Source organism: Streptomyces sp. H27-C3 (assembly GCF_030063415.1).
Taxonomy (GTDB): Bacteria; Actinomycetota; Actinomycetes; order Streptomycetales; family Streptomycetaceae; genus Streptomyces.
In genome coordinates, this window is the sequence record NZ_JASITA010000013.1 from 56327 (window position 1) to 106628 (window position 50302).

Annotated in this window: 49 protein-coding genes, 1 tRNA gene and 2 pseudogenes (1 of these 52 only partly in view); 28 read left to right on the top strand and 24 right to left on the bottom strand. The window is 70.3% G+C overall.

All coding sequences use genetic code 11. The annotated features are described in order from the left end of the window. Positions 1 to 1206: the 5' portion of a DHA2 family efflux MFS transporter permease subunit gene (locus tag QMK30_RS15000; RefSeq protein WP_283518368.1), read on the bottom strand. Its footprint begins 885 nt before the window's first position; the window shows 1206 of its 2091 coding nt (coding positions 1-1206); its start codon is at positions 1204 to 1206; its stop codon lies beyond the left edge, outside the window. 151 nt (positions 1207 to 1357) lie between these two features. Here QMK30_RS15000 and QMK30_RS15005 point away from each other — a divergent pair, with 151 nt between their 5' ends. From QMK30_RS15005 to QMK30_RS15015, 3 genes are all read left to right on the top strand, one after another. Then, entirely contained in the window at positions 1358 to 2461 is a 1104-nt protein-coding gene (locus tag QMK30_RS15005) for a peptidoglycan-binding domain-containing protein (protein WP_283518369.1), read from the top strand. Between the two features lie 65 nt (positions 2462 to 2526). Beyond that, positions 2527 to 2712 (top strand): hypothetical protein, encoded by a 186-nt coding sequence (locus tag QMK30_RS15010; protein WP_283518371.1) that lies wholly within the window; start codon positions 2527 to 2529, stop codon positions 2710 to 2712. A gap of 126 nt (positions 2713 to 2838) precedes the next feature. Beyond that, positions 2839 to 3501 carry an HAD-IA family hydrolase gene (locus tag QMK30_RS15015; protein ID WP_283518373.1) on the top strand — a complete coding sequence of 221 codons (663 nt, stop codon included), beginning with the start codon at positions 2839 to 2841 and terminating at the stop codon, positions 3499 to 3501. Between the two features lie 73 nt (positions 3502 to 3574). Here QMK30_RS15015 and QMK30_RS15020 read toward each other — a convergent pair whose 3' ends face one another. Together QMK30_RS15020 and QMK30_RS15025 are read right to left on the bottom strand one after the other, a co-directional pair. After that, positions 3575 to 4156: a TMEM165/GDT1 family protein gene (locus QMK30_RS15020; protein ID WP_283518375.1), complete on the bottom strand. Its 582-nt coding sequence runs from the start codon at positions 4154 to 4156 to the stop codon at positions 3575 to 3577. A gap of 323 nt (positions 4157 to 4479) precedes the next feature. Further along, positions 4480 to 5295 carry an ABC transporter permease gene (locus QMK30_RS15025; RefSeq protein WP_502963144.1) on the bottom strand — a complete coding sequence of 272 codons (816 nt, stop codon included), beginning with the start codon at positions 5293 to 5295 and terminating at the stop codon, positions 4480 to 4482. Between the two features lie 264 nt (positions 5296 to 5559). On the opposite strand from QMK30_RS15025, the gene QMK30_RS15030 reads away from it, so the two are divergent. From QMK30_RS15030 to QMK30_RS15040, 3 genes are all read left to right on the top strand, one after another. After that, positions 5560 to 6204: an HNH endonuclease family protein gene (locus tag QMK30_RS15030; RefSeq protein ID WP_283518377.1), complete on the top strand. Its 645-nt coding sequence runs from the start codon at positions 5560 to 5562 to the stop codon at positions 6202 to 6204. 152 nt (positions 6205 to 6356) lie between these two features. Beyond that, positions 6357 to 8021 carry an alkaline phosphatase D family protein gene (locus QMK30_RS15035; RefSeq protein ID WP_283518380.1) on the top strand — a complete coding sequence of 555 codons (1665 nt, stop codon included), beginning with the start codon at positions 6357 to 6359 and terminating at the stop codon, positions 8019 to 8021. 166 nt (positions 8022 to 8187) lie between these two features. Continuing rightward, the gene (locus tag QMK30_RS15040; RefSeq protein WP_283518381.1) at positions 8188 to 10128 is read left to right on the top strand and encodes an FAD/NAD(P)-binding protein; all 1941 of its coding nucleotides are present in this window, start codon (positions 8188 to 8190) and stop codon (positions 10126 to 10128) included. On the opposite strand, the gene QMK30_RS15045 is transcribed toward QMK30_RS15040, so the two are convergent. Next, positions 10094 to 10633 (bottom strand): superoxide dismutase family protein, encoded by a 540-nt coding sequence (locus tag QMK30_RS15045; RefSeq protein ID WP_283518383.1) that lies wholly within the window; start codon positions 10631 to 10633, stop codon positions 10094 to 10096. The two genes, QMK30_RS15040 and QMK30_RS15045, sit on opposite strands and share 35 nt — an antisense overlap. Positions 10634 to 10843: 210 nt before the next feature. Between QMK30_RS15045 and QMK30_RS15050 the strand changes: the two genes are divergently transcribed. Continuing rightward, positions 10844 to 11497, top strand: coding sequence for a DedA family protein (locus QMK30_RS15050; RefSeq protein WP_283518385.1), 654 nt, complete (start codon positions 10844 to 10846; stop codon positions 11495 to 11497). Positions 11498 to 11515: 18 nt separating this feature from the next. Here the strand turns inward: QMK30_RS15050 and QMK30_RS15055 are convergent, their stop codons facing one another. Both QMK30_RS15055 and QMK30_RS15060 read right to left on the bottom strand, forming a co-directional pair. Beyond that, positions 11516 to 11743 carry a DUF2277 domain-containing protein gene (locus QMK30_RS15055; RefSeq protein WP_283518387.1) on the bottom strand — a complete coding sequence of 76 codons (228 nt, stop codon included), beginning with the start codon at positions 11741 to 11743 and terminating at the stop codon, positions 11516 to 11518. A gap of 105 nt (positions 11744 to 11848) precedes the next feature. Beyond that, complete coding sequence (locus QMK30_RS15060; RefSeq protein ID WP_502963145.1) at positions 11849 to 12349, bottom strand: hypothetical protein; 501 nt, start codon at positions 12347 to 12349, stop codon at positions 11849 to 11851. Positions 12350 to 12588: 239 nt separating this feature from the next. On the opposite strand from QMK30_RS15060, the gene QMK30_RS15065 reads away from it, so the two are divergent. Further along, entirely contained in the window at positions 12589 to 13668 is a 1080-nt protein-coding gene (locus QMK30_RS15065) for an NAD(P)H-dependent amine dehydrogenase family protein (RefSeq protein ID WP_283518388.1), read from the top strand. Further along, positions 13665 to 14144 carry a carboxymuconolactone decarboxylase family protein gene (locus QMK30_RS15070; protein WP_283518390.1) on the top strand — a complete coding sequence of 160 codons (480 nt, stop codon included), beginning with the start codon at positions 13665 to 13667 and terminating at the stop codon, positions 14142 to 14144. The genes QMK30_RS15065 and QMK30_RS15070 overlap by 4 nt, the downstream gene beginning before the upstream one ends. 1167 nt (positions 14145 to 15311) lie before the next feature. On the opposite strand, the gene QMK30_RS38465 is transcribed toward QMK30_RS15070, so the two are convergent. Beyond that, entirely contained in the window at positions 15312 to 15638 is a 327-nt protein-coding gene (locus QMK30_RS38465; protein WP_349362074.1) for a 2'-5' RNA ligase family protein, read from the bottom strand. A 535-nt stretch (positions 15639 to 16173) separates the two neighbouring features. After that, positions 16174 to 16245, bottom strand: a tRNA-Val gene (locus QMK30_RS15085). A gap of 204 nt (positions 16246 to 16449) precedes the next feature. Between QMK30_RS15085 and QMK30_RS15090 the strand changes: the two genes are divergently transcribed. From QMK30_RS15090 to QMK30_RS15100, 3 genes are all read left to right on the top strand, one after another. After that, the gene (locus QMK30_RS15090) at positions 16450 to 17208 is read left to right on the top strand and encodes a DUF4097 family beta strand repeat-containing protein (protein WP_283518391.1); all 759 of its coding nucleotides are present in this window, start codon (positions 16450 to 16452) and stop codon (positions 17206 to 17208) included. Positions 17209 to 17281: 73 nt separating this feature from the next. Beyond that, positions 17282 to 18658: a coiled-coil domain-containing protein gene (locus QMK30_RS15095; RefSeq protein ID WP_283518393.1), complete on the top strand. Its 1377-nt coding sequence runs from the start codon at positions 17282 to 17284 to the stop codon at positions 18656 to 18658. A gap of 396 nt (positions 18659 to 19054) precedes the next feature. Beyond that, positions 19055 to 19273 carry an FmdB family zinc ribbon protein gene (locus tag QMK30_RS15100; protein ID WP_283518395.1) on the top strand — a complete coding sequence of 73 codons (219 nt, stop codon included), beginning with the start codon at positions 19055 to 19057 and terminating at the stop codon, positions 19271 to 19273. A gap of 98 nt (positions 19274 to 19371) precedes the next feature. On the opposite strand, the gene QMK30_RS15105 is transcribed toward QMK30_RS15100, so the two are convergent. Next, complete coding sequence (locus QMK30_RS15105; RefSeq protein ID WP_283518396.1) at positions 19372 to 20031, bottom strand: O-methyltransferase; 660 nt, start codon at positions 20029 to 20031, stop codon at positions 19372 to 19374. 148 nt (positions 20032 to 20179) lie between these two features. On the opposite strand from QMK30_RS15105, the gene QMK30_RS15110 reads away from it, so the two are divergent. Beyond that, positions 20180 to 20815: a DedA family protein gene (locus QMK30_RS15110; protein ID WP_283518397.1), complete on the top strand. Its 636-nt coding sequence runs from the start codon at positions 20180 to 20182 to the stop codon at positions 20813 to 20815. On the opposite strand, the gene QMK30_RS15115 is transcribed toward QMK30_RS15110, so the two are convergent. From QMK30_RS15115 to QMK30_RS15125, 3 genes are all read right to left on the bottom strand, one after another. After that, positions 20775 to 21635, bottom strand: a complete 861-nt coding sequence (locus tag QMK30_RS15115) for an HAD family hydrolase (RefSeq protein WP_283518398.1) — start codon at positions 21633 to 21635, stop codon at positions 20775 to 20777. The genes QMK30_RS15110 and QMK30_RS15115 overlap by 41 nt on opposite strands. Beyond that, on the bottom strand, positions 21632 to 24172 hold the full coding sequence (locus QMK30_RS15120) for a phosphoribosyltransferase (RefSeq protein ID WP_283518400.1): 2541 nt from the start codon (positions 24170 to 24172) through the stop codon (positions 21632 to 21634). Before QMK30_RS15120 ends, QMK30_RS15115 begins: the two co-directional genes overlap by 4 nt. A 181-nt stretch (positions 24173 to 24353) precedes the next feature. Continuing rightward, positions 24354 to 25514, bottom strand: coding sequence for an HpcH/HpaI aldolase/citrate lyase family protein (locus QMK30_RS15125; RefSeq protein WP_283518402.1), 1161 nt, complete (start codon positions 25512 to 25514; stop codon positions 24354 to 24356). 185 nt (positions 25515 to 25699) lie between these two features. Here QMK30_RS15125 and QMK30_RS15130 point away from each other — a divergent pair, with 185 nt between their 5' ends. Further along, positions 25700 to 26497: a TerD family protein gene (locus tag QMK30_RS15130; protein WP_283518403.1), complete on the top strand. Its 798-nt coding sequence runs from the start codon at positions 25700 to 25702 to the stop codon at positions 26495 to 26497. 69 nt (positions 26498 to 26566) lie between these two features. On the opposite strand, the gene QMK30_RS15135 is transcribed toward QMK30_RS15130, so the two are convergent. The 6 genes from QMK30_RS15135 to QMK30_RS15160 form a co-directional block, all read right to left on the bottom strand. Continuing rightward, the gene (locus QMK30_RS15135) at positions 26567 to 27304 is read right to left on the bottom strand and encodes a TerD family protein (RefSeq protein WP_283518404.1); all 738 of its coding nucleotides are present in this window, start codon (positions 27302 to 27304) and stop codon (positions 26567 to 26569) included. A 99-nt stretch (positions 27305 to 27403) separates the two neighbouring features. Beyond that, positions 27404 to 28543, bottom strand: a complete 1140-nt coding sequence (locus QMK30_RS15140) for a DUF475 domain-containing protein (RefSeq protein ID WP_283518405.1) — start codon at positions 28541 to 28543, stop codon at positions 27404 to 27406. Between the two features lie 49 nt (positions 28544 to 28592). Continuing rightward, positions 28593 to 29168 carry a TerD family protein gene (locus tag QMK30_RS15145; protein ID WP_283518407.1) on the bottom strand — a complete coding sequence of 192 codons (576 nt, stop codon included), beginning with the start codon at positions 29166 to 29168 and terminating at the stop codon, positions 28593 to 28595. 93 nt (positions 29169 to 29261) lie between these two features. Beyond that, positions 29262 to 29837 carry a TerD family protein gene (locus QMK30_RS15150; protein WP_283518409.1) on the bottom strand — a complete coding sequence of 192 codons (576 nt, stop codon included), beginning with the start codon at positions 29835 to 29837 and terminating at the stop codon, positions 29262 to 29264. 105 nt (positions 29838 to 29942) lie between these two features. Further along, on the bottom strand, positions 29943 to 30461 hold the full coding sequence (locus QMK30_RS15155; protein WP_283518411.1) for a peroxiredoxin: 519 nt from the start codon (positions 30459 to 30461) through the stop codon (positions 29943 to 29945). A gap of 142 nt (positions 30462 to 30603) precedes the next feature. Beyond that, the gene (locus QMK30_RS15160; protein WP_283518413.1) at positions 30604 to 31044 is read right to left on the bottom strand and encodes a DUF3052 domain-containing protein; all 441 of its coding nucleotides are present in this window, start codon (positions 31042 to 31044) and stop codon (positions 30604 to 30606) included. Positions 31045 to 31470: 426 nt separating this feature from the next. On the opposite strand from QMK30_RS15160, the gene aceE reads away from it, so the two are divergent. Together aceE and QMK30_RS15170 are read left to right on the top strand one after the other, a co-directional pair. Beyond that, the gene (gene aceE, locus QMK30_RS15165; RefSeq protein WP_283518414.1) at positions 31471 to 34203 is read left to right on the top strand and encodes a pyruvate dehydrogenase (acetyl-transferring), homodimeric type; all 2733 of its coding nucleotides are present in this window, start codon (positions 31471 to 31473) and stop codon (positions 34201 to 34203) included. A 125-nt stretch (positions 34204 to 34328) separates the two neighbouring features. After that, positions 34329 to 35192: a potassium channel family protein gene (locus QMK30_RS15170; protein ID WP_283518415.1), complete on the top strand. Its 864-nt coding sequence runs from the start codon at positions 34329 to 34331 to the stop codon at positions 35190 to 35192. Between the two features lie 10 nt (positions 35193 to 35202). On the opposite strand, the gene QMK30_RS15175 is transcribed toward QMK30_RS15170, so the two are convergent. Continuing rightward, positions 35203 to 35565 carry a peptidase inhibitor family I36 protein gene (locus tag QMK30_RS15175; protein ID WP_349362075.1) on the bottom strand — a complete coding sequence of 121 codons (363 nt, stop codon included), beginning with the start codon at positions 35563 to 35565 and terminating at the stop codon, positions 35203 to 35205. Positions 35566 to 35751: 186 nt separating this feature from the next. Further along, positions 35752 to 35946 (bottom strand): annotated as a pseudogene (locus tag QMK30_RS15180) (MFS transporter); the annotation flags it as partial. 166 nt (positions 35947 to 36112) lie between these two features. Here QMK30_RS15180 and QMK30_RS15185 point away from each other — a divergent pair. The 3 genes and pseudogenes from QMK30_RS15185 to QMK30_RS15195 all read left to right on the top strand — a co-directional run. Continuing rightward, positions 36113 to 37324: an alpha/beta hydrolase gene (locus tag QMK30_RS15185; protein WP_283518416.1), complete on the top strand. Its 1212-nt coding sequence runs from the start codon at positions 36113 to 36115 to the stop codon at positions 37322 to 37324. A gap of 85 nt (positions 37325 to 37409) precedes the next feature. Further along, a complete protein-coding gene (locus QMK30_RS15190; RefSeq protein ID WP_283518417.1) occupies positions 37410 to 38348 on the top strand; it encodes a DUF4429 domain-containing protein in 939 nt (312 codons plus the stop codon). A gap of 45 nt (positions 38349 to 38393) precedes the next feature. Next, positions 38394 to 38831, top strand: a pseudogene (locus QMK30_RS15195) (acyltransferase family protein); the annotation flags it as partial. A gap of 4 nt (positions 38832 to 38835) precedes the next feature. Here QMK30_RS15195 and QMK30_RS15200 read toward each other — a convergent pair. Both QMK30_RS15200 and QMK30_RS15205 read right to left on the bottom strand, forming a co-directional pair. Further along, entirely contained in the window at positions 38836 to 39852 is a 1017-nt protein-coding gene (locus QMK30_RS15200; RefSeq protein ID WP_283518419.1) for an aldo/keto reductase, read from the bottom strand. Positions 39853 to 39858: 6 nt separating this feature from the next. Then, positions 39859 to 40314, bottom strand: coding sequence for a MerR family transcriptional regulator (locus tag QMK30_RS15205; RefSeq protein ID WP_283518421.1), 456 nt, complete (start codon positions 40312 to 40314; stop codon positions 39859 to 39861). An 84-nt stretch (positions 40315 to 40398) separates the two neighbouring features. On the opposite strand from QMK30_RS15205, the gene QMK30_RS15210 reads away from it, so the two are divergent. Both QMK30_RS15210 and QMK30_RS15215 read left to right on the top strand, forming a co-directional pair. After that, entirely contained in the window at positions 40399 to 40869 is a 471-nt protein-coding gene (locus QMK30_RS15210) for a GNAT family N-acetyltransferase (RefSeq protein WP_283518423.1), read from the top strand. A 19-nt stretch (positions 40870 to 40888) separates the two neighbouring features. Next, a complete protein-coding gene (locus QMK30_RS15215) occupies positions 40889 to 41707 on the top strand; it encodes a serine hydrolase domain-containing protein (RefSeq protein WP_283518425.1) in 819 nt (272 codons plus the stop codon). 3 nt (positions 41708 to 41710) lie between these two features. On the opposite strand, the gene QMK30_RS15220 is transcribed toward QMK30_RS15215, so the two are convergent. Continuing rightward, a complete protein-coding gene (locus QMK30_RS15220; protein WP_283518427.1) occupies positions 41711 to 42367 on the bottom strand; it encodes a pirin family protein in 657 nt (218 codons plus the stop codon). A 57-nt stretch (positions 42368 to 42424) separates the two neighbouring features. On the opposite strand from QMK30_RS15220, the gene QMK30_RS15225 reads away from it, so the two are divergent. From QMK30_RS15225 to fabF, 5 genes are all read left to right on the top strand, one after another. Next, the gene (locus QMK30_RS15225; RefSeq protein ID WP_283518428.1) at positions 42425 to 43624 is read left to right on the top strand and encodes a PucR family transcriptional regulator; all 1200 of its coding nucleotides are present in this window, start codon (positions 42425 to 42427) and stop codon (positions 43622 to 43624) included. Positions 43625 to 43713: 89 nt separating this feature from the next. Beyond that, positions 43714 to 44634 carry an ACP S-malonyltransferase gene (locus tag QMK30_RS15230; RefSeq protein ID WP_283518429.1) on the top strand — a complete coding sequence of 307 codons (921 nt, stop codon included), beginning with the start codon at positions 43714 to 43716 and terminating at the stop codon, positions 44632 to 44634. Between the two features lie 14 nt (positions 44635 to 44648). Continuing rightward, on the top strand, positions 44649 to 45653 hold the full coding sequence (locus tag QMK30_RS15235; RefSeq protein ID WP_283518430.1) for a ketoacyl-ACP synthase III: 1005 nt from the start codon (positions 44649 to 44651) through the stop codon (positions 45651 to 45653). Positions 45654 to 45719: 66 nt separating this feature from the next. Further along, on the top strand, positions 45720 to 45968 hold the full coding sequence (locus QMK30_RS15240; RefSeq protein ID WP_283518432.1) for an acyl carrier protein: 249 nt from the start codon (positions 45720 to 45722) through the stop codon (positions 45966 to 45968). A 79-nt stretch (positions 45969 to 46047) separates the two neighbouring features. Further along, positions 46048 to 47310, top strand: a complete 1263-nt coding sequence (fabF, locus tag QMK30_RS15245) for a beta-ketoacyl-ACP synthase II (RefSeq protein WP_283518433.1) — start codon at positions 46048 to 46050, stop codon at positions 47308 to 47310. A 240-nt stretch (positions 47311 to 47550) separates the two neighbouring features. On the opposite strand, the gene QMK30_RS15250 is transcribed toward fabF, so the two are convergent. After that, a complete protein-coding gene (locus tag QMK30_RS15250; protein WP_283518434.1) occupies positions 47551 to 48045 on the bottom strand; it encodes a DUF3145 domain-containing protein in 495 nt (164 codons plus the stop codon). A 331-nt stretch (positions 48046 to 48376) separates the two neighbouring features. Between QMK30_RS15250 and QMK30_RS15255 the strand changes: the two genes are divergently transcribed. Together QMK30_RS15255 and QMK30_RS15260 are read left to right on the top strand one after the other, a co-directional pair. Beyond that, positions 48377 to 49288 carry an SGNH/GDSL hydrolase family protein gene (locus QMK30_RS15255; RefSeq protein ID WP_283518435.1) on the top strand — a complete coding sequence of 304 codons (912 nt, stop codon included), beginning with the start codon at positions 48377 to 48379 and terminating at the stop codon, positions 49286 to 49288. A gap of 11 nt (positions 49289 to 49299) precedes the next feature. After that, positions 49300 to 50265, top strand: a complete 966-nt coding sequence (locus QMK30_RS15260; RefSeq protein WP_283518436.1) for an aldose epimerase family protein — start codon at positions 49300 to 49302, stop codon at positions 50263 to 50265. The last annotated feature ends 37 nt before the right edge of the window (positions 50266 to 50302 follow it).

Consider the following 50302-nt stretch of genomic DNA (forward strand, 5'->3'; position numbering starts at 1 on the left):
GTAGCTGACGGCGTTCTGGACGACCAGCACAAGCACCTGCATCACCAGGCCGAGCCCTGCGCCGAAGACGAAGAAGTAAGCGCTCATCTCCCAGGTCCCGCTGGTCGCGGTCAGCCGGTGCAGCAGGAGCAGGCCGATGGCGGTGATCGCCGTACCGGCGATGGGGAAGACCTTCCAGCGGCCCGTACGGCTGACGATCTGGCCGGACACGGTCGAGGTGATCAGCAGGCCGAGGACCATCGGCAGCATGTGCACGCCCGACATCGTGGGTGTGACGCCCTGCACGACCTGGAGGAACGTCGGCAGATACGTCATCGCGCCGAACATCGCGAAGCCGACGATGAAGCTGATCACCGCGACGAGCGAGAAGGTCCTGATCCCGAAGAGCTTGAGCGGCAGCACGGGCTCGACGGCCCTGCGCTCGACGGCCACGAACACGACGAGGAGCGCAGCGCCGAGGACCGCGAGAGCGATGATCTGCGCCGAACCCCAGGCCCAGGTCGTGCCGCCGAGGGAGGCCACGAGGATCAGGCAGGTGGCGACCGAGGCGATGAGGAACGTGCCGAGGTAGTCGATGGTGTGCCGAGTGCCGCGGACCGGGATGTGCAGCACGGCCGCGATCACCAGCAGGGCGACGACGCCGATCGGGAGGTTGACGTAGAAGACCCAGCGCCAGCTCAGGTGCTCGGTGAAGAGCCCGCCGAGCAGCGGACCGAGGACGCTGGTCGCGCCGAAGACCGCACCGAACAGGCCCTGGTACTTGCCTCGTTCGCGCGGCGGTACAAGGTCGCCGACGATCGCCATCGACAGCACCATCAGGCCACCGCCGCCCAGGCCCTGGAGGGCGCGGAAGCCGATGAGCTGCGGCATGTTCTGCGCCATGCCGCACAGCGCGGAGCCGATCAGGAAGATGACGATGGCGGCCTGGAAGAGCTTCTTGCGGCCGTACTGGTCGCCGAGTTTCCCCCACAGCGGAGTGGCCGCCGTCGCGGCGAGCAGGTACGCCGTGACGACCCAGGACAGGTGCTCCATGCCGCCGAGTTCGCTGACGATGGTCGGCAGTGCGGTCGAGACGATCGTCTGGTCGAGCGCTGCGAGCAGCATGCCGAGGAGCAGCGCCCCGATGGCGACGAGGGTCGTCCGTCGGCTGTTGGCCGGTTCCGCGGCGGGGAGCACGGCTGCGGCGCCGCTCGCTGGCTGAGCCATGGATGACCACTCCTCGGGTTTCCTTGGATCGGCTGCACCTTCCATCCTGGTCGGTGTGGCCCGATATGGCCTGCCGAGTGCGGGCGGGCCTGCTGGGCATCCCTGCGCCGGGTCTGCATAATCGCTGGCAGTTCGAGGGAGGGGACCCACGATGAGCGGACACATATGTCCCGGATGCGGTACGGACCGGGGCGCCGCATCCGGCGGTGACGGACCCGGCTGCGGGTGCGCGGAGCGTGCGGTGGAGGCCGCACGGGCCGCGAGGGCGGCCGAGATCGCGGCGGCCGAGGACTTCGACCCGCTGCGGATCAGGCCGTACGTGACGCTTCCCGAGCCCGATGCGCAGGATGACGATGTGCGGCCCGGGGACACGGGTGGGGATGCGGGTGGAGACGGAGGTGCGGACGGGGACGGGGACGGGGACGGGGACGGGCGTGGTGCATCGGGGGGCGCGTATCCGGACCGTGTCGTCGCTCCGGACGGGCTCGGTGGGCCCGCTGGGCCTGGGGCCGCGCTGCCGACGGGGGCGGCAGGCTCGGCGGGGTCCACGATGCCGATGGGGCTGGTGGGGCCGGGGGGCGGCTCAAGCGCTGCGGACCCTGCCCCGGCCCGGCCGCCGGGTCCCGCTGAGGAGCCGCCCGTACCCCGTCGAGGGCGTCCTGCGCTGTGGGCGGCGGTGGCGGGAGGGGTGGCCGCCGCGACGGTGGGGGCGCTGGCGATCGCGGGCGGGCTGTCCTCCACGGACATTGAGCGGGACCGCGCGCTGCCGCCCACGGTGACGAGTGCGCCGGGCCCGAGCGACGACCCCGTGGCGCCTGCCTCGGCGTCGGCACCGGCGGATCGCGTGTCCAGGACGCCGTCCGCCCCGGCCGCCGCGTCGCGGTCGGCGTCCCCGTCCCCCTCGCGCACTTCATCGGCGACCCCTGCTCCGAGCGCGTCGAAGGCGCTCCCCCCGCCGTCGCCACCGGCTCCTTCCACCGCGCAGGCGACGGGCACGGTGGAGACGTCCCCGGAGCCCGCCGCCGACGCGCTGAACCTGGGTGACAGCGGGCCGGAAGTGGTGGAGCTGCAGGACAGGCTGGGGCAGGTCTGGCTGTACTACGGGCCGGACGACGGCTCGTACAGCGCGGACGTGGAGCAGGCCGTGCGGACGTACCAGTCGTACATGTCCATCGAGGGCGACCCCGAAGGCTCCTACGGGCCGCACACCCGCCGCGTCCTGGAGGCGTCGACCGACGAGCCCGGCCGGACCTGAGCGCGGGTCCGGACCGTCCCAACGGGCTATGGATTCGTACGGGGCCTGCGGAGGACCGTGGGCGGATGACGAAGAGTTGGCTGTTTCTGGCCCTGCCCCTGGTGATTCCGCTGCTCCTGATCTTCCGGCTGCTCCGCCGCCGCACAGGAGGCGGGTCCGGACCCGGCGGGCCGCCGTCCGCGGGGACGCGGGAGCCGCGACGCCCGAAGCCCTCTCCGCCCGCCGCCACGGAGGCTCTGGCGGTGCCCTGAGGGGGCGGGGTGGCGCGCGGCCGACGTATTTTGTATCCTCAAGGAACAAAGTGGCCTCCGCCCGTACTCCCTGACCGGCGGGCGGAGGCCACTTGTCTCTCTTTCTCCCCGCTCTGGAGTACGCCGATGCCGGCCACCACCGTCCTGACCGCCCGCGCCCTCCTGCTCGACATGGACGGCACGCTCGTCAATTCGGACGCGGTGGTCGAGCGCGTCTGGCGCCGCTGGGCCGAGGAGCACGGCCTGGTCCCCGAAGAGGCACTCAAAATCGTGCACGGCCGCCAGGGCTACGCGACGATGGCAGTCCTGCTGCCGGAGCGCCCCGTCGAACAGAACTACGCGGACAACCGCACGCTGCTCACCGAGGAGACCGCCGATGTCGAAGGCGTCGTAGCGATCCCCGGCGCCCCCGCCTTCCTGGCCGCGCTGGCCGCCCTCCCGCATGCCCTGGTCACCTCGGCCGACGAGGCGCTGGCGCAGGCCCGGATGGCCGCAGCCGCCCTGCCCATGCCCGACACCCGGGTCACCGCGGAGCTCGTCGGAGCCAGCAAGCCGGACCCGGAGGGCTTCCTCAAGGGCGCGGCCGAACTGGGCTTCGCGCCGGCCGACTGCATCGTCTTCGAGGACTCGGAGGCGGGCATCACGGCCGGCCGGGCCGCCGGCATGCGCGTGGTGGGCGTGGGCCCGCGCGCGGGTGCGCACAGCCCCACCGCGCACGTCGCGGACCTGACCGGTATCAGCGTCGTACCGACCGCGGACGGCGCGCTGGAGCTTCACATCTCGCACTGAGAGCCATGAAACGACCACCGCTGCGGGCCCGCATCGCACACCGCGACGCGGGCCCGTCGCCGTCGGCCCGCGATCAGCCCGCGATCGCCTCGAACAGGCTGAACGCCGCGAGCGCCAGCATCAGCGCCGCCGCCACCTTGGTGATCAGGCTCAGCGGTACGTACTTCATCAGCGTGCGACCCCCCAGGATGCCGATGCCCGCGACCGCCCACAGCGCGAGCACCGCGCCGAGACCCACGGAGACCGGGTCGTCGTACCGCGCGGCCAGGGTCGCCGTCATGATTTGGGTGAGGTCGCCGAACTCCGCGACCAGGATGAGCATGAATCCCGCGCCGGACACCTTCCAGAAGGACTGGTCCGCGGGGGCCTTGACCTGTTCCTCGCCGTCGTCCTTCTTCAGCAGCAGTACAGCCGCGCCCGCGAGGAACAGGACACCCACGACACCCTGTACGAGCCGGTGCGGGAGCAGGGTCAGCACGCTGCCCGCGGCGATGGCGAGGCCCACATGGACGGCGAAGGCGGCCGCGACGCCCACGAAGACGTAACTGGCGCGGTAGCGGGTGCCGAGCATCAGGCCGGCGAGGGCGGTCTTGTCGGGGAGTTCGGCGAGAAAGACGGTGCCGAAGACGATCGCCATGATGGTGAAGCTGATCACGAAAGGGGGTTCCTCAATCGGTCGGGCTGCCCGTACCGAAAGGACCTGGGTGGTTCAGGGGTCACTTCGGCACGACAGCGTTCATGGAACAACACTGTGGCCGAAGGTCTCGCTGGAGGACCGTGAAAACAGTCCCCCTCCGGGCGCCGGCTGAGGCGAGCTCAGCAGTATGTCGACGGTCCGGCGAAGAGCTACTCCCCTTCTGCTCGGTACACGATACGCGACGCCCGCACCCGCCCGCCAGGCCGAAGGTCCCTACCGGCGGCCCACACACCCGCCCGTCGGGGCCGGAGGTCCCGGCACGCGACACCCCCGCCCGACCGTCAGGGCGCCACGCCTCGGTAGAGCCGTCCGCGCGCCACCAGCTCCAGGACCACCGCGACCGCCACCGCCTGCACCGCGAGCAGCGCCACCAGCACGAAGAGCTGCACCACCCCCGCCAGCAGCGGTGAGGCGCCGCCGAGCAGCATGCCGACGAACGCACCCGGCAGCGTGACCAGACCCACCGTCCTGGTCTGGTCGAGCCCCGGCAGCAGCGCGTCGGACGCCGCAGGGCGGGCCACCTCCAGCCGGGCCTCGCGGTCCAGCAGCCCGAGCGCCATGCCCGCCTCCACCTCCCCGCGCCGCAGCGCGAGCTCGTCGAGGGCTCGCCGACCGCCCAGCACCGACGCGGTGAGCGCACCGCCGATGAGGATGCCGGTGACCGGGACCAGCGTGATGCCGACGGCCGGGACGAGCCCGGTGAGCAGGAGCGCCGCGACGACGGGGGCGACGCCCGCGCCGATCGGCAGGGCCGCCCACCACCAGGACCCGTTGTCGGTGATACGACGACCAGCGGTGCGCACGGCCACCGCGTACATCAGCGCGAGAAAGGCGAGCAGCAGCCAGCCGGAGCGTGCGACCCAGCCGATGAGGAGCGCCACGGCGGCGAGTTGGAGCGCGGCGCGTACCCCAGCGGTGGCGACCGCGCGGCCCTGGCCCCGACCGCCGTCCCCGGAGAGGCGCGCGTAGGAGACGACGGTCACCGCGACCGCGAGCAGCACGGCGAGGACGGCCCCGAGCGTGGCGTTGGCGGGCAGCAGCGTCTGGGCCGCCGCCCAGTCGGGCGGCCGGGATGCGGGATCAGCCGGTACGGGCACGGCGCAACCCTAGGCCGATGGTGGCCGGGTCCGGGCGGACGCGCGGCCGACCCGAGGTGGTGAAGCGCGGCCGACCCGGTTCGACGCGCGGCCAACACCGGCCCCGTGGAGGAAAGGTGCCGGATCGTCAGAACGCTTGTCGTGACGTGCACATGTCGTCACCCTGTTACCTGGCGCCCACCCCCAGGCAACCTGGCGCCGACACGATGGCCGGGCCCCCACGGGCGGTACGGCCAAGCCACCCCCCACATCAAGGGAGTTCGCATGTCAGGTGTCTACGCGCGTCGAATAGCCGTCCTCACCGCGTCCGCCGCACTCGCCGGCACGAGCGTCCTGCTCACCGCCCCCACCGCCCAGGCGGCCCCGCCGACCCCGGTCAGCGCTGCCACCGCCCGCACCTACCTCGGCCAGCTGACGGAACAGGCCGAGGGCTCGTCCACCGGCTACAGCCGGGAGAAGTTCCCGCACTGGAGCACCCAGTCCGGGGCCTGCAACACCCGTGAGGTCGTACTCAAGCGCGACGGTACGAACGTCCAGCAGGACGCCGCCTGCGCCGCGGTCAGTGGCACGTGGTACTCCGAGTACGACGGAGCCACCTGGAGCGCCGCCTCCGACGTCGACATCGACCACATGGTCCCGCTCGCCGAGGCCTGGCGCTCGGGCGCCAGCGGCTGGACGACCGCCCAGCGGCAGTCCTTCGCCAACGACCTGTCCCAGCCGCAGCTGATCGCCGTCACCGACAACGTCAATCAGAGCAAGAGCGACCAGGACCCGGCGGAGTGGCTGCCGCCGCGCACCGCCTACCGCTGCGTGTACGCCCGGATGTGGGTGGACGTGAAGCACCACTGGAAGCTGACGGTGAACGCCGCGGAGAAGACCGCCCTGCAGGGCGTCCTCAACAACTGCTGAGACCCGCCGGGGACGGCTGGGCCCTCCGGGAACATCTGCGCGAAATCTCCCGGAACCTCATAGAACCTCCCGGGCGGAACCTCCCCACCCTCCTCCGTCGTTCCGTACCGTACGGGGCGTGCCCGACCGGGGCACGACGGAGGAGGGCACACATGGCCGGGCTGCGCCTGGGACCACTGCTGCGGCACATCGACCAGGAGACCGGCGATGCCGCGACCGTCTGGGTCGAGACGGACCGCCCCTGCACGGCTCGGGTGCGGTGCGTCGGTGACGCCGGGGCGGGCGGCTCGGCGCGTACGTTCCAGATCGCCGGGCACCACTACGCGCTGGTGACCGTGACCGGACTGCTGCCGGGCGCGGAGACGGCGTACGAGGTGCTGCTCGACGAGCGCCTCGTCTGGCCCCTGACGGGCTCCCGCTTCCCACCGAGCATCATCCGCACGCCGGACACGGCATCGGAGCAGTCGGTGCGGATCGCCTTCGGCTCCTGCCGGTGGGCCTCGGCGCCCGCGGGCGAGAAGGACCCGGTGGGTGCCGACGCCCTGGACACGCTCGCCGCGAGCCTGGCCGCCGACCCGAAGGCCGCGCGCCCCGACGTGCTGCTGCTCCTGGGCGACCAGGTGTACGCGGACGAGACGTCGAAGGCGACGCGGCGCTGGCTGGCCGCGCGGCGCGATCTGCGCGAGGCGCCGGGGGCGGAGGTCGCGGACTACGAGGAGTACACCCGGCTCTACTACGAGTCCTGGCTGGACCCCGAGGTGCGCTGGCTGCTGTCCACCGTCCCCAGCTGCATGATCTTCGACGACCACGACGTGATCGACGACTGGAACACCAGCGCGCCCTGGCTGGCCGAGATGCGCGACACCCCCTGGTGGCAGGAGCGGGTGGTCAGCGGCCTGATGTCGTACTGGGTCTATCAGCACCTGGGCAACCTCTCGCCCACCGAACTCGCCGCGGACGAACTGTTCGCGGCGGTACGGCAGACGCCCGACGGGACGGACCTGCTGCGGGAGTTCGCGGCGCGGGCCGACGCCGACCCGGCGGGCACGCGCTGGAGCTACCGGCGCGACTTCGGCCGGGTGCGGCTGCTGATGGTGGACACCAGGGCGGCCCGTGTCCTGGAGGAGCAGCGGCGCGCGATGCTCGACGCCGGGGAGGAGCAGTGGGTCCGCGACCAGGCGCTGGAGGACCCGGGTTCGTACGACCATCTCCTGATCGGGACCTCGCTGCCGTGGCTGCTGCCGCCGCTGGTCCATGACGCGGAGAGCTGGAACGCCGCGCTGTGCCGGGGCGAGCGGGGCGAGCGCTGGGCGCGCTTCGGTGAGGATCTGCGCAGGCGGGCGGATCTGGAGCACTGGGCGGCCTTCCCGGATTCCTTCGAGCGGCTCGCGACGCTGATCGCGGAGGCGGGGTCGGGGCCCGACGCCCCGGCGACGGTGTGCGTGCTGTCCGGGGACGTGCACCACGCCTACATCGCGGAGCCCCGGTGGCACACGGGCGGTCCAGACGCGCATGTGCTGCAACTGACCTGCTCCCCCGTGCACAACGGCATCCCCCGTTCCGTACGGATGGGCTTCCGCTTCGGCTGGAGCAGGTCAGGCCGGCGCCTGGGCCGCTTCCTGGCGCGGCACGGGCGGGTGGCCGAGCCGCAGATCAAGTGGCGCAAGACATCCGGGCCGTGGTTCGGGAACCAGTTGATGACGCTGACGCTGCGCGGGCGGGCTTCGACGCTGCAGCTGGATCAGGCGCGCGCCAAACGAGGTGGCGGTGTTCGGCTCGCGACCGTACTGGAGAGGAATTTGACCGAATCAGAATGAAGTATTGAGAAGTACTGCGAAGTGTTGATTTACTGCCGTGATCCTTCCCACAGCGGAGGGGGATCATCGTCAGGATGATTACGACTTCCGGTGCTCCCCCCGCATGATGAACCGGACCCTCAGCTTCCAGTAGTCCTCATGCCTCAACGCCCCGGGAGTCACCGGTTTGTCCGCAGCGCATCACGCCCTCGCTGTCGTCGGCGCCGGCCCCCGGGGCACCAGCGTGCTCGAACGGCTCTGCGCCTCCGTGCCCGCGCTCGCGCCGGACGCACTGCTGACGGTCCATGTCGTGGACCCCGCGCCGCCCGGCCCCGGCAGGGTCTGGCGGACCGGACAGCCGGCCGACCTGCTGATGAACACCGTCGCCTCGCAGGTCACCCTCTTCACCGACGAGAGCGTCGTCTGCGCGGGCCCGGTCCGTCCGGGGCCGAGCCTGTACGAGTGGGCCGCCGACCGCGGCGACGAGACGCTCGGCCCCGACGACTATCCGACGCGCGCCTGCTACGGCCGCTACTTGGAGTGGGTCTTCGGCCGGGTGGTGCGCGCCGCACCCGGAACGGTGACGGTGCGAGTGCACCCGGCACGGGCCGTCGGCCTCCAGGACGCCTCCGACGCGACCCAGATCCTGACTCTCGACAACGGTGTCACGCTCACCGGTCTCAGCGCGGTGGTCCTCGCCCAGGGGCACCTGCCGGTGTTCCCGGACACCTCTCAGGCCGCCCTCACGGCATACGCCGCCCGGCACGGCCTGCGTCATCTGCCGCCCGCCAACCCCGCCGACCTCGACCTGTCGGCCATCGCACCGGGCGAACCGGTCCTGCTGCGCGGCCTGGGCCTCAACTTCTTCGACCACATGGCGCTGTTGACGGCCGGCCGGGGCGGCACCTTCACCCGCCGCGCCGACGGCAGCCTCGACTACCGTCCCAGCGGCCGCGAACCCCGCCTGTACGCGGGGTCACGGCGCGGGGTGCCGCACCAGGCGCGCGGCGACAACGCGAAGGGCCCGTACGGCCGGCACGAGCCGCAGCTCCTCACCCCGGCGGCGATAGCGGCCTTCCGGGTCCGGGCGGACGCGGGCGATCCGCCGGACTTCCGCGGCGAGATATGGCCGTTGGTCGCCAAGGAGGTGGAAACGGTCTTCTACGAGACGCTGCTCGGGGAGACGCAGCCTTCGGGCGACGGGGGTATTGCCGGGAATTCGGGCTTCCGGGCTCGCTTCCTGGCCGCGCCGCACCGCAGCGGCCAGGAGGCCGACGTACTGGGCGAGTTCGGGATACCGGCGCACGAGCGCTGGTGTTGGGACCTGATCGCCCGCCCGTACACCGGCCGCACCTTCCACGACCCGGCCGACCACCGCGGCTGGCTCCTGCACCACCTGCGGCGGGACGCGGCGCACGCGGCGCTCGGCAATGTGGCGGGTCCGCGCAAGGCGGCCCTGGACGTCCTGCGCGACCTGCGCAACGAGCTGCGCCAGATCGTCGACCACGCCGGACTGCCCGGCGCCTCCCGGCGCGATCACCTCGACCGCTGGTACACGCCGCTCAACGCTTTCCTCTCCATCGGGCCGCCGCGCCGCAGGATCGAGGAGATGACGGCCCTGATCGAGGCGGGCGTACTCGATGTGATCGGCCCGCGGACGACCGTGCGCACGCAGGGCGGGGCCTTCGTCGCGTCCTCCCGCGACGTCCCGGGATCCGAGATCCGGACCTCGGTACTCGTCGAGGCGCGGTTGCCGGAGCCCGACCTGCGTTCCACCGCCGACGCGCTGCTGGCGCGGCTGCTCAGGACCGGCCAGTGCCGCCCGCACACGCTCGACGGATACGAGACGGGCGGCCTCGACGTGACCCGCCGCCCGTACCGCCTGATCGACAGCCAGGGGCAGGCGCACCCCGCGCGGTTCGCGTTCGGAGTGCCCACGGAGGGCGTGCACTGGGTGACGGCGGCGGGCGCCAGGCCCGGGGTCGACTCGGTGACACTGGCGGACGCGGACGCGGTGGCGCGGGCCGCGCTGCGGGCGGCCACCACGGTACGCACCAGGGCGCTCCTGAGCTCCGTCAACCCCGTGGGCTCCGTCAGCCCCGCGGCTGCGGACCGAACGGCACACTGAAGCAGGCCACGCGCTCGCCCGCACCGCCCGGGGCCCCGTGGACGACCACCGAACGCGCCTCGCCGGGCCGGAATCCCCAGCCGTGATGGGCGCTCGCCGTGCCTTCGCCGCGCGCGTCGGCGGTGAAGTCGAGCCACACCTCGTTCGCCGGATCGACCCGGTCCGGGTCGAGAACGTGCTGGTAGCGCGGGCCCGCGTCCTCGGGGCGGGGGCCGCACGGAGCGGTGTGCACGTGCGCGCCGTACGCGTGGCCGGGCTGGACGTCCCGCACGCGTACGCGCACGCGCGTGCCGTTCGCGTCCGACTTCTGTTCGACCTCGATGAACGCTGCGGCCGGCACAAGATCCATGTCGTACGTCACGGCGTCGGAAGGGACCAGCGCGCTCGGCGGCGCGAACCGCCCTTCGGCCCGCATCCGGAAGCACTCACCGGCGCCACCGCCGACACCCGCACTGCTCGCCACCAGCGCCGCTATAGCCGCACCGGCCACTCTTCCCGGCACCATCCGCCCGCTCCTCGCGCTCGCCCCCTTTCAGTCCGTACGGGACCCAGCTTCCGCGCGTCGCGCGGCCGACGCCGCGTCCAGGAGGGCAGTCGGGTGAACATGACCTGGCCGTCGACCACTGAGAGCACAGGCGTACGCTGAAGGGCTGTAAAGCCGCTCCTGCCGCTCCCCTGCGACGTCGCGGCGTTGCTGACGAATCGGGGAGTCACGTTGTTCGAAAGTGTGGGGGCGCTGACCGGCAGCCCATGGATCTACGCGGTCGTGGCGCTCTCCGTCGTCCTGGACGTCTTTGTGCCGGTGCTTCCCAGCGGAGTACTGGTGATCACGGCCGCCACCGCCGCGGCGGCCGGGTCCACCACGGCGACCGTCGCGAGCGCCACGGGCCAGGTGGCCACGCGGGTGCCCGACATCCTGATCCTGATGGCATGCGCGACCGCGGCCTCCGTGCTCGGCGACTACGCCGCGTACCGGCTGGCGTGGCGCGGGGGCGCGCGCCTGGACCGGGCGATCGCCCGGTCACGCCGCCTGACCACCGCGCAGGAACGTCTCGGCGCGGCGCTGGCCCGCGGCGGCGGCGCCCTGGTCGTGGTCGCCCGCTTCGCCCCGGCCGGCCGCTCGGTCGTCTCGCTGGGCGCCGGAGCGGCACACCGCAAGGTGAAGGAGTTCCTGCCCTGGTCGGCGCTGGCGGCCCTGGCCTGGGCGGGCTACGGCGTGGGCCTGGGCTATTTCGGCGGGCAGTGGCTGGGCGCGACCTGGCTGGGCGTGGCGGTCTCGGTACTCGCCCTGTTCGGCGCGGGCGCCCTGGCGGCCCTGGTGGTACGCCGCCCGGCGCACACGCCCGCCCCGGCTCCGGCGGCGCCGTAACCACCTCTGGGCCCCTCGCTACGCCTTGCGGGCGGCGGCCCCACGCACTTCGATCCCGGCGAGCAGCTTCCTGGTCGCCTCAGTCACCTCGGCGGCGGCCTGCTCGAACACCTCGCGGTTGTGGGCCGCCGGGGCGCGGAATCCGGAGACTTTACGTACGTACTGCAGGGCAGCCGCGGCGATTTCCTCGTCGGTGGCCTCCTCCGGCAGGACGGGCGGTCGGAGTGTTTTGATGCTGCGGCACATAATCCGACGATACGCCGAACCGTCCTGGAAACAGTCACGACGCGGTCCGGCCTCGGGGCGGACGCGCAGCGGGGGCACTCACTCCGGCGCCACCGTCCGAGCCGCTTACCGGTAGATCGCCGGTGTGCTGTAGACGTACAGGGCGATGACCGCGACCACGCATACGAGGGCCACCCAGGAACCGAAGCCCGTGTGGCGTCCGCTGCGCCGGGCCTTTCGGGGGCGCCGGGACCGGCCGAAGCGGCGGGAGCGGCCGGTGTCGTCCGCGCCATCGGCTCCGCCGGAACGCGCCCGCCCCGACGCGCGTGACGTATCGGCGGCGGCGGTCTCGGCGAGCAGACGGCGGCAGGCCGCGGCCAGTTCCCCCGTCCCGGCGGCGAGGGGCACGATCACCTCCGAGCGGGCCGGCGCGGTGGTACCGCCGTCGAGGATGCGGCCCGCCCGTACGAGGATCTCGCCCCGGCCGCCCGCGGGGGCCAGGCTGATCCAGCGCTGGACGTGCTCGCCCCGTATGACCACACCCCCGGAGCGATCCCGGTACACCGTGTGCTCACGCCACAGCATCCCGCCCAACTCGTATGCCTTGTCCGTCAGTTGCCCGCTCATGCGAATCCCCCTCCGCCATCCGGCACAAACACCGCACTCTAGCGTCAGGTACACACCAACTCCGCGCCGGGCCGGAATCACGAGGAGTGGGCCACGAACAGCGGGTCGAGAACCACGGGCCGAGGGCTCCGCCCCGCACCGGGAGCGGGATCCTGATCGGGGTCGGGATCGAACCAACCCGCCGATCGCTGTGGTCACATGCCTGGGAACCGTTGGACCCCCGCGCTACCCTCCGCCGCATGATTTCCACGGTTGTCTGGGGAACCGGAAATGTCGGCCGTGCGGCCATCCGTGCCGTCGAAGCCCATCCGGCCCTGAAGCTCGCGAACGTGCTCGTCAACAACCCGGAGAAGGTCGGTCGTGACGCGGGCGACCTCGGTGGGCTCGGATACGAACTGGGGGTCACTGCGACCGACGACATCGAGGCGGTCCTGGCCGCCGGTCCCCAAGCCGTGGTGTACGCCGCGTCCGGCGACATCCGCCCCGACGACGCCCTCGCCGACATCGTCAGCGCGATCCGGACCGGAGCTGTGGTCGTCACTCCCGCGCTGTACGCGCTCTACGACCAGCGCAACGCCCCGCCGGAGATGCGCGATCCGATACTGGCCGCCATCGCGGACGGCGGCGGCTCGCTGTTCGTCTCCGGCGTCGACCCCGGCTGGGGAAACGATGTACTGCCGCTGCTCATCAGCGGACTCGGCACCACCGTCGACGTGATCCGCTGCCAGGAGATCTTCGACTACTCCACGTACGACCAGCCCGACTCCGTCCGCCACCTGGTCGGCATGGGCCAGCCGATGGACTACGAGCCGCTGATGCTCGCGCCGACCGTCCCGACGATGGTGTGGGGCGGGCAGATACGTCTGATGGCCAGGGCCCTCGGCGTCGAACTCGGCGACATACGCGAGACCTTGGACCGCCGCGCCCTCGATTCCACCGTGACCACCAGGACGATGGGCGAGTTCGAGGCCGGCACTCAGGGCGCGGTGCGGTTCGAGGTGCAGGGCATCGTCGAGGGCGAGCCACGCATCGTCATCGAGCACGTCACCCGCATCCACCCGTCCTGCGCACCGGACTGGCCGACGCCGCCCGACGGCGCGGGAGCACACCGGGTGGTCATCGAGGGCCGCCCGCGCATCGAGGTCACGATCGAGGCCACCGACGAGGGCGACAACCGGTCGGCGGGCGGAAACGCCACGGCCGTGGGCCGGTTGGTGAGCGCCGTCGACTGGCTCGTGGACGCGGAACCCGGACTTTACGACGCGCTCGACGTGCCGCTGCGCCCCGCAGTGGGCAAGTTCGGAAGGAGCAAACGATGAGGATCGACATCCCCGAGGGCCAGGAGCCGATCGGATATGTGTGGGGCGACATGGTCCCCGGCATCGGCATGGCGGCCGCGAACTTCTCCCTGTCGGTGTACGCCCATACGACCCTGGGGCTGCGCGAGTTCGAGGCCGCGCGGTTGCGGATCGCGCAGATCAACGGGTGCCTCTTCTGCCTCGACTGGCGGACCGACCGGGACGGCGAGAAGGTCGAGGACGAGTTCCCCGAGGCGGTGACGCAGTGGCGCACCACGGACGCGTTCGACGACCGGTCCAGGCTGGCCGCCGAGTACGCCGAGCGATACGCAGTGGATCACCACGCCATCGACGAGGACTTCTGGACCCGGATGACCGCGCACTACAGCCAGGTCGAGATCGTGGAGCTGAGCATGAGCATCGGCTCCTGGCTGGCGTTCGGCCGGCTCAACCATGTGCTGGGCCTCGACGCGGTGTGCGTACTGCCCGGGCACTGAGACGGTCCGGGGCCGCTCGGCGAACCGGCCGGCCCCGGCGTCGGGTACGGGCGCGGGGGCGGGCGGTGACGCGGGTGCGGATCCACGTACCGGCACGAGTGCGGGTGGTGGTGCGGGCGCGACCGAGCCGCCGTATCCGGTGCCGATCACCAGGACCGGGACTTGGGCACCGTTGCCGATCGGGGCGGCGACGGAGGCCGCCATGGCCTGATGGGCGCCTACTTGCCCGGCGAGGGCTGCGACCCCCAGAATAGAACCTGTTCCAGCGATGAATCTGCGGCGTGATACACCCTCGAAGCCAGTACCACGCCTGACGGGATCACTCATGTGACGTTCCTCACTCTCGAAGGAATGAGAACAGGTTCTACTGCCGCTCGCCTATGAAGTCACTACATACCTCGAAGTAACTTGCGCCCGCTCTATTGACTCTGAGCGCGATAACCTCTCAGTCGATCTCGACGGGGGGAGGCTGGGGGCACTGCCGGCGGCGCCGACCTGGCATGCTCCGGGAAACGCCATGCACGGTCCGCAACAGCCTTTATCAGCAGCAGACTTCAGAACTTCCGCGCATCCGTGATGTGCGCCCGCATGGCGGCCCGCGGAGCTTCGAGTTCAAGCCGGGGGAACGGACGGCCGCGCTGGGACGCGTAGCCCTCGTCCCTCAGATCATGGGCGACCTGATCGAAAGCGCGCACGGCCGACCGCGCCAGTGCCGTGACGGTGTGGCGCCCCGACTACAGCGCAGTCCCGGAGTCGACGGGCGCCCGGCTGTCGGCGGCCTCCAGGAGACGGATGTCGACGTCAGCCCCATCCCGGTGGAAGAACCACCGGTAGATCTTAGGCTCCCCCTCCACTCGGCCAGGGTGTCCCGATCGCCCTCCACGAGTCTGAAGATCGCGTACAAGAACTGCTCGGGACCATCGGTGACGTAGGAGGCGACGACCTGCGACTCACCTTGAGCGTCGGCCACACGCAGAAACGCCCAGCCGTGATACCACAGCGTCCACGTAATCGCGAGAGGAGCCATCCCACCCCCTGTGAGGCTTTGCACCCTACGGCGCGACTGCGCGGGCCGTCTCAGCCGTCTTGTGGCCCCTGCCAGCGGATTGCGCTGAACTGAGTGGGGCACAGGTACAGATGCCCGCAGCCCCTGCCCGGGGGCCGGGGTCAGCCGAGGGGCACCGCCGCGTAGGAGGTCCACTCGTACACGCGGTTGTCGCGGTGAAGAACGATGAGTTCGGCCTGGGTGATCCGAGCCGAGGCCGACGCGACGTCCACGGCTCCAAGAGCCGCAGAGAACGGCGCGATGGGACCGTCGGCGTTGCTATATCCGATGGACACGTGCGGAGTGAATCCCTCTGCACACTCCGGCACTTCGGGCAGCACGTCGCCGATCGCTGCCCTGATCGCCTCGCGGACCGCACGCACCGGGGCTGCGGGCTCCACGGGGACGAGGACGGCCTCGGGGTCGACGATCGGCTCCCGGAGCGTCACGCCGAAGGCCGGCTATCTCCGCGAGCCGTTGCGTAGCTGCTTCGACGATCGCCCTCAGGCTCCGGCCGTCGACGTCGCCGACGAACCCGACACCTTGCATGGTGAGGTGCAACCACCGATCGGGGATCAAGTCGAGCCCGCCGACCGGCGCGAGAGCAGTGCGGTACCGCTCTGCGAGCCGGTGGACCTCTGGCTGCTCGTCGAACGTCAGGTGCCAGGTGTAGAGGCGGCGGCCAACATTCCAGCCGGGCCGCCACCATCAGTGATCACGCATGTGCTCGGGTCCAGTCGTCATGGCCCGAGATCCAATCAGCCCGAGCCGCCCCGGACGAGAGGGCAGGGCGCGCCTCAGCGCTGCGGCTCGGCCTGCCGTTCACCGGGGCCGCCGTCACCGGCGGCTGAGGCGTCCTCACCTACCAGTACTCCCGCACTCTGTCGGATGTGGACTCTATGTGGACTTTGATCACAGGAAGGCCCCTCAGTCATGATCGACTGAGGGGCCCAGCATCCGCTCCGACTTGCGCTTTATCCTCGGTGGGCGCGGACGGTTTCGAACCGCCGACATTCGCTTTGTAAGAGCGACGCTCTACCCCTGAGCTACGCACCCGTGGATGAGTGAACAGATTACATGGCTCACGGGGCGACATCGCAAACCTGTTGGCCGCCCGAGCGGGCCGGAGCCGGCCGGTGGCGGGGCGTCGGGGGGATAACCCCACCCCCGATCCGGTGGCGCCCCGCATCGTCCCGGGGGGGGCTCCGGCTTCGTACCGTGGAGTCCTGTCAGCAGGAACTAACTGGGGGATCAGTCACCGTGGCACTCCGTACTCGTACTCTCACCGCCGTCGGCGGAGTCGTCGTTGCCCTGGTCGCCCTCAGCGGCTGCGGCGGTGACGACGCCAAGGACGCGCCCGCCGAGAACCGGTCGTTCCCCTTCAGCGGGAACACCCTGACTGTCGACACCGACAACTCCGCCCTGGAACTGGTGCCCGCCGACGTGAAGGACGTGGAGGTCACCCGGCGCGCCGACGGGTGGGTGTTCCTCGGGGAGGGGCCCGAGAACAGCTGGAAGTTGAAAGACGGGAAGCTCGTCCTTCGGCAGAAGTGCGACGCGCTCGCCAGTGACTGCGACTCCTGGCATCGGATCAAGGTGCCGCGCGGCGTCGCCGTGACCGTCCTGAGCGACAACGGGAGCGTCAAGGCGACCGGGTTCGACACCGCGCTGAAGGTGCGGTCCTCCAACGGGGAAGTGCGGGTCGAGGACTCCAGTGGCGCACTCGACCTGGACAGCGACAACGGCCGGGTCGTCGCGGAGGGGATCTCGGCCAAGAAAGTGACCGCGGACTCCGAGAACGGCGCGGTGCGGCTGAGCTTCAGCGCCGTGCCGGACCTGGTGGAGACCGTCAGCGACAACGGCGAGATCGTCATCGACCTGCCCAGGACGGGGTACAACGTGACGACCAGCAGCGACAACGGGGACGTCAATGTGAACGTCCCGCGGGACGACAACAGCACGCATGTGGTGAAGGCCCGCAGCGACAATGGGGAAGTCACCTTGCGAAGTGCGAACTAACGGGCCCGTGTGTTCGTCCTTACCTGGTGGGAGACTGTAACTGGGCAGGGCGGACACAGCACGGGAGAGGGATGTGACGGCGACACACGCGCAGCCGTACACGCAGCGAGTACGCCGCCGTACGAAAGCGGGTGCCGTCCGGGACGTTCTCGCGCTCGTGCTCCTGCCCGTACCGCTGATCGCCGCGCTTCCCCTCGCCTTCGCGGGCGGCGGTACGAGACGTTGGTTCGGCGGGCGCGGTGAGGGTGTGCGGGCCGACGCGCAGGCCGCGAAGGACGCGGCAGCCGCGGCCTTCTACGAGCTGGACACGGCCCAGCGCGATCTGCGGATCTCCATCGAGACAATCACCGCGGTGGACAGCTCACCGGCCGCCCGCAAGGCCGCGGAGGACTTCGCGGCGCTCGGACGGCGTATCGACGAGGCCAGCCACGTCTACATCACCGCGGTCGACGCGCACGACCTCGACCGCGACGACCTGGACGCACCGACCGCCGCCAAGGCGCGCGGCGAGCTGAGCAAGGCCAAGGACGAGCTCGTACGGGTCAAGGGCGAGCTCGACCGGTTCGGGCAGGGTCTTGGGCCGCTGCTCGACACCGCGGAGACGCAGCTCGCCCGGCTCGCGCCCGCCGTGGAGCGGGCCCGGCAAACGCTGCTGGCCGCCAGTAACGCGCTCGACGCGGTACGTACGTCCGGGCTCAAAGCCGATGATCTTGCCTCGCGGCTCGCGGCCCTCGCACCCGAGCTGACCAAGCTGAACCAGGGAGCCGGCCGGCACGGCGTAGCCGAGACGCTGCAACGCGCCGACCAGGTGTTGCGCGACGCGGAGGCCGTGCGGGCCGAGGCCGAGCGGCTGCCGGAGCGGGCCGCCGACATCGACCGGCGGCTGGTGTCACTGCGGACCCGGGCGCAGGCGCTGACGACCCGGGCGGGCAAGGTCGAGCCGATCCTGAGCGAGCTGCGGCGCCGGTTCACGGCGGCGTGCTGGCAGGACCTGCAAGCCGTTCCCGCGCAGACGGAGTCCACGGTCCGGCAGGCCGAGGAGAAGATCAAAGAGGCGGCGAAGGCACGCGAGGAACAGCGCTGGCCGGATGCGACCGCGCTGCTCAGCACGGTCAGGGCCCTGCTCAACTCCACCGACGAGGCCGTGTCGGCCGCCGGTGACCGGCTGCAGCGGCTCAATGCCGTGTCCAAGGACCCGCAGCAGGAGATCGAGCGGACCCGGTTCGCGATCAGGGACGCGCAGCGGCTGGCGATGGCCGGGCGCAATACGCCCGACCCCCGGCACGCCCGCCCGCTGGACGACTCGGTGGCCCGGCTGGACCGGGCCGTCGCGAGCCTGGAGGGCCGCCACCCCGACTACTGGCACTTCCTCACCGAGACGGAGGCGGTACGCCGGACGGTGGCGCGGGTGGTCGAGCTGATCCGCGAGGAGCTGGGAGGCGGCGCCTGACCCGGCAGGGTCGTACGTACGTCGGCCACCTGCACCCGGCACCCGTGCGCCCGCGCCCTGACGCACCACGGGCCTACGTACGTCGGCCTCCCGACCCGGCACGGACACACCACCGGGCACACGTAAGCTCACCTCTGGCCCGGCACGGGCACGCGTCCGCCGAGGCCGCCCCGGGCACACCTCCACCAACGCACGCCCGACCCGTACGGGCGCCTCTGGACCGCCATGGGCACGCGTGCTCCCGCCCGACCCCGTACGGGCGCACGCACATCCGCCCCTTGACCCGGCCCGCACGTCCGCCGCCGCCTGGCCACCACCCCCGGGATCCAGGGCACCCGCACCCGGGACCCAGGTGGCCGGCTCCTGCTCGTGCCGTCGACTCAGTAGCCTGTGCGCATGCCTCGCTACGAGTACCGCTGCCGCTCCTGCGGCACCTCCTTTGAGCTGGACCGGCCCATGGCCGAATCCTCCGCGCCCGCCGCCTGCCCGGACGGGCACGACGACACCGTCAAGCTGCTGTCCGCCGTTGCCGTGGGCGGTACGGCCCAGTCCGGCGGTCCCGCGCCCTCGGGCGGGGGTGGAGGTGGCTGCTGCGGCGGCGGGTGCTGCGGCTAGACCCCGTCACCTGCCGGGCCCCACCGGACGGCCGGCGCCCTCCGGCCGGTCGTCCGACAGCTCGGCTCACAGGACCTGACGCGGCGGCGACTCGGCGCTCAGCGCTTGCGCGACAGCGTCAGGCCGTCCGCGACGGGGAGCATCACGCTCTCCATGCGCTCGTCGGCCGATACCCGGTCGTTGAACTCCCTGATCGCCGCCGCGCCCCCCGTCGCACCCGGGTCGACGACACCACCTCCGTAGAGCACGTTGTCGGCCGCGATCACCCCGCCCTGCCGCATCCTGGGCACCAGCTCTTCCCAGTACGGGACGTAATTGGCCTTGTCCGCGTCGAGGTAGGCGAAGTCGATGTGCGGCTCCGCGGGCATGGCGCGCAGGGTGTCCAGGGCGGAGCCGATCCGCAGCTCCACGCGGTCGGCCACACCCGCCTTCGCCCAAGCCTCGCGCCCGTACGCCGTCCACTCCTCCGAGATGTCGCACGCGATCAGGCTGCCGTCCTCGGGCAGCGCCTGGGCCATCGCCAGCGCGGAGAATCCCGTGAAGGTGCCGACCTCAACGATGTGCCGTGCGCCGATCAGCCTGACCAGGAAGGCGAGCAGCGGTCCCTGCTCCTCGGCGGACTGCATGACCGCCTGGTCGGGCAGCCGCGCGTACGTGGTCTCGACGAGCTCGCGCTGCACGGCGTCCAGCGGCGCGTTGTGCGCCAGGATGTAGTCGTGCACCTCATCGGTGATCCTGGTGCTGTTCCCCTTGCTCATTGAGCTCCCTGTCAGGCCGTCAGCTCCCCGGAGCCAGAGCATATCGGAGCCGCGCCCCATCGCCCGGTGAGAGTCGCCCCGGGCGTCCCGGCCCGCACGTCACCCTCCTTCAGCTTGGCTTCAGCTGCGCTTTCCCAGGGTGGGCCGCATGGTCGAAAGCAGCGCACCACAGTGGATCACTTCCCTCATGGACACCATGGGGGCGCCGGGCGCGGGCATCGCCATCGCGCTGGAGAATCTCTTCCCGCCGCTGCCCAGCGAGGTGATTCTGCCGCTGGCCGGTTTCGCCGCCAGTACCGGGCAGATGAGCCTGATCGCCGCCCTGCTGTGGACCACCGCGGGCTCCGTGATCGGCGCGCTCGCGCTCTACGGGGTGGGGGCGCTGCTCGGGCGCGACCGTACCGTCGCCATCGCCGCGAAGCTGCCGCTGGTGAAGGTCTCCGACATCGAGCGGACCGAGGCCTGGTTCCAACGGCACGGCACCAAGGCGGTGTTCTTCGGCCGGATGATCCCCGTCTTCCGCAGCCTGATCTCGATCCCGGCGGGCATCGAGCGCATGCCGCTGCCCGTCTTCCTCGGCCTCACCACGCTCGGCAGCACGATCTGGAACACCCTCTTCGTTCTCGCCGGCTACACGCTCGGCGAGAACTGGGCGGACGTGACGGGCTACGTCTCCACGTACTCCAAGGTGGTGCTGGTGGCGGCGGTGCTGGCCGTGCTGCTCTTCGTGGGCGTACGGACGCTCAGGCGACCGCGTGCCCGTGCCGACCGGCAGCGCGGATGAAGGACCGCAGGATCTCCTCACCCGCCGCGACACCCGTCTCGGGCAGGACCGTGACCCGGGGGCCGGTCCAGCCCGTGTCCGCCAGCTCCCCGTGGCCCGGCCGCCAGCCCTGGTCCGCGGCCAGCAGCAGGTCCGCGTCGAGGATCGAGTCACCGGCGGCGAGCGTGAGGGTGGCGCCGGTGCGGCGGGCGACCTCGCGCATGGCCGCGCTCTTGGTGAGCGGCTTGGGTACGGCGTAGATCTTCCGGCCCTGGAGCGAGACCGTCCAGCCCTTGTTCTCGGCCCACTCGCCGAGTTCCTTGACCCATTCGTCGGGCAGCAGCGCGCGCTCCACGACGAGATAGGCGAAGAGGTCCTCGGCGACCCGCTCCTTGAGCAGCCAGGCGGGGTCGGCCGCGCCAAGGAGGTGGGCGCGGACCTCGGCCAGGGAGGCGCATTCGTCGGCGAGGGCCCTGGCGACCCGGGCCTGCCAGTCCGGGTCGGACACCCCGTCGACGAGGAGGTGACCGCCGTTGGCGCAGATCGCGAACCGCGGTGTGGGGCACGGCAGTTTGATGCGGTGGTACTGCTCGCGGGTACGGGTGGTCGTCGGTACGAAGCAGGTCTCGGCCGCGAGTTGCGCCATCAGCCCGGCGGCGGTCTCCGTCAGGTACGAGAGCGGCTTGCTCTCGTACACCTCGACGCAGAGCAGCCGCGGCGCCTCGGCGTCGGGCATGCGCAGACCGAGCGCCGCCGACGAGTAGATCAGGGTGCGGTCGAGATCGCTCGCGACCAGAACGGGAGAGACGGTAGAGGCAGAAGACTCTGGGGAGGTGGTCACTTCGCCGTTACCGCCTTGCCGTTGGTGCCGGTCGCGCCGCGCGTGTACTGGGGGTGGATCAGTCCGACGCAGGTGTACGGAAGCCCGTCGACCTCCTCCACCGGTACGCCGCGCTGTTCGGCCAGCAGCCGTACGTGGTCGAGGTCCGGTCCCGCGCCGCGCTTGGCGAGGATCTTCCAGGGGACGCGGCGCAGCAGGACGCGGGTGGTCTCGCCGACGCCCGGCTTGACCAGGTTCACGTCGTGGATGCCGTACTCCTCGCTGATCCGCTCGACGGCCGCCCAGCCCTCCCAGGTCGGAGCCCGGTCCGCCGCCAGCAGTTCCTTGACCTCGGCGTCCACGTCGTCCGCGACCTCGTCGAAGCGGGCGGCGACGGTGTCGAGGAAGTGGCCGGACACGTCGTCACCGGCGAGCTCCCGGTAGAACTTCGCGCCGTGGAAGTCGTCGGGGCCGACCAGGTCGGACCGCAGCACCGTACGCGAAATCAGCCCGGACACCGTCGAGTTGAGACAGGCGGAGGGGATGAGGAAGTCCTCGCGGGTGCCGTACGTCCGGACGCAGCCGCCGGGGTCGGCGAGGACCGCGATCTCCGGGTTGAAGCCGTCGAAGCCCTCCAGGGCCTGCGCCAGCTCGCGGGTGATCGCGCCCTTGCCCGTCCAGCCGTCGACGAAGACGATGTCGGCCGGGTCGTGGTGAGCGGCCAGCCAGCGCAGGGCGGTTTCGTCGATGCCGCGGCCTCGGACGATGGAGACGGCGTAGTGCGGAAGGTCGAGGCCGTGTCGGTGCTGGGCCCAGCGGCGCATCAGGACGCCGACGGGCGTTCCCGCGCGGGCGAGGGAGACCAGCACGGGGCGCGGGGAGCGTTCGGCGAGGACGGTCTCGGTCACGGTGCCGACGGCCCTGGCGATACGGGCGGCCGACGTGTCCAGGGCCGACTTGAACAGCTCCTGGTAGTGGGCGCTCGGCTGGTACTCCACGGGCAGCGACTCCGCGTAGTGCGCGCCGCCGCTCTGGATCGCCTCCTCGCGTTCCTCGGTGGGGGCTTCGAGCTCGACGTCCGACAGGTCCTGGAGCAGCCAGCCGCAGTCCTCCGGTGCGTACGAGGAGAAGGCGGGGCCGCGAAGGGGCTCGGGCATGGGCGGTTCCTGCCGTTCGGAGGCGCGCGTGGGGCGTGCGGGCTGTGTGGATGGCTCGGGTACGTAGGAGGGGACGACCGCGAGTATCACGCGGTCGGTGTGCGGCGCGAGCCCCGCCAACAGGCCGTCGGGAGCGTGCAGTTCGGGGGTGTCGGCGGTGGAGTCGACGACAACGACCACGGCGTCGAAGCCGGCGCCCGCGACGTTGTACGCGAAGCGCGGGCCGGGTCCGTCGGCGGGGCTGTCGTGCGCGGGGAAGGTGATGCGGGTGCGGATCGCGTAGCCCGGGTCATCGACGGCGAGCACGGGCGAGCGGGTCGTGGTCGAGGACCGCACCTCGGCATCGACGACCGCGTCGAGCGCTTCGGCCAGCCGGAGGGGGGCGTACATCAGCTCCTCGAAGCCGAGGACCAGCACCCGGCGCGCCCCGGCGGGCAGCGCCTCGGCCGTACGGGCCGCCATGCCAGGCAGCGCGCCCTCCAGGGCCGCCCGGTGCGCGGGCAGAAAGCCGTGCCGCCCGCCGTCGGGAACGCCCACAGGCCAGCCGAGCTCCACGCGGACGCAGGTCGTGGGCGTGGAGGCCGGTACGCGCTCGGGCGCGGACCCAGGCGCAGTCGCCGACGCGGAAACGGGTGCGGCCCAGGACGCGGGCGCGTCCCCGGCCACCGCTCCGGGAACCGCCGCCGCCTCCTCGAACCGGGCCACGAGCTCCACGCCCTTGCGCAGGACACCCTCCGGCAGCCGGACCGTCCCCGAGGCCATCGCGATCAGGTCGACCCTGGCGCCGATCTCCCGCGCGAACTCCTCCAGCCGGCCCCTGTCATCGGCGGAGCGCATGTCGACCAGGGCGACTATCACGTACCAGTCGCGCGGGTAACGCGCGTGCAGGTCGCGGATCGTATTCAGCACCGTGTTGCCCGTGGAGAACTCGTCGTCGACGAGGACCAGTGGCCCTGTGCCGGCGAGCAGCTCGGGGTCCCGCGGCAGCAGCAGGTGCGAGGTGGCGTGCGAGTGCGACTCCTCGAAGCCGCCCGCCGTCGCCACGCCGTCGACCGGGCGGCGCGTCGAGTGGAGGTACGGGGCGAGGGCCACGCCGTCCGCGACGGAGTGGCCGAGCCCGGTCGCCGTCTCCGCGTACCCGAGGACCACCGCCCGCGCGGCCGTCTCGTCGCCCAGCAGCCTCCGCACGTCCTGGCCGAGCGCGAACCCGGCTCCGTACACCCGGGAGGGCCGCTGCGGCACGTGCTTGCCCAGCACGTTCGACACGAGCAGATGCGCCCGCTTCGGGTTGCGGCGCAGAGCCATACCCAGCAGGTCGGTCAGCGCGCCGCCCTCTCCGGCGCCCTCGCCGACCAGTTCGACGCCCAGCCGCTCAGCGACCCATGTTCCCGACCACACCACGTTGTTTTCCGCTGCCTTACGTTCGTCGGACCGTCTGTTGTAACCAGTGTCGCCCGTGTGACCGATGTGCTCTGTGTGACCAATGTGCTCGGTAGGACGTGCACGACCGGCGGGACTGGTGGGGCCCGCACGACCAGCGGGACCCGCGCGACCGGCTCGGTCACTGCCAGGGTGTGCCATCTCAGCCGGGGATTCCGGCGGTCAGCAGCTCCACGAAGCCGATGTCCTCCCGTGCCACGCCGAAGACCTCGGCCCGCTGCAGCGTGCACTCGGCCCACGCGCGGTGGGGCTTCACCTCGTTCATTTTGTTCGTATACGCGGAGCGCAGCACGCCGCCGCCACCCCGCTCGGGCCGCAGAATGTCCTGCGCGTCGGTGAATTCCTCGTGGCTCACCACCGACAGCGCGTGCACGGGCGGAACGTGCGAGGGGTGGATACAGGTCTTGCCGAGCAGCCCGTTGGCGCGGTCAAGTCCGATCTCCCGCAACAGCCCGTCCATGTCGTGCTCGATGAGCGCCGTGCGCAGCGCCTGCGCCTGGCCCACGAACGGGCTCCGGCGCAGCTGCGGCTTGAACATCCGCTCCTGGACCCTGAAGTACTCCCACACCGGGCCGGTGATCGTGAAGCCCGTGCCGTCGGAGCGTCCCAGCACATTCACCACGTCGGCGATGACCCCGGCGACGATCTGCACGTCGTACGCCGTCATGTCGGGCGCTCTGCGCAGCCCGTACGCCGAGCAGAAGTCAGTGACGCCGAGCCGCAGCGCGAGTACCCGCTCCCGGTATTTGTCGACTGTGCGGGCGATGCCGTCGAGGGTCTCGGCACGCGTTTCCAGGTACAGCAGCTGGGGCGATTCGAGCACCGGCATCGCGAACAGTCGCTGCCCGCTCGCGGCCTCCGCCGCCGTGAGCGCCTCCAGGAACGGAACCCCGCGCTCCTGTGTGAACTTCGGCAGTACGAATCCGGACAGCAGCCGCGCCGCAGGTCCGAGCCGGTTCACCAGGTCGGGGATCTGTTCGGGCTCACGGACCCGGATGAACAGCAGCGGCGACTCCACGCCCCGCGCGTCGAGCTCGGCGAACTGCTGGACCAGATTCTCCTCGGCATCGGCGACTTCCGCGTCGTCGATGGAATCCTCCAGGCAGAGCACCATGGAAACGACGCCGCGTCCGGCCTGCTTGACCACGTCGACGGCGAGCTGTGGCCGCGTGGCGGGGCTGTAGAGCGTGGCCCCGAGGGCGGCGGAAAGCGTCCGGAGCGGCGATCCGGACGTGAATTCACCGGGCTCCTGATGGAACAGACCCTCCCGGACAGAGGGCGGGACATGCCCGAAATGACGCATGAGGGTCTCCCGTGCTGCCGTAAAGGCCTGGCGATGTGTGGCCGGTAATAGTACGTAGGTACAGGTGCCCAAAGTTCCCCTGCGCATGAACTTCAAATAACGCGCGGGGGCACGCACCCGCTCCGGTGACAGGGAAAGTGGCCCCGCGTTGTCCGGGAGGGCGCCGGGAAGGCAGGATGACAGGCATGACGCACGCGATGCTGAAGGGCTCGAACGTCCCGCTCGACGCCATGGCCGTACGAGCGGTACTGCGCTGGACCCCGGGCCCGGACGTTCCCGAGGTGGATGCCTCGGCTCTGCTGCTCGGTGTCGACCGGCGCGTGCGCTCCGACGAGGACTTCGTCTTCTACAACCAGCCCCGCCACCCCTCGGGGCTGGTGCGGAGCCTGGGAAAGAAGCGTTTCCCCGACCGTGTCACCGATTCGGTGCAGACGGATCTCTCCTCGCTCGAATCCGCCGTGGACCGGGTGCTGATCGTGGCCTCGACCGACCACATTCCGTTCGAGCAGGTACGGGATCTGCGCATCGAGGTGTACGACGCCACCGCGTCGGGGAGCGGCGAGCCCCTTGTGTACTTCGAGGTCAAGCCGGAAACGGGGGCGGAGACCGCGCTGATCTGCGGCGAGCTGTACCGGCGCGGTGACGCCTGGAAGTTCCGGGCGCTCGGCGAGGGCTATTCGAACGGCCTGATCGGCCTGGCCACCGACCATGGCATCTCGGTGGACGAGAGCGCGGCCGCCGCCGAGCCCGGCGGGGCCGCGGAGCCCTCGGCGCCCCCCGCCCAGCCCCAGCCGTCGGCCCAGCCGCCGCAGCCGGCGTACGGCTACCCCCAGCCCGGCCCGGCCCAGCCCGCCTACGGCTATCCGCAGTCGGCGTCGACGCAGCCCGCGTACGGCTATCCGCAGCCCGCCGCGGCGGCGGCGCCCGCGCCGGACCCGAACTTCAGGCTGCCGCCGCAGGGCCCTCAGTTCATCCGCAGCTGACGTACGGGGCGCCCCGGGAGTTCCGGTGCGCCCGGGGCTCCCGACGCACCCACCGGACGTCTGCGGCACTCAGGTCTTGGTCTTGTAGCCGCGCCCCCACTGCAGACCCCAGCCGTACAGCCGGTCGAGCTCGGCCTGAAATCCGTAGACGAACTTCACTTCGCGGTGCACGACCAGGTCGCCCTTGACGTTCTCGACGGTGAAGACCGCGCACGAGCGGGCCTGCGGGGCGCGCTCGTCCAGCTCGATCTCTATGCGCGGGCCGTTGCTCGGGAAGAGCGTCACGATGGCGTGCGTGCGGTCGAAGGCCGGCGTCTGGTCGTAGATATAGACGAAGACCAGCAGCCGCTTGATCAACTCGCGGTGGTCGAGGTTCACATAGATCGTCTCGCCCGACGGGGCACCGAACCGGTCGTCGCCGCTCAGCTTGACGTACGGCGCCTCATTGAGGCTCCCGAAGAAGCTGCCCAGTGGCTGCACGACACCCTTGCTGCCGTCCTCCAGCTCGTAGAGGCAGCCCAGGTCGAGGTCGACGTTGACCACGCCCTGGGTGTGCGCCTGGACCACGTCCGGCTGGAAGAACCTGAAGGGATGCCGCAGGAGTCCGCCGCCCTGCCGCGCCCTGCCGCCGATGTCGGAGGTCCGCATCCGCCAGGAGAGGTTCACCCGCAGATTGCCGGTGTCCGCGCCCTGCTTCGTGAGCGACACCGAAGGCCGTCGCTTGGTCAGTTCGATCGCGTTGGTCGCCGCGCTGCCCGACGCGTACTGCGCCGACCTGTCCCGCCGCAGGCTGTCCCAGATGGCCATCACGCCCCACCCCTCAGTCGTCCGGAAAGCCGCAGGGCGGCCCCGAGAGCCGAAGCCTCGTGACCGCCCCGCAGAGAGCGTTCCTCAATACCAGCCGGGTCACACCCCGGATGGGACCTCCGACTTCTGGTCGGAGCTCTCGCCGCCCTCGGCCTCGATCCGCTTGTTGCGGCGGAGCGAGGACCAGAAGGAGGCAGCGATCAGGACAACACCGAGCAGACCGGTGACGATCTCGTTGATCTGGTGCTCGATGGTGATGAGCAGGATGGCAGCGAGGGCGCCGATCGCGTAGTGCGCGCCGTGCTCCAGGTAGACGTAGTCGTCCAGCGTTCCCTGGCGGACCAGGTAGACCGTCAGCGAACGGACGTACATCGCGCCGATGCCGAGGCCGAGCGCCATCCAGAAGATGTGATTCGTGATGGCGAAGGCGCCGATGACGCCGTCGAACGAGAAGGACGCGTCCAGGACTTCCAGGTAGAGGAAGAGGAAGAACGCGGCCTTGCCCGCGAGGCCGATGACCGTGGGCTCCTTGCCCTCGGCCTTGGCCTTCTCCTCCTCGTCGTGCTCGCGCTCCTCTTCCTCTTCGATTTTGTTCTCGAAGTGTCCGGACAGACCGCCGACGACGAGGTACGTGATCAGACCGGCAACGCCGGCGAGCAGCACCGTGGTCGTCTTGTCCGCGTGGCCTGTGCTGGTGTGGGCATGGGTCGCGAAGGTCATGGCGGTGCCGAGCAACAGGATCAGCGCGATGCAGACCGACAGCATGTCGACCTTGCCGATCTTGGCGAGCGGGCGCTCGATCCAGCCGAGCCACTTGATGTCCCGGTCGGTGAAAATGAAGTCCAGGAAGATCATCATCAGGAACATGCCACCGAAGGCCGCGATGGCCGGGTGGGCGTCGGTGACCAGGGCCTCGTACTGCTGAGGCTTGTCCATCGCGAGCTGGACGGCCTCGATCGGGCCGACCTTGGCGCTGATCGCGACGATGGCGACGGGAAAGACCAACCGCATGCCGAAGACTGCGATCAGGATGCCGATGGTGAGGAAGATCTTCTGCCAGAAGGCATTCATCTTCTTCAGGATTCCGGCGTTGACCACCGCGTTGTCGAAGGACAGTGAGATTTCGAGGACCGACAGGATCAGTACGATCCCGAATGCCTCCCACCCCCACTGCCAGGCGGCGAAGGCCAGTCCGATTGCCGTGATGGCAAACGACCAGCCGAAGGTTTTCAGAACCACTGGTTACCCCATCGTGTGAGTACGGGTCTCCCCCGCGCCGTGCGCGGCTTTACGAAACGTTGACCCCGAAGTCTAGAGCGATGCCCCGCAGCCCCGACGCGTACCCCTGCCCAACGGCGCGGAATTTCCATTCGCCTCCGTACCGGTACACCTCGCCGAAGATCATCGCGGTCTCGGTGGAGGCGTCCTCGGAGAGGTCGTAGCGAGCAAGTTCCTGTCCGTCGGCCTGATTTGCCACCCGGATGAAGGCGTTGCTCACCTGACCGAAGGTCTGGCCGCGATTGTCGGCGTCATGGATCGAGACCGGGAAAACAATCTTGTCGCAGTGCTCGGGCACCGTGGAGAGGTCGATCACCAGCGACTCGTCGTCGCCCTCGCCCTCGCCGGTGAGGTTGTCACCGGTGTGCTCGACAGAGCCCTCGGGGCTCTTCAAGTTGTTGTAGAAGATGAAGTACTCGTCGCCGAGCACGCGGCCGTTCTGGCAGAGCAGCGCGCTGGCATCGAGGTCGAAGGGGGCCCCGGTGCTGGAGCGTGCGTCCCAGCCGAGTCCGACCAGTACCTGAGTGAGGTTCGGTGCGGCCTTGGAGAGGGAGACGTTGCCTCCCTTGGCGAGTGTGACGCCCATGTTGTTGCTTCCTCCCCGCAGTGAAGTGAATCAATGGCCAGGCGCGTCCGGCGCCGCACTCCTGTGCGGCGCCGGACAAAAAGCGGGTCTCGCTCAGACGTTGACGCCGAAGTCCTGCGCGATACCGCGCAGACCCGAGGCGTAACCCTGGCCAATGGCCCGGAACTTCCACTCCGCACCATTGCGGTAGAGCTCGCCGAAGACCATGGCGGTCTCCGTCGAGGCGTCCTCGCTCAGGTCGTAGCGCGCCAGTTCCGCGTTGTCGGCCTGGTTCACCACGCGGATGTACGCGTTGCGCACCTGCCCGAAGCTCTGCTGACGGGCCTCGGCCTCGTAGATCGAGACCGGGAACACGATCTTGGCGACATCGGCCGGCACACCGGCCAGGTTCACCTTGATGACCTCGTCGTCACCCTCGCCCTCACCGGTGGTGTTGTCACCGGTGTGCTCGACCGAACCGTCGGGGCTCTTGAGGTTGTTGAAGAAGACGAAGTTCGAGTCGTTGGTGACCTTGCCCTGGTCGTTGGTCAGCAGGGCGCTGGCGTCGAGGTCGAAGTCACCCCCGGTGGTGGTACGCGCGTCCCAGCCCAGACCGACGATGACCGCGGTCAGGTTGGGGGCGGCCTTGGTCAGCGAGACGTTGCCGCCCTTGCTGAGGCTGACTCCCACGAGTCCTCCAATGATGTCGAGCTGTATCGGATCAACGATCCGATCCTAGTGACCGGTTCCCGGTCACAGCAGGACTAAAGTCCCGAAATTTATCGACCGGAAAGGTCACTGGCCGGAAAGGTCACCGAGGGCCTTGAGGTAGTCGTTGAGGTCCCGCGCGTCGGGCAGCGCGTTCACCACGGACCACCGCACCACGCCCTCCTTGTCGATGACGAAGGTGCCGCGCACCGCGCAGCCCTTGCCCTCGTCGAAGACCCCGTACGCCCGCGAGACCTCGCCGTGCGGCCAGAAGTCCGAGAGCAGGGGGTATTCGAGGCCCTCCTGCTCGCCGAACACCCGCAGGGTGTGGATGGAGTCGTTGGAGACGGCGAGCAACTGCACGTCGTCGTTGACGAACTTCTCCGCCTCGTCGCGCAGCGCGTGCAGCTCACCCGTGCAGACGCCGGTGAAGGCGAAGGGGTAGAAGAGCAACACGACGTTCCTGGCGTTCTCGTCGGCACCTTCGGCCTGTTCGGATGTGCGCGGGCGCCGGAAGCCGGAGAGCCGTACGGTCCGCCCGTGGTTGTCCTTCAGCTCGAAGTCCGGGGCGAGGGCGCCGACCTCGATCGTCGTGGAAACCGCCATGGAGCGTCATCCCTTCATCGGTGTCATCAGGGGCATCGAGGGACCCGGCGGCGTCAACCCTGTGCAGAGGGCCCCCGCCGACTAGGTCGGCGGGGGCCCGTATTGCATCGGTGAAGGTGGCCGGTGTCTGTGTCCGTGCTGGTCAGCGCTTGCTTGACTTCGCCGCCTTCGGGGTAACCAGCCTGCTGCCGGTCCAGTCCTTGCCCGCATTGACACTCTTGGTGTGCGAGAGACCCGCCGTCGTCGCGGCTTCGTTGATGTCGCTCGGCTCGACGTAGTTGTCGCGGCCGGTCTTCGGCGTCATCAGCCAGACGGGTGCGCCTTCGTCGATCAGCTGCGTGGCATCGACCAGCGCGTCCGTCAGGTCACCGTCGTCGTCTCGGAACCACAGCACGACGGCATCAGCCACATCGTCGTAGTCCTCGTCGACGAGATCGCTGCCAATGAGTTCCTCGATGGCCTCGCGGAGCTCCTGATCGACATCGTCGTCGAAGCCGATCTCCTGGACCACCTGCTCGGGCTGGAAACCCAGCCTCGCGGCAAGGTTGGTCCGCTCCTCCGCGTGGTCCGCGGTCGCGCTCACGGGTTGCCTCCTGATCATGTTTTGGAAAATGCTTGGGACCCGCGCGTGCGCGGGGCATTGGCGGTAGTCCACACGTGCAGGACGAATCTCGCAAGTACCCCGCCCCCGATCCCGCCCAAAGGATGGGTATACGGGCACCCCCGGACCCCGCTCCGTGATTCATCCCACACCATTCGACCTGGTTTGACGGGTTCCGTGGCTTCAGTACGCCAATCGGGGTCCGAACAGCCTTACGGAACAGATAAACGCGTGGGGCGTAAGGTTGCGATTTGGCCGGACCCATCCTCGACCCCGTGCGCGGACCGACGACGAGCCCTCTCGCCGAGCGGTGGTTACCCCTCAGTAGAGATGACGTTTGCGTTCCCGGGGTACACGATGGAGGCGGCGCGACACCCCCCCTCAGAACCCAACCAGCGAAGGAACAGCGTGGCTTCCGGATCCGATCGCAACCCGATCATCATTGGCGGCCTTCCGAGCCAGGTCCCGGACTTCGATCCCGAAGAAACCCAGGAATGGCTCGACTCTCTCGACGCCGCCGTCGACGAGCGGGGCCGTGAGCGCGCCCGCTACCTGATGCTCCGCCTGATCGAGCGAGCCCGCGAGAAGCGCGTGGCCGTGCCCGAGATGCGCAGCACGGACTACATCAACACCATCGCCACCAAGGACGAGCCGTTCTTCCCCGGCAACGAGGAGATCGAGCGCAAGGTCCTCAACGCGACCCGCTGGAACGCGGCCGTGATGGTGTCCCGTGCGCAGCGCCCCGGCATTGGAGTCGGCGGCCACATCGCCACCTTCGCCTCTTCCGCCTCCCTGTACGACGTGGGCTTCAACCACTTCTTCCGCGGCAAGGACGAGGGTGACGGCGGCGACCAGATCTTCTTCCAGGGCCACGCCTCCCCCGGCATCTACGCCCGCGCGTTCCTGCTCGACCGGCTGAGCGAGGCCCAGCTCGACGGCTTCCGCCAGGAGAAGTCGAAGTTCCCGAACGGTCTGTCCAGCTACCCGCACCCGCGGCTGATGCCGGACTTCTGGGAGTTCCCGACCGTCTCGATGGGCCTCGGCCCCCTCGGCGCGATCTACCAGGCCCGGATGAACCGCTACATGGAGGCGCGCGGCATCGCCGACACCTCCAAGTCGCACGTCTGGGCGTACCTCGGCGACGGCGAGATGGACGAGCCCGAGTCGCTGGGCCAGCTGTCCATCGCCGCCCGTGAGGGCCTGGACAACCTGACCTTCGTCGTCAACTGCAACCTGCAGCGCCTCGACGGCCCGGTCCGCGGCAACGGCAAGATCATCCAGGAGCTGGAGTCGCAGTTCCGCGGCGCCGGCTGGAACGTCATCAAGCTGGTCTGGGACCGCTCCTGGGACCCGCTGCTCGCGCAGGACCGCGACGGCGTCCTGGTGAACCGGCTGAACACCACGCCGGACGGCCAGTTCCAGACGTACGCGACGGAGACCGGCGAGTACATCCGCAAGCACTTCTTCGGTGACGACCACCGCCTGCGCGCGATGGTCGACGGCATGAGCGACGAGCAGATCCTGCACCTCGGCCGCGGCGGTCACGACCACAAGAAGGTCTACGCGGCGTACGCGGCGGCCAAGGCGCACAAGGGCCAGCCGACCGTGATCCTCGCGCAGACGGTCAAGGGCTGGACCCTCGGCCCGAACTTCGAGGGCCGCAACGCGACCCACCAGATGAAGAAGCTGACCGCGGACGACCTCAAGCGCTTCCGCGACCGGCTGCACATCCCGATCGCGGACAAGGAGCTGGAGTCCGGCGCTCCGCCGTACTACCACCCGGGCCGCGACTCGGACGAGATCCAGTACATGCACGACCGCCGCGACGCGCTGGGCGGGTACGTGCCGACCCGTGTCGTGCGCGCGAAGCCGCTGACGCTGCCGGGCGACAAGACGTACGCGGCAGCGAAGAAGGGCTCGGGCCAGCAGTCGATCGCCACCACCATGGCGTTTGTCCGGGTACTGAAGGACCTCATGCGGGACAAGGAGATCGGCAAGCGGTTCGTGCTGATCGCGCCCGACGAGTACCGCACCTTCGGCATGGACGCGTTCTTCCCGAGCGCGAAGATCTACAACCCGCTGGGTCAGCAGTACGAGGCCGTGGACCGCGATCTGCTGCTCGCGTACAAGGAGTCGCCGACCGGGCAGATGCTGCACGACGGCATCTCCGAGGCCGGCTGCACCGCCTCGCTGATCGCCGCGGGTTCGGCGTACGCCACGCACGGCGAGCCGTTGATCCCGGTGTACGTCTTCTACTCGATGTTCGGTTTCCAGCGCACCGGCGACCAGTTCTGGCAGATGGCCGACCAGCTCGCGCGCGGCTTCGTGCTGGGTGCCACCGCCGGTCGTACGACGCTGACCGGTGAGGGTCTCCAGCACGCGGACGGGCACTCGCAGCTGCTCGCATCGACGAACCCGGGCTGTGTCTCCTACGACCCGGCCTACGGCTTCGAGATCGCGCACATCGTGCGGGACGGTCTGCGCCGGATGTACGGCGAGAACGCCGAGGACATCTTCTACTACCTGACCGTCTACAACGAGCCGATCCAGCACCCGGCCGAGCCGGAGAACGTCGACATCGACGGCATCCTCAAGGGCATCCACCGCTTCCAGGAGGGCGGGAAGGGCGAGATTCCGGCCCAGATCATGGCCTCCGGTGTCGCGGTCCCGTGGGCGATCGAGGCTCAGCGGATCCTCGCCGAGGAGTGGAACGTCAGGGCCGACGTCTGGTCCGCCACCTCCTGGAACGAGCTGCGCCGCGAGGCCGTCGACGTCGAGCGGCACAACCTGCTCCACCCGGAGGAGGAGCAGCAGGTTCCGTACGTGACGCAGAAGCTCTCCGGGGCTCAGGGTCCGTTCGTGGCCGTCTCCGACTGGATGCGTTCGGTTCCGGACCAGATCGCGCGCTGGGTGCCCGGCGCGTACCAGTCGCTGGGTGCGGACGGCTTCGGCTTCGCCGACACCCGCGGTGCGGCCCGGCGCTTCTTCCACATCGACCCGCAGTCGATCGTCCTGGCGGTGCTCACCGAGCTCGCCAAGGAGGGCCGTATCGACAGGTCCGCGCTGAAGCAGGCCGTCGACCGCTACCAGCTGCTCGACGTGACCGCGGCCGACCCGGGTGCGGCGGGCGGCGACGCGTAACACCTTCGGGCATGCGACACGCGCGCTCGGTGTGAGGGGCGGTGGGGCCTCGGTCCCGCCGCCCCTCACACTGCGTCGGCCGCCCGGGGGTCGTTCCCCGGAAAACGCGGCTCTACGATGCGGGCATGAAGGTGCAGACCGCGCAGCTCCGATGGGAGCGGCACACACAGGGACCCCTGCTGGGGCTGGCGGCGGCGTTCGCCGTCGCCTACGCGGTGCCGATCGTCGCGCACGACGCGAGCGGCACAGTGCGCCTGGTGTGCACGATCACCGAGTGGGTCGTGTGGGGCGCCTTCGCCGTGGACTATCTCGTACGGCTGTCGCTGTCGCCCGGCAAGCGGCTGTTCGTCCGCAGCCACCCACTGGACCTGATCGCGGTGCTGGTGCCGCTGCTGCGCCCCCTGCAGCTGCTGCGGCTCGTCTCCACCCTGCTGCTGGTCGGGCGGCGGGCCAGGATGGCCCCCCAGATCCAGCTGACGGCGTACGTCGGAGGCACGGTGGTGGGCCTGCTGATGTTCGGCTCACTGGCCGTGCTGGAGGTCGAGCGGGACGCTCCGGACGGGAACATCAAGACGCTGGGTGACGCGGTGTGGTGGTCGTTCACGACGATGACGACCGTCGGATACGGCGACCACTCCCCCACGACCGGTCTCGGCCGGGTGCTCGCGGTGGGCCTGATGCTGTCGGGCATCGCACTGCTCGGTGTCGTCACCGCGAACATCGCGGCCTGGTTCATCTCCCGCTTCGAGCGGGACGACGCCGAGGAACAGCGTCGCACCGCGCTCCTGAAGGCGCTGACCCACGAGGTCAAGGAACTGCGGCGGGAGGTCGGCAGGCTGTCATCGCCGGTGCGGTCTTCGGGGGAAGCGGGAGAAGCGGGGGCTTCCGGAGTGCGGGCCGGTTCCGAAGCCGGTCCTGAAGTGCCGCCTGTTCCCGAAGTGCCCGCCGAGAGCGGTCCCGTGGTTGCCGACCGGTCCTCCGTCCGCTGACCTCCCGGCCTCAGCTCTCCCACATCTTGAAGGCCCGCACCCGGTACGGCGTCCTGGGCACCCAGGTACCGCCGCCCGGGTAGGTCTCGAACTCCCCGGTCTCCGAGCACTCCTGGGACTGGTACGTCGTGACCGGTCGCCCCGTCCGGTTGGCCAGGGCCTGGGCGTCGGTGCCGGCCGGCAGCGGGACGCAGCTCTCGATGTCGGTGCCGGCCAACTCGTGGGTCCGGCGGGCGCCCTTGAAGTCCGGCTTCTCCCAGAGGCATAGCTCACCGGCCGCGCAGTCCCCTCGCCGGGGTGGCGCGGCGTGGGCGCTCTGCGGCAGCAGCGCGGCAATGGCCAGGACTCCGGCCGCGAGTGCGGTCGTACGCATGGCATGGGTGGTGGTCGTACGCATCATCTGGATCGGCCCCCGTGTCGTCGTGATCAGTTGCTGCACCCTGACCTACTGCGACGCGGCGCCTCAAGGGGCCGGGAAGTGGTCCACCCTGATAGGCGACAGCCGCGCCGGAACCGTCCGGCGGGGCTGTCGTACGCGCGAAGTTGACGTCGGTGGGCGTCAGATGTGGGCCGCCGCGCCCGCACCCGCCTCCGCGTTCTCCCCGCGCTTGGTCTGGGTGGCGACCAGCGCCGCGATCACCGCGACACCACCGGCGACGGTGAAGGCGAAGCCCCTGCCCGACACGAAAGTGTCATGGATGACGCCCGTGATCTTGTCAAACATGTCCGGCGTCATGCCAGAGCACTGACCGAGCTCTACCTGGACCAGCTCGGACCGGCGCTCGCCACCAACTGGCGCGCCCCGGCGCGCACTCGGGGCACACACACAGCGTGACGGCGCGGGCACTCCCTCTGCTCGAAACGTGAGCTGCCTCACTGGTTTCGCGGAGAACCTCACCCGTCTTCTAGGGTGGCCCGCAGTGACTTCCTTCGACTCCTCCCCCACCCTCAACGCATGGCGCGCGCTGCTCGCTCTCGCCGTGGTGTTCGTCATGCTGGCCACCACGGGCTGGACCGCGGTGCGCCACCACAAGAGCGATGCGGACCCCCGTGCGGCCTCCCTCGCCTCCTGGGCCCGCGGTGGCATCGACGGCCGCGAGCTGCCGGACGCCGGGTTGGCGCCGGCCAGCCTCGCCCGCTTCTTCGCCACCCTCAGCGCGTCCCAGCGCGAGCACCTCGTCGACCGCTATCCCTTGGTCGTCGGCAATATGAACGGCGCCCCGCTCACCCTGCGCTACCGCGCCAACCATCGGGCACTGGCCCAGGCGAGCACCGCGGAGCGGTCGCGGACGCACGATCCGAAGCTCTCCGCGGTCGGCCGCCAGACGGCCGACCGACGGTGGCACCGCTTCGGGTCACTGATGGGCCACGGGCGGCAGATCCTGGCCTTCGACCCGGCGGGCTCCGGACGGGTCGCCGAGGTCTTCGGTGATCTCGGGCGCGCGAAGCGGGTCTCGGTCGTTGTCCCTGGCGTCGACACCACCGCGATGAACTTCGAGCGGACCGAGCGCAAGTACACCGCCCCCGTCGGCATGGCGACCTCGCTGTACGCCGCCGAGCGCGCCGCGTCGCCCGGGGCCCGTACCGCCGTCATCGCCTGGGCGGACTACACGGCGCCCTCCGGACTCGGCATGGACGCGGTCATCGGCAAGCCCGCCATGGACGGCTCACAACGGCTCAACTCGCTCGTCGCGGGGCTGCCCGGTGGCTCAAAGGTGTCGCTCTTCTGCCACAGCTACGGCTCCGTGGTGTGCGGCGTCGCCGCGCCCTCGCTGCCGCCTCGGGTCGCCGACATCGTGGCCTTCGGGAGCCCCGGTATGCGGGTCGAGAACGCGAAGCAGCTGAAGACCGGGGCGCGCGTGTGGGCCACCCGGGACGGCGACGACTGGATCCAGGACGTGCCGTACCTGGAGGTCGGCGGGCTCGGCCACGGCGCGGACCCGGTGTCGCCGGAGTTCGGGGCGAGGGTCGTCTCGGCGGCCGGCGCGGTCGGGCACACCGGCTATTTCGCGCCCGGCACCGAGAGCCTCAACAACTTCGCCGAAATAGGGGTCGGTTCGTACCGAACGGTGAACTGTGCGAGCGGCGACGGGGCCTGCCGGAGTGGAATTTCCGGCGCGGAAGAGGTCTGACGCGCGTAGATGCGCGCCGTGACGGGAAAATTGCCCCCGGCGCCCAGGGGCGACGCGGGAGCGCACGCCGCATACGATGAGCCGCATGGGTGATGTGCTGGCCGGAATTCATGCCACCTGGGAGTTCGAAAGCGACTCCGTGCTCATCCGCTTCGAACGGGGGATCCGCACGCCGAAGCTCTTCCAGGCGCTCGGCGAACGACGTGTTCCCCACGCTGCGCTGGCGTCGGTGACCCTGACGCCGGGGAAGCGCGGGACAGTCGTTCTGCACGCGACGCCAAGACCGGGTGCGGACCCGCTGATGGAGGCCGCCTCCGGGCAGTTGAAGGACGGCTGCGACCCGTACCGGCTGGTGCTGCCGGCGGAGCGCGAGACGCTCGCCGAGTACTACGCCGACGAGCTGCGCGCCATGCTCCTGCCGGAGGCGAAGGTCCCCGCCGACCGGTTCCTGGTGACCGCGCCCCAGGCCCCCCTGCACTTCAAGGCGTACGACGGCAAGGCGTCCTTCGACGGGTCGCAGGTGGCGTTCCGCTGGTTCTGGACGGGGGCGTCCTCCGCGAAGTGGAAGGCGGGCGACCAGACCTTCCACATCCAGGAGCTGAACGGGGTCGAGTGGCGCTCGCCCGACGTCTTCGACGGGTATCTGCGGCTGCTCCTTCGCGGGGAGGGTAGCGACCCCGCTGCGGCGGGGTCGGGTACGGAGCCGCGGCGGCCCGCCCAGGCCGATCAGGACCCGGCGGCCGTCGTCTTCGGGCTCGGATACGGGCCGGTGCACGAGTCCCTGCCGTTCGCGGCGGCGGTGCTCGGCGCGGCGCGCGGCGGAGTCGGGGTGCCGACGACCGCGGCTCCGGTCGAGGCCGCGGCGATGCCCGTTGCCTCTGTTGCCTCCGGCACCACCGCCGGGCGGCGTGATCCCGCGGACATCGCGGAGCGGATACGGCACCTCGGGGATCTGCACGAGGCGGGGCTTGTTACGGACGAGGAGTTCAGCGCGAAGAAGGCGGAGTTGCTGGCGGAGCTTTGAGGTGGGGTGGCTTTGCCGGGCCCTTGGCGGGCTGCTGTGGTGGGTGGGGTGCGTGGGCGGTTGAGGTGGGGAGGGTGGCCGTCGCTGCTCGTCGTGGCGCTGGCAGCCACCCAGTGCGGCGCCGCGATCCTGCTGCGCGATCGGATCGGCACGTTGCTGCGCCGTCCCGTGGTGTGGGCGCCGGTCGTCGTCATCAACCTGTCCGCGATGACTATTTTGTGTTGGCACCAGACGGCGATGCTCGCCGCTGCCGTCCCCGGTTCCTTCCTCGGTACGGTCCCGGGGCTGACCGGCGCACCCGATTCGCTCGGCTGGATCCTGGCGAGGGTGCTCTGGCTGCCGGTGTTCGCCGTGTCGTTGGTCCTGATCGGGCGTTACGCGCGGCGCTTCGACGCGCCCTGGAAGTCCGGGACGGAGGCCCGCCGTGCGGCGGCGGGCCTCCTCGCGGCGGGCTTCGCGGTGTTCGCGCTGGGGCTGGCGTGAGCCCCTACTCGCGGCCGGCGGACGTGAAGGACATGTCCGCGTACCGGCCGCCGGCGACCTGGCCCGCGATCGGTTCGAGCAGCGCCAGTTCGTCGGCGGTGAGCGTCACCCGGGTCGCGGCCGCGTTCTCCTCCACCCGGGTGCGCTTGCGTGTTCCGGGGATCGGGACGACGGCGAGGCCGTGCAGCTGGGCCTGCTGCTGGACCCAGGCCAGCGCGATCTGCCCGAGGGTCGCGCCGCGCGCCTCGGCGAGCTTGCGTACGGGGGCGAGCAGCTCGGCGTTGGCGGTGGCGTTGTCGCCGGTGAAGCGGGGCTGCTGGCGGCGGAAGTCACCCGCGCTCAGATCCTTGTCGGCGCTGACGAACGCACCGGTGAGGAAGCCGCGGCCGAGCGGCGAGTACGGCACGAGCGCGACGCCGAGCTCCGCTGCGGTGGGTACCACCCCGGCCTCGATGTCGCGGCTGAACAGCGACCACTCCGACTGGACGGCCGCGATCGGGTGCACGGCCTGCGCGGCGCGCAGTTCGCCGCCGGTGACCTCGCTGAGGCCGAGGTGCTTGACCTTGCCCTCGCGGACCAGCTCGGCCATCACGCCGACGGTCTCTTCGATGGGGATGTTCACATCGCGTCGGTGCATGTAGTAGAGGTCGATCTCGTCCACGCCGAGGCGCTGGAGGCTGCCCTCGACGCACTCGCGGATGTAGCCGGCGTCATTGCGGACGATCCGCTTCGTCGGGTCGTTCGGGTCCATCGCCAGGGCGAACTTCGTGGCGATGACGATCTCGTCGCGGTGTGCCTTCACGAACGGGGCAAGGAACTTCTCGTTCTCGCCGGCGGCGTACGCGTCCGCCGTGTCGTAGAAGGTGACCCCGAGGTCCAGGGCGCGCTCCAGAGTGGCCCGCGCCTCGTCGGCGTCCGTGGGTCCGTACGCGAAACTCATGCCCATGCAGCCGAGGCCCTGCACGCCGACCTGCGGTCCGTGGGTTCCGAGCTGTACTTTTTCGATCTTGCTGTCACTCATGGGTGGTCAGACCCTCTCCGACGCCCGTCGGGCGTCCGCGTAATAGTCGATCTTGTAGTCGAGTACCGCGAGCGTGTCCTGAAGCTCGGCCATGCGCACGCGCACAGCCCTGCGTGTCGCCTCCAGGAGCTCGTGCCGCGCCGCCATAGTGTGCTCGCCCTCCCGCACCATCTCGGCGTACCGCACCATGTCCGCGACGGACATTCCGGTCAGCCGCAGCTTGCCGACAAGGTCCAGCCATCTCAGGTCGCCGTTGTTGAACCGGCGCTGGCCGGTGTGCGAGCGGTCCACGTGCGCCAGCAGGCCGATCCGCTCGTACCAGCGCAGCGTGTGGGCCGTGAGCCCGGTGTACGCCGCGACCTCGCTGATCGTGTAGTGGTCGTGGCCTTCGGGGCGCGGGAGCGCCCGGGGTTCCGCGTCGCAGGCGACGGCGCTCGCTGGGGCGGTCTCCATCACGGTCATGACCACCACGCTAAGACCTTGGAGTGCACTCGAAGCAAGCAAAACCTGGGGAAATTTACTGGTGGGGCGATTAGCCTCCGCCCCATGAGCTTCGTACGACGCGCGACCACCGAAGACGCCGGTGAAGTGCTCCGACTGCGTCAGGTCATGATCGACTCGGTCTTCTCCACCGGTACGTCCACGGGCTGGCACGCCGAGTCGGTGGTGACCGTACGCGAGAAACTGGCCGACCCGGCGGGCAACTTCGCGGCCTTCGTGATCGACCACCCGGACCGGCCCGACGCCCTGGCCGCCCTCGTGGTCGGCACGATCGAATACCGCATCGGGCGCGCGGGCAACCCGCACGGCACCAACGGCTATGTCTTCAGCGTCGCCACCGACCCGGACCAGCGCCGCCGCGGCCACGCCCGTGCGTGTATGGCCGCGCTGCTCGACTGGTTCCGCGAGCGCGGCGCGATGAACGTCGACCTCAATGCCTCCGCGGAGGCCGAGCCGCTGTATGCCTCGCTCGGCTTCGTCAGGAAGCCCGACCCCTCGATGCGGCTGAACCTGTAGTGCCTTTACGCTCGTACGCATGGACAGCGTGCGGATGATCGAGAACTGGCCGGTACCCACCGCGGCGACCGCCGTCGTACGCGCGGACGGCACCATCGCCGGTGCGCACGGACCGACCGCGCACCGCTTCCCGCTCGCCTCCGTCACCAAGCCGCTCGCCGCGTACGCCGCTCTGGTCGCGTACGAGGAAGGCGCGGTCGAGCTCGACGAGCCGGCCGGGCCCGAGGGCTCCACCGTCCGGCATCTGCTGGCCCACACCAGCGGCCTGGCCTTCGACGAGCACCGGGTAGTGGCGCCGCCCGGCGAGCGCAGGCTCTACTCCAACGCCGGCTTCGAGGTCCTCGGTGACCACATCGCGAAGGCGACCGACATCCCGTTCGCCGAGTATCTGCGCCAGGCCGTGCTGGAGCCGCTAGGCATGAGCGGCACCTCACTGGACGGCTCCCCCGCCAAGGACGGCGTCTCGACCGTCGACGACCTGGCCCGTTTCGCCGCCGAGTTGCAGGCACCCCGCCTGCTCGACGTCCGTACGGTCGCCGAGGCGACGGCGGTCGTCCACCCCGGCCTCAAGGGCGTACTCCCCGGCTACGGCCACCAGAACCCGAACGACTGGGGCCTGGGCTTCGAGATTCGCGACTCCAAGTCCCCGCACTGGACGGGCGGTTCGTCCTCACCGCGTACCTTCGGGCACTTCGGCCAGTCCGGTACGTTCCTGTGGGTCGACCCGGAGGCGGGCGCGGCCTGCGTCGCCCTGAGCGACCGCCCCTTCGGCCCGTGGGCCGCCGAGGCATGGCCGCCCTTCACGGACGCGGTGCTCGCGGAACTGCGCGCGGCCTAGGACTCAGCCGGACAGCTCCCACAGGAGGAGTTCGGCCGCGCTCGTGGCGACCAGCTCCAAGTCCTTCGCGCCCGTCACGCGCAGGGAGTCACCAGGGCCCAACTCCTCGACGCCACAATGAACTTGGCCGCGTACGACATGGACGTACACCCGCTCCGCGTCCGGCAGCGCCGTGCGCTCGTCCGGGGTCAGGCGGCGTACGTGCAGCATCGCGCCGGCCGCCGGGACTGCGTACGGCGTGGAGTCGGCGATGCCGCGCACGATCTCGTACAACGGCTCTCCGCCCGGCTCCACGGGCGCCAGCCACATCTGGACGAAGCGCAGCGGCGCGGCGCCATCGTTGCGCTCCACGTGGCGCACTCCGACGCCCGCGCTGAGCCGCTGCACGTCCCCGGGGCGCACGACCGTGGCATGGCCGGTCGAGTCGCGGTGCGTCAGCTCGCCCTCGATCACCCAGGTGATGATCTCGGTGTGGCTGTGGGGGTGCTCGTCGAAGCCCGCGCCGGGGTCGAGCAGCTCCTCGTTGCAGGCCAGCATCGCGCCGAAGCGGAGGTTGTCGGGGTCGTAGAAGCGCCCGAAGGAAAAGGCATGGAGGGACTCGATGCCCGAGGAAGGTTCGCCGCCACGGAAGCGGTCGGCCGAGCGGCGTGCGGAAATCACGAAGCCCACGGTAGCCCGGCCCGTCGCGCCGCCGTCCCGATAAGGCAGTCTTGTCGCGTGCCCCGATCCGATGCTGAGCAGTCCGCCTCGAACGCCGCCCATCTGCATGCCGTGACCCTGCGACGGCTGGAGAAGTCCGCCGGCCGGCTCGCGGCGAACGCGATCGCCCGCATGGACGAGACCCTGCCCTGGTACCGGGCCATGCCACCGGAGAACCGGTCCTGGATCGGTCTCGTCGCCCAGGCCGGTATCGCCGCGTTCACCGAGTGGTTCCGGCATCCGGAAGCCCCGCAGGCCATCTCCACCGATGTGTTCGGCACCGCGCCGCGCGAACTGACCCGGGCGATCACCCTGCGCCAGACCGTCGAGATGGTGCGCACCACCATCGAGGTCATGGAGACGGCGATCGACGACATCGCCGCCCCCGGCGACCAGGGCGTCCTGCGCGAGGCCCTGCTGGTGTACGCCCGGGAGATCGCCTTCGCGACCGCCCAGGTGTACGCCCAGGCCGCCGAGGCCCGCGGCGCCTGGGACGCCCGGCTCGAATCCCTCGTGGTCAACGCCGTGCTGTCGGGCGAGGCCGACGAGGGCGCCGTGTCCCGGGCCGCCGCCCTCGGCTGGAACTCCCCCGAGCATGTGTGTGTGGTGCTCGGGACCGCCCCCGACGGCGACAGCGAGCTGACCGTCGAGGCGATCCGCCGAGCCGCCCGGCACGCCAAGCTCCAGGTGCTGACCGGGGTGCTCGGCAGCCGTCTGGTCGTCATCGCGGGCGGCAGCGACAATCCGCTCCAGGTCGCGAAGGCCCTGATCGGGCCGTACGCGGCCGGTCCGGTGGTCGCCGGGCCCGTGGTGCCCACCCTGCTCGCCGCCACCCGGTCCGCGCAGGCCGCCGCCGCCGGACTCAAGGCGTGCCTGGCGTGGCAGGACGCCCCGCGGCCGGTCCTCGCGGACGATCTGCTGCCGGAGCGCGCCATCGCGTCGGACCCGGCCGCCAGGGACCAGTTGGTGGAGGAGATCTACAGACCGCTGGAGGAGGCGGGCTCGGCGCTCCTGGAGACACTGAGTGTCTATCTGGAGCAGGCGAGCAGCCTCGAAGGTGCGGCCCGGATGCTCTTTGTGCACCCCAACACCGTGCGCTACCGCCTCCGACGTGTGACGGACGTCACCGGATGGTCACCCTCCGACGTGCGTTCGGCGTTCACCCTGCGCATCGCCCTGATCCTGGGACGTCTGGCCGCAGGAGATCCGCAGTCCTAGACTTTTGTCGGACATCAACAATTCCCCCGACGGTTCTTCGTCCCTGTCCCCACGGGCACAGGAGGCCGTCCACAAGAGAGAGTGTGAGGGTGCTCGTACTCGTCGCTCCCGGCCAAGGCGCTCAGACGCCCGGCTTCCTGACTCCCTGGCTCGACCTCCCCGGCGCTGCCGACCGGCTCGCCGGCTGGTCCGACGCCATCGGGCTGGACCTTGTCCATTACGGCACCCAGGCCGACGCGGACGCGATCCGCGACACCGCGGTCGCCCAGCCCCTGCTGGTCGCCGCCGGTCTGTTGACCGCCGCCGCGCTGGATCTGCGCGACGACGTGTCCGTGGTCGCCGGTCACAGCGTCGGTGAGATCACCGCCGCCGCGTACGCCGGTGTGCTCACCGAAGAAGCCGCGCTCGGTTTTGTACGTACCCGTGGTCTGGGCATGGCCCAGGCCGCCGCGGTCACCGAGACCGGCATGGCCGCGCTCCTCGGTGGTGAGGCCGAGACGGTCTTCGCGCATCTGGAGAAGCTGGGTCTGACCCCGGCCAATGTGAACGGCGCGGGCCAGGTCGTGGCCGCGGGCACGACGGAGCAGCTCGCCGCGCTCGCCAAGGACAAGCCCGAGGGCGTACGCCGCGTCGTACCGCTCAAGGTCGCCGGAGCCTTCCACACCCGGCACATGGCTCCCGCGGTCGCCGAGCTGGGCAAGGCCGCACAGGACCTCGTGGTCTCCGACCCGAGCCTGACCTATGTCTCGAACGCCGACGGCAAGACCGTCGCCACAGGCTCCGAGGTCGTCGCACGCCTGGTCAGCCAGGTCTCCAACCCGGTCCGCTGGGACCTGTGCATGGAGACCCTCAACGAGCTGGGCGCCACCACGCTCATCGAGCTCTGCCCGGGCGGCACGCTGACCGGCCTCGCGAAGCGCGCCATGCCCGGTGTGAAGACCGTCGCGCTCAAGACCCCCGACGACCTCGACGCGGCCCGGGCGCTCATCGCCGAGCACGCGGCCCGATAGGAGCCCGAGAGAGCATGTCGAAGATCAAGCCCAGCAAGGGCGCCCCGTACGCGCGCATCATGGGCGTCGGCGGCTACCGTCCGACCCGTGTGGTGCCCAACGAGGTGATCCTCGAAACGATCGACTCGTCCGACGAGTGGATCCGCTCCCGCTCCGGCATCGCGACCCGCCACTGGGCCTCCGACGAGGAGACCGTGGCCATGATGTCCATCGAGGCATCCGGCAAGGCGATCGCCGACGCCGGGATCACCCCCGAGCAGGTGGGCGGCGTCATCGTCTCCACCGTCTCGCACTTCAAGCAGACCCCGGCCGTCGCGACCGAAATCGCGTTCAAGATCGGCGCGATCAAGCCCGCCGCCTTCGACATTTCCGCCGGATGCGCCGGCTTCGGCTACGGCCTGACCCTCGCCAAGGGGATGGTCGTCGAAGGCAGTGCCGAGTACGTTCTCGTCATCGGCGTGGAGCGGCTCTCGGACCTGACCGACCTGGAGGACCGCGCGACGGCCTTCCTGTTCGGTGACGGCGCGGGCGCCGTCGTCGTCGGACCCGCCACGGAACCGGCCATGGGCCCGACCGTGTGGGGCTCCGAGGGCGACAAGTCCGACACCATCAAGCAGACCGTGCCGTGGTCGGACTACCGCAACGGTGGTGTGGTCGCGAAGTTCCCGGCCATCACGCAGGAGGGCCAGGCGGTATTCCGCTGGGCCGTCTTCGAGATGGCGAAGGTCGCCCAGCAGGCACTGGACGCGGCCGGGATCAGCGCGGACGACCTGGACGTCTTCATTCCGCACCAGGCAAATATGCGGATCATCGATTCGATGGTGAAGACTCTGAAACTGCCGGAGCATGTCACGGTCGCCCGTGACATCGAAACCACCGGCAACACCTCGGCAGCCTCGATTCCGCTCGCGATGGAGCGGCTTCTGGCGACCGGGCAGGCGAAGAGCGGCGACACCGCTCTCGTCATTGGCTTCGGGGCGGGTCTCGTCTACGCCGCGACGGTCGTTACCCTCCCCTAGGCACGTCCGGAACATCCGGGCTTGTCGCCACCACACCCCTGTGTTCAACACCGAAGGAGCGCCAACATGGCCGCCACTCAGGAAGAGATCGTCGTCGGTCTCGCCGAGATCGTCAACGAGATCGCCGGGATCCCCACCGAGGACGTCCAGCTGGACAAGTCCTTCACCGACGACCTGGACGTCGACTCGCTGTCCATGGTCGAGGTTGTCGTCGCCGCCGAAGAGCGCTTCGACGTCAAGATCCCCGACGAGGACGTCAAGAACCTCAAGACGGTCGGCGACGCTGCCGGCTACATCCTGAAGAACCAGGCCTGACCAGGCTGTTCGTGTGTCGCCACCCGGCGGTGGCGCCGTAAAAAATTCAGCACCCTCTACACGTGGAGAAAGAATTCCTGTGAGCCCGACCAATCGCACCGTGGTCGTCACCGGTATCGGCGCAACTACACCGCTGGGTGGCGACGCCGCATCGACCTGGGATGGTCTGATGGCGGGACGCTCCGGCATCAGGCCCCTTGAGGGCGAGCGCTTCGCCGAACTGCCCGTCCGGATCGCGGCCCTCGCGGCCGTCGACCCGTCCGAGGTGCTGCCCCGGCCGCTGGCCCGCAAGCTGGACCGCTCGGCGCAGTTCGCGCTGGTCGCGGCCCGCGAGGCGTGGGCCGACGCCGGTTTCACCGGCAAGGCGGGTGACGACGAGAAGATCCGCCCCGAGCGGCTCGGTTCGGTCATCGCCTCCGGCATCGGCGGTGTCATCACTCTGCTCGACCAGTACGACGTACTCAAGGAAAAGGGTGTGCGTCGCGTCTCGCCGCACACCGTGCCGATGCTCATGCCGAACGGCCCTGCCGCCAACGTCGGCCTGGAGGTGAACGCCCAGGCGGGCGTGCACACTCCGGTCAGCGCGTGCGCGTCCGGCGCCGAAGCCATCGGCTACGCCGTCGAGATGATCCGCACCGGCCGCGCCGACGTGGTCGTCGCCGGCGGCACGGAGGCGGCGATCCACCCGCTGCCGATCGCGGCGTTCGCCAACATGATGGCGATGTCCAAGAACAACGACGAACCTCAGAAGGCTTCGCGCCCGTACGACAAGGCCCGGGACGGCTTCGTCCTGGGAGAGGGCGCGGGCGTCGTCATCCTGGAGTCCGCCGAGCATGCGGCGGCGCGGGGTGCACGGGTGTACTGCGAGGTGCTGGGCCAGGGGCTGTCCGCGGACAGCCACCACATCGCTCAGCCCGAGCCGAGTGGGCGCGGGATCGCTGCGGCGATGCAGAACCTGCTCGACAACACCGACCTCAAGCCGTCCGAGATCGTGCACCTGAACGCGCACGCCACCTCGACGCCGCAGGGTGACATCGCCGAGATCAAGGCGCTGCGCCGGGTGCTGGGCGAGGACCTCGACCACATCGCGGTCTCCGGTACGAAGTCGATGACCGGGCACCTGCTGGGTGGCGCCGGCGGCATCGAGACCGTCGCGACGGTGCTGGCGCTGCACCACCGGATGGCTCCGCCGACCATCAATCTCGACGATCTCGACGAAGAGGTCGACGCGGACATCGTGCGGGCCGAGCCCCGCCCGCTGCCCGAGGGGTCGATCTCCGCGATCAACAACTCGTTCGGGTTCGGTGGGCACAACGTGGTGCTTGCGCTGCGGTCCGTCTGACCCCTGCTTGGCTGAGGCCCGCTTCCCCTGTACGTGGGGGAGGCGGGCCTCAGCCTTTACCCCACCCCCATGGGTTGCAGGAGGCGGCGCCCTCCGGTGGGCGGGTGCGGATGCGGGCGACTGCCCGCGCTGGGCGCGGGCCTGCCCCACCCCGCCCGCCGGTTTCAAGGGAGTTGCGGAAGGTGGTGCCCTCCAGTGGATGGCCGGCCGCCGTTGGCGGCTGCGGGTGGGCCGGGGTGGCTAAACCACCTGGTGCAGCCAGCGGACCGGTGCGCCCTCTCCCGCGTAGCGAAAAGGTTCCAGCTCGTCGTCCCACGGCTTGCCCAGGAGTTTGGCGATCTCGGCCTCCAGGTCCGTCTCGCCCCGCACCGATCTCGCGAGCGCGGCCCTCATCCGGTCCTCGGGGATCAGGATGTCGCCGTGCATTCCGGTGACGGCGTGGAAGATGCCCAGCTCGGGCGTGGCGCTGTAGCGCTCGCCCTCCGCCGTGGGGCAGGGTTCCGCCGTCACCTCGAAGCGCAGCAGGTGCCAGCCGCGCAGCGCGGAGGCGAGTTTGGAGGCGGTGCCGGGCTGGCCCTGCCAGGAGAATTCGGCTCTCCAGGTGCCGGGCGAGGCCGGTTGCCTGATCCAGTCGAGATTGACTCGCACACCGAGTACGCCCGCCACTGCCCATTCGACATGCGGGCACAGCGCGCGCGGCGCGGAGTGAACGTACAGAACGCCACGTGTCGTCACCGGGACCTCCAGTGTGGGACGAGGTTCGCCTTCCCCAGCGGCCTCGCGTCCGTACCGGTCGCGGTGAGGACAGCACCAGACATTGTGCCCCACAGGCCACAACCGGGCCGGCTCCCGAGGTTGCCAACAGTAAACAGCATCGGGAGCGAATCTCCTGAAATGGGACAGTATGTGACGTGTTGTAATTTACCGGAACCGCGATAGCCATGATGCCGCTGGTTCGACGGGGAAAAGCTATCGTGCGGCGGCGTCCGGTGGGTGACGTACTGTCGGTCCGAGGAGTCGGAGGCGCGAATGCGCGCACCCGCGGGACGGGCGAAGGGGATCAGGGATGCGGGGACAGCGCCGGAACCGTCGATCGCACGGCGTCACCGCCGCCGCTCTGGCGGTCGCGGTACTCGTCCCCATCGGCGCCCTCGCCGGCTGCGATTCCACCGACGAGCCCGCCACCGGCGAATCGGCCGCCGAGCGCCGCCCCTCCCCCAAGCCCACGTGGGACACCAGCCCCGCCTCCATCGCAGCGGTCGGCGACTCCATCACCCGCGGCTTCGACGCCTGCACGGTGCTCGCGGACTGCCCCGAGGTGTCCTGGGCGACCGGCAGCGACGCCAAGGTGCGCAGCCTCGCCTCACGGCTGCTCGGCGCCCAGAGCAGTACCGCGCGCAGCTGGAACCACGCGAAGTCCGGCGCCCGCATAGCCGAGCTGCCCGCGCAGATGACACAGGCGGTGGCCAAGAAGCCGCAGCTGGTGACCGTCATGGTGGGCGCGAACGACGCCTGCCGCGACACCGTCTCGCACATGACATCGGTGGCTGACTTCCGGACATCCTTCGAGACGTCGATGAAGAAACTGCGCGACGGCCTGCCCAAGACGCAGGTGTACGTGTCGAGCGTGCCGGATCTCAAGCGCCTGTGGTCCGAGGGGCGCACCAATCCGCTGGGCAAGGAGATCTGGAAGCTGGGGATCTGCCAGTCGATGCTGGGCGAACCCGACGCCATGGACGCGGCCGCGGTGCGGCGCCGCGACACCGTGCAGGATCGGGTCGTCGCGTACAACAAGGTGCTCAAGGACGTGTGCGCGAAGGACCGGCACTGCCGGTACGACGGCGGAGCCGTCTTCGACTTCCGCTTCACGGGCGACCAGCTGAGCCAGTGGGACTGGTTCCATCCCAGCAGGAACGGGCAGCAGCGGCTGGCCGAGATCGCCTACCGCAACATCACGGCGAAAGAGCCACCCCCGTAGGCTTTCCGATCATGACCGCGGATCTCTTCGGCACGCTCGACGACGGTACGGCCGTTCACCGCTGGACCCTGGAGCGGGGCGGAACGGTGGTGCGGGTGCTGACGTACGGCGGGATCGTCCAGTCCGTGGAAGCACCGGACCGGGACGGGCGGACCGCCCCGGTGGTGGTCGGCTTCGATTCGCTCGCGGAGTATCTGGACTCTCCGGGGCCCTACCTCGGGGCACTCGTCGGGCGGTACGCGAACTGGATCGCGGGCGGGACCTTCACCCTGGACGGGCGCCCGTACACGTTGGCGCGCAATCAGGGAGGCAACGCCCTGCACGGCGGTGACCAGGGCTTCGACAAGCGGGTGTGGGACGCGCGGGCGGTGCCCGCCGGTGTGTGTCTCTCGCGGGTCAGCCCGGACGGCGAGGAGGGCTTCCCCGGGCGCCTTGAGGTGTCGGCGACGTACAGCCTGGCTGCGGACGGGGCGCTGCGCATCGAGTACCGGGCCGTGACGGACGCTCCGACCGTACTGAACCCGACCAATCACACCTACTGGAACCTGGCGGGCGGCGCCGGGGTTTCCCAGGCGCCGCGGATCGCGGCCGGGCGGGTGACGCCCGTGGACGAGTCCCTGATTCCCACGGGCGAGCTCGCGCGGGTGGACGGGACGCGCTTCGATCTGCGGGCGCCCCTGGACGTCGGGTCCGGCAGCGGCTACGACCACAACTTCGTGCTGGACAAGGGTGTTACGGCCGCTCCGGAGCCGGTGGCCGAGCTGTACGACGCGGTGTCCGGGCGGGTGCTGACGGTGGCGACGACGGAGCCGGGGATGCAGGTCTACACGCCGGAGGCCTTGGACGGGGTGGCGTTGGAGACCCAGCACTTCCCCGACGCGCCGAACCGCCCGGAGTTCCCGAGCACGGTGCTGCGGCCGGGCGAGGTGTTCGCCTCGACGACCGTGTACGGGTTCGGGGTGCGGGGCTCCTCGTAGGAGAGTCGATGGGTGCGGGCGGGCCGGGGGTGTGAGG

Coding starts and splice junctions, on each gene's coding strand:
- QMK30_RS15005 (WP_283518369.1), top strand. CDS start 1,358: ATGAGCGGACACATATGTCCCGGATGCGGTACGGACCGGGGCGCCGCA.
- QMK30_RS15010 (WP_283518371.1), top strand. CDS start 2,527: ATGACGAAGAGTTGGCTGTTTCTGGCCCTGCCCCTGGTGATTCCGCTG.
- QMK30_RS15015 (WP_283518373.1), top strand. CDS start 2,839: ATGCCGGCCACCACCGTCCTGACCGCCCGCGCCCTCCTGCTCGACATG.
- QMK30_RS15030 (WP_283518377.1), top strand. CDS start 5,560: ATGTCAGGTGTCTACGCGCGTCGAATAGCCGTCCTCACCGCGTCCGCC.
- QMK30_RS15035 (WP_283518380.1), top strand. CDS start 6,357: ATGGCCGGGCTGCGCCTGGGACCACTGCTGCGGCACATCGACCAGGAG.
- QMK30_RS15045 (WP_283518383.1), bottom strand. CDS start 10,633: ATGGTGCCGGGAAGAGTGGCCGGTGCGGCTATAGCGGCGCTGGTGGCG.
- QMK30_RS15055 (WP_283518387.1), bottom strand. CDS start 11,743: ATGTGCCGCAGCATCAAAACACTCCGACCGCCCGTCCTGCCGGAGGAG.
- QMK30_RS15060 (WP_502963145.1), bottom strand. CDS start 12,349: ATGAGCGGGCAACTGACGGACAAGGCATACGAGTTGGGCGGGATGCTG.
- QMK30_RS15065 (WP_283518388.1), top strand. CDS start 12,589: ATGATTTCCACGGTTGTCTGGGGAACCGGAAATGTCGGCCGTGCGGCC.
- QMK30_RS15070 (WP_283518390.1), top strand. CDS start 13,665: ATGAGGATCGACATCCCCGAGGGCCAGGAGCCGATCGGATATGTGTGG.
- QMK30_RS15100 (WP_283518395.1), top strand. CDS start 19,055: ATGCCTCGCTACGAGTACCGCTGCCGCTCCTGCGGCACCTCCTTTGAG.
- QMK30_RS15105 (WP_283518396.1), bottom strand. CDS start 20,031: ATGAGCAAGGGGAACAGCACCAGGATCACCGATGAGGTGCACGACTAC.
- QMK30_RS15110 (WP_283518397.1), top strand. CDS start 20,180: ATGGTCGAAAGCAGCGCACCACAGTGGATCACTTCCCTCATGGACACC.
- QMK30_RS15125 (WP_283518402.1), bottom strand. CDS start 25,514: ATGCGTCATTTCGGGCATGTCCCGCCCTCTGTCCGGGAGGGTCTGTTC.
- QMK30_RS15130 (WP_283518403.1), top strand. CDS start 25,700: ATGACGCACGCGATGCTGAAGGGCTCGAACGTCCCGCTCGACGCCATG.
- QMK30_RS15135 (WP_283518404.1), bottom strand. CDS start 27,304: ATGGCCATCTGGGACAGCCTGCGGCGGGACAGGTCGGCGCAGTACGCG.
- QMK30_RS15145 (WP_283518407.1), bottom strand. CDS start 29,168: ATGGGCGTCACACTCGCCAAGGGAGGCAACGTCTCCCTCTCCAAGGCC.
- QMK30_RS15155 (WP_283518411.1), bottom strand. CDS start 30,461: ATGGCGGTTTCCACGACGATCGAGGTCGGCGCCCTCGCCCCGGACTTC.
- QMK30_RS15170 (WP_283518415.1), top strand. CDS start 34,329: ATGAAGGTGCAGACCGCGCAGCTCCGATGGGAGCGGCACACACAGGGA.
- QMK30_RS15175 (WP_349362075.1), bottom strand. CDS start 35,565: ATGCGTACGACCGCACTCGCGGCCGGAGTCCTGGCCATTGCCGCGCTG.
- QMK30_RS15190 (WP_283518417.1), top strand. CDS start 37,410: ATGGGTGATGTGCTGGCCGGAATTCATGCCACCTGGGAGTTCGAAAGC.
- QMK30_RS15200 (WP_283518419.1), bottom strand. CDS start 39,852: ATGAGTGACAGCAAGATCGAAAAAGTACAGCTCGGAACCCACGGACCG.
- QMK30_RS15205 (WP_283518421.1), bottom strand. CDS start 40,314: ATGACCGTGATGGAGACCGCCCCAGCGAGCGCCGTCGCCTGCGACGCG.
- QMK30_RS15210 (WP_283518423.1), top strand. CDS start 40,399: ATGAGCTTCGTACGACGCGCGACCACCGAAGACGCCGGTGAAGTGCTC.
- QMK30_RS15215 (WP_283518425.1), top strand. CDS start 40,889: ATGGACAGCGTGCGGATGATCGAGAACTGGCCGGTACCCACCGCGGCG.
- QMK30_RS15235 (WP_283518430.1), top strand. CDS start 44,649: ATGTCGAAGATCAAGCCCAGCAAGGGCGCCCCGTACGCGCGCATCATG.
- QMK30_RS15240 (WP_283518432.1), top strand. CDS start 45,720: ATGGCCGCCACTCAGGAAGAGATCGTCGTCGGTCTCGCCGAGATCGTC.
- QMK30_RS15255 (WP_283518435.1), top strand. CDS start 48,377: ATGCGGGGACAGCGCCGGAACCGTCGATCGCACGGCGTCACCGCCGCC.
- QMK30_RS15260 (WP_283518436.1), top strand. CDS start 49,300: ATGACCGCGGATCTCTTCGGCACGCTCGACGACGGTACGGCCGTTCAC.